The 42,355-nt window shown below is 55.4% G+C and carries 36 protein-coding genes and 4 pseudogenes; 21 read left to right on the forward strand and 19 right to left on the reverse strand.

Annotation, left to right across the window (positions count from 1 at the left end):
• Nucleotides 1-142: 142 nt before the first annotated feature.
• Nucleotides 143-1,027 carry an HTH-type transcriptional activator IlvY gene (gene ilvY / locus BFR47_RS10005; protein WP_071472938.1) on the reverse strand — a complete coding sequence of 295 codons (885 nt, stop codon included), beginning with the start codon at nt 1,025-1,027 and terminating at the stop codon, nt 143-145.
• Between the two features lie 152 nt (nt 1,028-1,179).
• On the opposite strand from ilvY, the gene ilvC reads away from it, so the two are divergent.
• Nucleotides 1,180-2,664, forward strand: a complete 1,485-nt coding sequence (ilvC, locus tag BFR47_RS10010) for a ketol-acid reductoisomerase (protein ID WP_071472939.1) — start codon at nt 1,180-1,182, stop codon at nt 2,662-2,664.
• Nucleotides 2,665-2,774: 110 nt separating this feature from the next.
• On the opposite strand, the gene BFR47_RS10015 is transcribed toward ilvC, so the two are convergent.
• The 4 genes and pseudogenes from BFR47_RS10015 to BFR47_RS10030 all read right to left on the reverse strand — a co-directional run bounded on the left by BFR47_RS10015 (nt 2,775) and on the right by BFR47_RS10030 (nt 7,205).
• Nucleotides 2,775-3,377, reverse strand: a complete 603-nt coding sequence (locus tag BFR47_RS10015) for a helix-turn-helix domain-containing protein (RefSeq protein ID WP_071472940.1) — start codon at nt 3,375-3,377, stop codon at nt 2,775-2,777.
• Nucleotides 3,378-3,607: 230 nt separating this feature from the next.
• Nucleotides 3,608-3,985, reverse strand: coding sequence for a nuclear transport factor 2 family protein (locus tag BFR47_RS10020; RefSeq protein ID WP_071472941.1), 378 nt, complete (start codon nt 3,983-3,985; stop codon nt 3,608-3,610).
• A gap of 74 nt (nt 3,986-4,059) precedes the next feature.
• Nucleotides 4,060-5,435 (reverse strand): annotated as a pseudogene (locus tag BFR47_RS19440) (NAD(P)/FAD-dependent oxidoreductase).
• Between the two features lie 222 nt (nt 5,436-5,657).
• A complete protein-coding gene (locus BFR47_RS10030; RefSeq protein ID WP_071472942.1) occupies nt 5,658-7,205 on the reverse strand; it encodes a BCCT family transporter in 1,548 nt (515 codons plus the stop codon).
• Between the two features lie 330 nt (nt 7,206-7,535).
• On the opposite strand from BFR47_RS10030, the gene tcdA reads away from it, so the two are divergent.
• On the forward strand, nt 7,536-8,309 hold the full coding sequence (gene tcdA, locus BFR47_RS10035; RefSeq protein WP_071472943.1) for a tRNA cyclic N6-threonylcarbamoyladenosine(37) synthase TcdA: 774 nt from the start codon (nt 7,536-7,538) through the stop codon (nt 8,307-8,309).
• A gap of 182 nt (nt 8,310-8,491) precedes the next feature.
• Here the strand turns inward: tcdA and BFR47_RS10040 are convergent, their stop codons facing one another.
• From BFR47_RS10040 to BFR47_RS10055, 4 genes are all read right to left on the reverse strand, one after another.
• A complete protein-coding gene (locus tag BFR47_RS10040) occupies nt 8,492-9,160 on the reverse strand; it encodes a GntR family transcriptional regulator (RefSeq protein WP_083399088.1) in 669 nt (222 codons plus the stop codon).
• A 76-nt stretch (nt 9,161-9,236) separates the two neighbouring features.
• On the reverse strand, nt 9,237-10,235 hold the full coding sequence (locus tag BFR47_RS10045; RefSeq protein WP_071472945.1) for a TRAP transporter substrate-binding protein: 999 nt from the start codon (nt 10,233-10,235) through the stop codon (nt 9,237-9,239).
• 370 nt (nt 10,236-10,605) lie between these two features.
• Nucleotides 10,606-11,892 (reverse strand): TRAP transporter large permease, encoded by a 1,287-nt coding sequence (locus BFR47_RS10050; RefSeq protein ID WP_071472946.1) that lies wholly within the window; start codon nt 11,890-11,892, stop codon nt 10,606-10,608.
• A 2-nt stretch (nt 11,893-11,894) separates the two neighbouring features.
• Entirely contained in the window at nt 11,895-12,386 is a 492-nt protein-coding gene (locus BFR47_RS10055) for a TRAP transporter small permease (protein ID WP_071472947.1), read from the reverse strand.
• 209 nt (nt 12,387-12,595) lie between these two features.
• On the opposite strand from BFR47_RS10055, the pseudogene BFR47_RS10060 reads away from it, so the two are divergent.
• The 4 genes and pseudogenes from BFR47_RS10060 to BFR47_RS10075 all read left to right on the forward strand — a co-directional run bounded on the left by BFR47_RS10060 (nt 12,596) and on the right by BFR47_RS10075 (nt 15,993).
• Nucleotides 12,596-13,617, forward strand: a pseudogene (locus BFR47_RS10060) (C-terminal binding protein).
• Entirely contained in the window at nt 13,610-14,266 is a 657-nt protein-coding gene (locus BFR47_RS10065; protein WP_071472948.1) for a bifunctional 4-hydroxy-2-oxoglutarate aldolase/2-dehydro-3-deoxy-phosphogluconate aldolase, read from the forward strand. Before BFR47_RS10060 ends, BFR47_RS10065 begins: the two are co-directional and overlap by 8 nt.
• Nucleotides 14,267-14,268: 2 nt before the next feature.
• On the forward strand, nt 14,269-14,958 hold the full coding sequence (locus BFR47_RS10070; protein ID WP_071472949.1) for an RraA family protein: 690 nt from the start codon (nt 14,269-14,271) through the stop codon (nt 14,956-14,958).
• A gap of 51 nt (nt 14,959-15,009) precedes the next feature.
• Nucleotides 15,010-15,993, forward strand: coding sequence for a 2-dehydro-3-deoxygalactonokinase (locus tag BFR47_RS10075; RefSeq protein ID WP_071472950.1), 984 nt, complete (start codon nt 15,010-15,012; stop codon nt 15,991-15,993).
• A gap of 137 nt (nt 15,994-16,130) precedes the next feature.
• On the opposite strand, the gene csdE is transcribed toward BFR47_RS10075, so the two are convergent.
• Entirely contained in the window at nt 16,131-16,550 is a 420-nt protein-coding gene (csdE, locus tag BFR47_RS10080) for a cysteine desulfurase sulfur acceptor subunit CsdE (RefSeq protein WP_071472951.1), read from the reverse strand.
• Nucleotides 16,550-17,770 (reverse strand): aminotransferase class V-fold PLP-dependent enzyme, encoded by a 1,221-nt coding sequence (locus BFR47_RS10085; RefSeq protein WP_071472952.1) that lies wholly within the window; start codon nt 17,768-17,770, stop codon nt 16,550-16,552. The genes csdE and BFR47_RS10085 overlap by 1 nt, the downstream gene beginning before the upstream one ends.
• A 141-nt stretch (nt 17,771-17,911) precedes the next feature.
• Between BFR47_RS10085 and rep the strand changes: the two genes are divergently transcribed.
• Nucleotides 17,912-19,927, forward strand: a complete 2,016-nt coding sequence (gene rep / locus BFR47_RS10090) for a DNA helicase Rep (RefSeq protein ID WP_071472953.1) — start codon at nt 17,912-17,914, stop codon at nt 19,925-19,927.
• A 106-nt stretch (nt 19,928-20,033) separates the two neighbouring features.
• On the opposite strand, the gene BFR47_RS10095 is transcribed toward rep, so the two are convergent.
• Nucleotides 20,034-20,411: a c-type cytochrome gene (locus BFR47_RS10095; RefSeq protein ID WP_425434004.1), complete on the reverse strand. Its 378-nt coding sequence runs from the start codon at nt 20,409-20,411 to the stop codon at nt 20,034-20,036.
• A 307-nt stretch (nt 20,412-20,718) separates the two neighbouring features.
• Here BFR47_RS10095 and BFR47_RS10100 point away from each other — a divergent pair, with 307 nt between their 5' ends.
• Complete coding sequence (locus tag BFR47_RS10100) at nt 20,719-21,237, forward strand: MarR family winged helix-turn-helix transcriptional regulator (protein WP_245748877.1); 519 nt, start codon at nt 20,719-20,721, stop codon at nt 21,235-21,237.
• A 171-nt stretch (nt 21,238-21,408) separates the two neighbouring features.
• Complete coding sequence (locus BFR47_RS10105) at nt 21,409-22,029, forward strand: glutathione S-transferase family protein (RefSeq protein WP_071472955.1); 621 nt, start codon at nt 21,409-21,411, stop codon at nt 22,027-22,029.
• An 18-nt stretch (nt 22,030-22,047) separates the two neighbouring features.
• Here BFR47_RS10105 and BFR47_RS10110 read toward each other — a convergent pair whose 3' ends face one another.
• A complete protein-coding gene (locus BFR47_RS10110) occupies nt 22,048-22,956 on the reverse strand; it encodes a DMT family transporter (protein ID WP_071472956.1) in 909 nt (302 codons plus the stop codon).
• A gap of 125 nt (nt 22,957-23,081) precedes the next feature.
• On the opposite strand from BFR47_RS10110, the gene sbcD reads away from it, so the two are divergent.
• Both sbcD and BFR47_RS10120 read left to right on the forward strand, forming a co-directional pair.
• Nucleotides 23,082-24,293, forward strand: a complete 1,212-nt coding sequence (gene sbcD / locus BFR47_RS10115; RefSeq protein ID WP_071472957.1) for an exonuclease subunit SbcD — start codon at nt 23,082-23,084, stop codon at nt 24,291-24,293.
• Nucleotides 24,290-27,703, forward strand: a complete 3,414-nt coding sequence (locus BFR47_RS10120; protein WP_071472958.1) for an SbcC/MukB-like Walker B domain-containing protein — start codon at nt 24,290-24,292, stop codon at nt 27,701-27,703. Before sbcD ends, BFR47_RS10120 begins: the two co-directional genes overlap by 4 nt.
• 247 nt (nt 27,704-27,950) lie before the next feature.
• Here BFR47_RS10120 and BFR47_RS10125 read toward each other — a convergent pair whose 3' ends face one another.
• A complete protein-coding gene (locus BFR47_RS10125; protein WP_071472971.1) occupies nt 27,951-29,414 on the reverse strand; it encodes a DUF3360 family protein in 1,464 nt (487 codons plus the stop codon).
• A 215-nt stretch (nt 29,415-29,629) separates the two neighbouring features.
• Here BFR47_RS10125 and BFR47_RS10130 point away from each other — a divergent pair, with 215 nt between their 5' ends.
• From BFR47_RS10130 to BFR47_RS10160, 8 genes and pseudogenes are all read left to right on the forward strand, one after another.
• Complete coding sequence (locus BFR47_RS10130) at nt 29,630-30,304, forward strand: glutathione S-transferase (RefSeq protein WP_245748878.1); 675 nt, start codon at nt 29,630-29,632, stop codon at nt 30,302-30,304.
• A 76-nt stretch (nt 30,305-30,380) separates the two neighbouring features.
• Nucleotides 30,381-31,663: pseudogene (locus BFR47_RS10135) on the forward strand (mechanosensitive ion channel family protein).
• A gap of 518 nt (nt 31,664-32,181) precedes the next feature.
• Complete coding sequence (locus tag BFR47_RS17825) at nt 32,182-32,799, forward strand: hypothetical protein (RefSeq protein ID WP_139215152.1); 618 nt, start codon at nt 32,182-32,184, stop codon at nt 32,797-32,799.
• A 53-nt stretch (nt 32,800-32,852) separates the two neighbouring features.
• Nucleotides 32,853-33,167 carry a hypothetical protein gene (locus tag BFR47_RS10140; RefSeq protein ID WP_071472960.1) on the forward strand — a complete coding sequence of 105 codons (315 nt, stop codon included), beginning with the start codon at nt 32,853-32,855 and terminating at the stop codon, nt 33,165-33,167.
• A 1-nt stretch (nt 33,168) separates the two neighbouring features.
• A complete protein-coding gene (locus BFR47_RS10145) occupies nt 33,169-33,843 on the forward strand; it encodes a C39 family peptidase (protein ID WP_071472961.1) in 675 nt (224 codons plus the stop codon).
• Nucleotides 33,844-33,854: 11 nt separating this feature from the next.
• Nucleotides 33,855-34,310, forward strand: a complete 456-nt coding sequence (locus tag BFR47_RS10150; protein WP_071472962.1) for a hypothetical protein — start codon at nt 33,855-33,857, stop codon at nt 34,308-34,310.
• 383 nt (nt 34,311-34,693) lie between these two features.
• Nucleotides 34,694-35,842 (forward strand): VpsR-related response regulator, encoded by a 1,149-nt coding sequence (locus tag BFR47_RS10155; protein WP_071472963.1) that lies wholly within the window; start codon nt 34,694-34,696, stop codon nt 35,840-35,842.
• A gap of 96 nt (nt 35,843-35,938) precedes the next feature.
• The gene (locus tag BFR47_RS10160) at nt 35,939-36,925 is read left to right on the forward strand and encodes a transporter (RefSeq protein ID WP_071472964.1); all 987 of its coding nucleotides are present in this window, start codon (nt 35,939-35,941) and stop codon (nt 36,923-36,925) included.
• 113 nt (nt 36,926-37,038) lie between these two features.
• On the opposite strand, the gene BFR47_RS10165 is transcribed toward BFR47_RS10160, so the two are convergent.
• The 3 genes from BFR47_RS10165 to BFR47_RS10175 form a co-directional block, all read right to left on the reverse strand.
• The gene (locus BFR47_RS10165) at nt 37,039-37,533 is read right to left on the reverse strand and encodes a M48 family metallopeptidase (protein WP_071472965.1); all 495 of its coding nucleotides are present in this window, start codon (nt 37,531-37,533) and stop codon (nt 37,039-37,041) included.
• Between the two features lie 52 nt (nt 37,534-37,585).
• Nucleotides 37,586-37,999 (reverse strand): arsenate-mycothiol transferase ArsC, encoded by a 414-nt coding sequence (locus tag BFR47_RS10170; protein WP_071472972.1) that lies wholly within the window; start codon nt 37,997-37,999, stop codon nt 37,586-37,588.
• A gap of 114 nt (nt 38,000-38,113) precedes the next feature.
• The gene (locus BFR47_RS10175) at nt 38,114-39,103 is read right to left on the reverse strand and encodes an NAD(P)/FAD-dependent oxidoreductase (protein WP_071472966.1); all 990 of its coding nucleotides are present in this window, start codon (nt 39,101-39,103) and stop codon (nt 38,114-38,116) included.
• A 414-nt stretch (nt 39,104-39,517) separates the two neighbouring features.
• Here BFR47_RS10175 and BFR47_RS10180 point away from each other — a divergent pair, with 414 nt between their 5' ends.
• Nucleotides 39,518-40,252: an EAL domain-containing protein gene (locus BFR47_RS10180; RefSeq protein WP_217645521.1), complete on the forward strand. Its 735-nt coding sequence runs from the start codon at nt 39,518-39,520 to the stop codon at nt 40,250-40,252.
• Nucleotides 40,253-40,397: 145 nt separating this feature from the next.
• Here the strand turns inward: BFR47_RS10180 and BFR47_RS10185 are convergent, their stop codons facing one another.
• Nucleotides 40,398-41,330: a pirin family protein gene (locus BFR47_RS10185; protein ID WP_071472968.1), complete on the reverse strand. Its 933-nt coding sequence runs from the start codon at nt 41,328-41,330 to the stop codon at nt 40,398-40,400.
• Between the two features lie 285 nt (nt 41,331-41,615).
• On the opposite strand from BFR47_RS10185, the gene BFR47_RS10190 reads away from it, so the two are divergent.
• Nucleotides 41,616-41,918 (forward strand): porin family protein, encoded by a 303-nt coding sequence (locus tag BFR47_RS10190; protein WP_071472969.1) that lies wholly within the window; start codon nt 41,616-41,618, stop codon nt 41,916-41,918.
• Nucleotides 41,919-41,933: 15 nt separating this feature from the next.
• On the opposite strand, the pseudogene BFR47_RS10195 reads toward BFR47_RS10190, so the two are convergent.
• Nucleotides 41,934-42,355 (reverse strand): annotated as a pseudogene (locus BFR47_RS10195) (IS630 family transposase); the annotation flags it as partial.

Genomic DNA, 42,355 nt, shown 5'->3' on the forward strand with positions numbered 1-42,355 from the left:
TCCTGATAGCCAAAAACACGGAAACCTCACTTGCGAAAAGCGAGGTGTCCATATAGGGTTCATGGCGTGTCGAGGGAGGCGGCTGTGTTGCCTCTAGTCTGAGGTCATTCGATAGTTATGGAATTGGTATCACAGGTCAGTATTACAAAGGCTCCAGCGCCGTCTGCTGGAAGGCGCGGATCAGCGGATCGTCCAGCCGTTTCTTCAGCAGACACACCCCCACCTCGATGGATTTCAGTGCCGGGCTGTGTGACAGCACCCGCACCTTGTCACCCATGGGGCTGTGATCGATCACCACCCTGGGTACCACGCCGATACCGAAGCCCAGCGCCACCATGCCGATAATGGCCTCGTTGCCGGCCACTTCCGCGTAGATATTGGGGTTGATGCCCCTGGCCTTGAACCACTGGTTGGCCCGCTTGCGGGCCACGCCCTGTTCCGACACGATCACCGGCAGCCGCCGCCAGTCCAGCGGCCGCTGCTCCAGCAGTTCGCTGATCGGTCCCGGCGAGGTGGGCGCGATAAACACCATGGGCACCGTCTGCAGGTTGATGAAATGTACCTTGGCCGGCAGGGCGTCGGGGCGGGCGGCGATGGCCAGCTCGGATTCGTCGTCCAGTATCTTGTCGATGGCCAGTGCCGGGTCGCCGGTTTCCAGCCGGATTTCCAGTCGGGGGTAGCGGCTGCGAAAACGTTCCAATATACCGGGCAGCAGAAAGTAGCTGGCGGTGACCGAGCAGAATACCCGCAGCCGCCCCTGCAGGTTGTCGTCGCCGTGCTTCAGCTCCTGCTTCAGGTTTTGCCAGTCGGCCAGCCAGCCCTGGGCAAACTGCTGCAGCCTGGCGCCGGCCGGGGTCAGGGTGACGCTGCGGTTGTCTCTTACCAGCAATTCACAGCCGGTATCCTGTTCCAGTCGTTGTATGGCCCGGCTGAGGGTGGAAGGACTCACCGCCATGGCATCGGCGGTGTGGCCGAAGTGCAGGCTCTGGCTCAGATGGACGAACAGTTCGAGGTGACGGAAATCCATGGGGCCCCACAGGTTGTCGTTGCAAAAAATGAAATACTCTATTTCGAATATATCATTTTAAGCAATGATACGCTTGGGGTATAGTGTCTGGGTCGTCACCGGGAAAGCGGTGCAAGCATTCAAATTAAACGGATTAATTGGAGCAAAAGGTCATGGCTAACTATTTCAACACCCTGAATCTGCGTCAGCAGCTCGAACAGCTCGGCAAATGCCGCTTCATGCATCGCGCCGAATTTGCCGATGGTTGTAACTACCTGAAAGGCAAGAAGGTCGTTATCGTCGGCTGTGGCGCCCAGGGTCTGAACCAGGGTCTGAACATGCGCGATTCCGGCCTGGACGTGGCCTATGCCCTGCGTGCCGAAGCCATTGCCGAAAAACGCAAGTCTTTCCAGCAGGCTACCGAGAACGGCTTCAAGGTGGGTACCTATGAAGAGCTGATTCCTACCGCCGATCTGGTCATGAACCTGACTCCGGACAAGCAGCACACCTCTGCCGTTAACGCCGTTATGCCGCTGATGAAAGACGGTGCCGCCCTGGGTTACTCCCACGGTTTCAACATCGTTGAAGAAGGCATGCAGATCCGTAACGACATCACCGTCGTGATGGTAGCGCCCAAGTGCCCCGGCACCGAAGTACGCGAAGAATACAAGCGTGGTTTCGGCGTACCGACCCTGATCGCCGTACACCCCGAGAACGATCCCAAGGGTGAAGGTCTGGCCATCGCCAAGGCCTGGGCGTCCGCTACCGGCGGCGACCGTGCCGGCGTACTGGAATCCTCCTTCGTGGCCGAAGTGAAATCCGACCTGATGGGCGAGCAGACCATTCTGTGCGGCATGCTGCAGGCTGGCGCCATCGTGTGCCACGAGAAGATGGTCGCCGACGGCATCGACGCCGGTTATGCCGGCAAGCTGATCCAGTTCGGTTGGGAAACCATCACCGAAGCCCTGAAGCAGGGCGGCATCACCAACATGATGGATCGTCTGTCCAACCCGGCCAAGATCAAGGCCTTCGACCTGGCCGAAGAGCTGAAAGAGCTGATGCGTCCGCTGTTCAACAAGCACATGGATGACATCATCCAGGGCAACTTCTCTGCCGGCATGATGGCCGACTGGGCCAATGACGACAAAGACCTGCTGACCTGGCGCGAAGAAACTGCCGAAACCAGCTTCGAGCAGTACCCGGCTTCCGATGAAGTGATCGACGAGCAGGAATACTTCGACAACGGCATCCTGCTGGTGGCCATGGTGAAAGCCGGTGTCGAGCTGGCCTTCGAAGCCATGACCGCTTCCGGCATCATCGACGAGTCTGCCTACTACGAGTCTCTGCACGAACTGCCGCTGATCGCCAACACCGTTGCCCGTAAGCGTCTGTACGAAATGAACGTGGTTATCTCCGATACCGCCGAGTACGGTAACTACCTGTTCGCTCACGCCGCCGTACCGCTGCTGCGCGAGCAGTTCATGCCGAAAGTGGGCACCGACGTGATTGGCAAGACCATCAAGGTCGAGTCCAACTCCGTTGACAACCGTCGCCTGATCGACGTGAACGAAGCCATTCGCAACCACCCGGTTGAGACCATCGGCAAGACTCTGCGTTCTTACATGACCGACATGAAGAACATCGCCGTTGGCGGTTGATAGATAACAATAAACAGAGCTGAAAAGACAAGGGAGGCGCAAGCCTCCCTTTTTGTTTTCGTCGCCATTGGCGCCACTGTTATCGGCTGGCGCCTGCGGACAGCAGAGGCTCAGTAATCCACGCCTGCCATGACCCACACCACACGTGTTTCGGTGTCGCCGGGGTTATGTATCAGGTGGGGCTCTTCTCCCGTAATCGAGAAACTGTCGCCGGCTTCGAGCAAGAATGTCTGCTCGCCGATGGTGAGTTCCAGTTGACCCGCTTCCACATAGCCGGCTTCTTCCCCCTTGCGTTGCCGGGGAACTTCGCCTCCGCTTCCCCCGGGGGCGAGTCGGGTCATGATCAGTATCAATTGGCCACTAAGGCGTGGCGAAAGCAGTTCCTCGCGAGCACCGATTCCGGAAAATGCCATGGATCGCCGCCGGTCGGCGCGCACGATATACTCGCGTTCCTGGCTGGGCAGGTCATCGCCGGGCTGAAAAAACCAGCTGGCACGGACTCCCAGGGCATCGCCAATCGTTTGCAACACCCCTATGGGCAGAGACGACACCCCCCGTTCCACCTGGCTCAAGTATCCGACCGACTTGTTGACCTTCGCCGCCAGTGTCGACAGCGTCATTTTCCTGGATTTGCGTAAATCGCGAATTTGCTGACCTATTCGCAAGTCATCATGTTCTGCGGCCGGGCGGTTAGTGTCTTTTGATACTGACATGGTCTCATGTATACCCCTTGAGATCGTTATGCAGTAAAGCCTAACAGATGTGCAGGTGATTTTTTGAAGAAAAAACAAGACTTTTCACTAATACGCCAGAAACGTATTTTTGGTGAAAATCGAGGCGCCAGCCTTGCGCCTCTCTGGAGCGGGGAGCAAGGGCCATGGGCGGCGAATCTTGGTCGCCCATGGCCTGCCGGCAAGCCGGCTCATACATATGAGGGCGTGGATCAAGCCGGTTCGAAAGGAGGCCGTTGTTTGCGAAATGCCTGTTTGCCGATGATCTTGCCATCACGGAAGGTGAAGATGTCGACGCCGTCGGCTTCGATACGCTTGCCGTCGGGCTGAGTCGCCACGAAGGTGGATTCGGAGATGACTCGATCATCCGCAAAATAATGATTGCCGTTGATCCACTGCACATCGGGCATGGTGCCCCAGGTGTCTTCGAAGCGTTCCCTGACCGCCTGCCGGCCTTTGATGCGGGTGCCATAGGCTTCATTGCCTGCGACGGTATCGAATACGATATCGTCGGCAAAGTACTCCATGACCGCCTCGATATCATGGCGGTTAAAGGCGTGAAAGAGATCGTACATATCCTGATTGGTCATTTTTCTACTCCATTGAGTTGACGGTTTTTGTGTGGGCAGTACCGGGTACTGCCCTCTGTTTGCATGCGCCTGGTTTAACGTACAGTGTCCAGTACCTGAAAATATTTATAGAGCGCCCGTTGACCGAGCCGACGCAGGGGCCGCAACGGATGACTGGGCAGAGGGGAGCTGAAGATGGGCAGATCCGCCTCCTTGATCTTCTCACCGGCAATCAGGGTCGCCATTTGCTTTGATGCATAGGCAGAGAAGGACACGCCGTTACCACTGTATCCCTGCGCATAGAACACGCTTTGCTTGGGATCGGGCTGCACAATACGTGGCATCATGTCGTGAGAGATGTCCATCCAGCCGTGGGAGAAGAAGGGGGTTTCGATGCCTGCCAGCGCCGGGAACTTGCGGGCAATCGCTTCCTGCACTATCTGCAAATGCCTGGGGTTTTGCGCGTCGGCGCCACTGATGGCGCTGCGGCTGCCGATCTGCAACCGTTTCTCGGGCAGAAAACGGTAGTAGTAACGAAGCTTGCGGGTATCCGTCATGAAGATGGTGGAGCGGAAACCGCAGGCCTCGATTTCATCGTCCGTCAGGGTGCGGGTCCATACCGAATTGGCCATAATCGGCATATTGCGGTAGGCGGTCAGCTTGTTCAGGTTCGGGCTGGTATATCCCGCCGTGGCAATGCCCACGGCACGAGCCCTTACCGTCCCGCCCGGTGTTTGCAGGTAGTGGATCTTGCCATCTGTCGTCCAGTTCTGGACCGGGCTTCCGGTATGGATTTTCGCGCCCAGCCGGCGCGCCACCCGGGCGTAGCATAGGCCAGTTTCAGTGGCTGCACGGCAATACCGACGGGCTCGAGCATGGCACCATGACATTCCTGATCGCCAACATACTGATTCAGCACGGTGTCGCGATCGATCACCCTTGTCTTGTAGCCCAGTACCTCGTTACACAGCTGTGATTCCTTTCTCAACCCATCCAGTGCCTGCTTGCTGTGAGCGATAAGCAGGTTGCCCAGGTTTTGGGGTTCGCAATCGATTTCCGGATCCTCGGTCATCGACTGAAACACCTCGAAGCCTTCCAGGCTGTTGGCATGCAGGCGGCGGGCCACATCGGCTCCCCACTTCCTGACCCACTGACTGCGACTCAGGCGGCCCCAGGCGAGGTGGCCCTGGCCGCCATTACGGCCCGAACAACCCCAGCCAATCTGGTTGGCTTCCAGTACTACCGCCTTGATGCCGTACTCACGGGCCAGGAACATGGCGGTAGCCAGTCCGGTAAATCCCCCGCCAATCAGCACCACATCGGCGTCCATGTCGCCATTGACCGGACCGTCATCTTGCGGTGGCTCTCCCGCGTGAAATCGCCAGTAACTCGGTGGATAGTCCATCGCGGTGCCCGGTGACGAGTCACGCAGCGGATCATAATGAGGATAATAAGGCTGAGATGTAGACATCGTTTAGTTCGCTCTATGCTGATATGGAAACCAAATTGCCATGAAAAAGGTGGCATCGTTCGAAACTGAAGATTCACATAACTATCTCGTTAAAGAGTCCATTCACACCTCCTCTAAAGCATTTGAACCTCTTTGTTCAGTTCCTGTGGTCCGCTCGCGCAGCCAGTTGATGGCAGGCAAACAGACCACTTGCCTTTCACCTCGAAACCGGAAAGAGCACGCTCATGTTGCTTTCGGCTTTGTCAGTGTGAGCATCCGGTAGACGGAGTACATGTAGGCGATACCCACGAAGAAGAAAGGCGCGCCGACGACAATGGCGAGACTCTTTATTGCCGAGAAACCGCCAAATATCTGAAACATGATGCCGGTAAAGCCGATGATGACCCCCCACAGCAGACGCATGGAGACTTTGGGGTTTTCGTTGCCATTGGATACCTGCATGGCGGCAAAGAAGGAGGCGGAGTCGGAGGTAGTCACCGCGAACACCACGATATTGAACAGCACCATCAGGCTGAGCCACCAGCCGCCGGGCATGCTTCCCAGCAGCAGGTAGATACCGGACTCGGGTTTCTCCTGAACGCTCTCCCACAGCGGGGCAATATCATTCACTTCGATATAGCCGGCCGATCCTCCCCAGATACTGAACCAGCCGATGGTCAGCACCATGGGCACCAGGATGACGCCGAGAATGAACTCCCGCAGGGTGCGGCCCTTGGAAATGCGTGCAATGAAACCGCCGCAGAAGGGAATGTAGGAGATGTACCACAGCCAGTAGAACACGACCCACCAGCCCAGCCATTCTCGCTGTTCGAAGCTGCCGGCATCGGACCAGAACTGCAACGAGAAGACCTGTCCGAAGTAGTCGCCAACCTGCTGGGTAGCCAGGTTCAACAGGTACTGTGCGGGTGCATGCCCGAAGAAGAGGATGGCAAGCAGAATTATACCGGCCATGATCATGTTCGCCTGGCTGAGCAACTTGATGCCACGCTCAACACCGGTTGCGGCAGAGATCACATAGGCGATGATGACCACTATCATCACCAGCGCCTGTCCTACCGGGCCGAGATCAAGCCCGAACAGGGTATTCAGCCCATAGCTGATGGAGGCGACACCAAGCCCTATCATGGTGGCGTTACCACCTATGGTGCCGATAATGCCCAGACCGTTGGCCAGGCGCCCCCAGATACTGGTGTTGCAGCGATCTCCGAGAATACCGTACAGGCCGGTTGCTACCGTGAGGGGCTGACCGTATCGATAGGCGGGAAAGGCGATGGCCCAGGCGGCCACGGCAAAGAGTGCCCAGCCATGCATGCCCCAGTCGAGCAGGGTAATCTGCACGGCCTTGGCGACCCCACCGGCCTGGCCGGCCTGCCCCATATCGATGACGTGGGGTGACTCGTAAAGGTGGGTCAGTGGTTCGGCGACACTGAAGAAAACAAAGCCGATACCCAGGCCGCAGCTGAACATCATCGCCACCCAGGAACCGAACGAGAAATCCGGTACCGTATCATCCGCCCCCAGTTTCAGATCGCCGTAGGGGCTGATAAAGAGGTACAGGCAAAAAATCAGGGTCGCGCCTACACCGAGTAAAACACTCCACCCAAAGTTGAAGATCAAGAAATCCCTGATGGAAGACAAGGTATTGCCCATCGCGTCGGGGAATAAAAATGCGTAAATCATCAGGGACGTATATATCGCCAGAACCGGCCAGAACAGGGTCCTGTCATATTCACCAAACAGCCGGGTGGTAATGCCACCGCTCGGACCCATTGTCGTCCTGGGTGGATAACTGCCGACCTTACTGATCACTGTATCATTCACCAGCTTAACCTCCGTGTAGTTGTACAGATAGTGGATATACAGCTGATAGCCGCGCCATTCTTATCCACATAGGTGAAAATAGCACCAGTTATGCTTTTTTCAATGAAAAAAATTAGAATAATTTCACTTTATTTTCATTTTGTTTACATTTGGATCGTGCGGCGTTCCTTGCCAGGGGGAGGTTCGACGACCGGCTGGGAGCGAATAAATCTCGCCGAACTCGGGGCTATCGGGCAGGTTCTTCGGTTATAATGCGCGCTTAATCAGGGGGAGGGGTCGATGAGTTTTGATGAGCGTTTTGGTGGTATTGCCCGGCTGTACGGGGCCGATGCCCTGGCCCGGTTTGCAAAGACCCATGTGTGTGTGATCGGCATCGGTGGGGTAGGATCCTGGGCGGCGGAAGCCCTGGCTCGCTCCGGTATCGGCGCCATCACCCTGATCGACATGGATGACATCTGCATCACCAACACCAACCGTCAGATCCACGCGCTCAACAACCAGATTGGCCAGGAAAAAACCGTGGCCATGGCCGAGCGGATCGCCTTGATCAACCCCGACTGTCGGGTGAGGGTGGTGGACGACTTCATCAGTCCGGACAATCTGGCCGAGCACCTGCTGGCGGAGTTCGACTATGTGGTGGATGCCATCGATTCGGTCAAGGCCAAGGTGGCGCTGATCGCCTATTGCAAGCGCAACAAGATCCCGGTGATCACCGCCGGTGGCGCCGGTGGCCAGCTTGATCCCACCCAGATCCGGATCGCCGATCTCAGCAAGACCATTCAGGATCCGCTGGCCGCCAAGGTACGCGGCGATCTGCGTCGATTTCACAACTTCAGCAAGAATCCCAAGCGCAAGTTCGGCGTGGACTGCGTCTTCTCCACCGAACAGCCGCGCTATCCGGACGGCGCCGGTGGCATCTGCAGCACCAAGAAGGAATCGGACGGCACCATGAAGATGGACTGCGCCTCCGGCTTCGGCGCCATCACCCATATTACCGCTACCTTCGGTTTCTTTATGGTCAGTAGGGTGTTGGCGAAGCTGACGGCAAAATAGCCTGAGCGTTAAGTCTGTCTATTCGTTACCGGTTGCTTGCGCTGGTTCAGCGAGGTGGCCGCCGCGTAGTTAGGTCGTTATTCAGCGCTCTGGCAGCCTGAGTGACCGCGTGTTCAGACTCGTCCGGGAGCGGTAGAGCATGACAACGGCAAAGAGGCGCCGCTGATGTCAATTCGAGGATTTTACTTCAGCACACATGCATTGATTAGTGACTTTATCTCAAGGACATGTGACCTCAGGTGTGATTTGGCTTCTTCCAGCTCGCCATTGCTAAGCTTTTGATAAATAAAGCGATGATCGTTGAGAATTTCTTCAAATGCGGTATCTGTGCTGGTGAGGTGACTACGGATGGCGCCGATATGATACTGGACCAGATGGTAGCTTTTTTTCAGGAAAGAGTTATTGCAATACTTGAAGAAGGTTTCATGAAACTCGCCATCCAACAGCAGGAAAGCCTTAAAATCTTTATTTCTGAATTTATGTTCCATTTTAACAATGCAAATTTCGAGGCTTTCCAGAAATGCCTGTGGATTATTGCGCATGGCTTCTTCAATGGCGACCGGCTCAAGGTAGCTGCGAAAGTTACACAGCTCAAGAATGGATTGCTCATCAGGCTGGAAAACAAAGCTTCCTTTTTGCGGGATGATATCAATCAGGCCTTCCTGTTTGAGGATAAACAGCGCCTCACGCACAGGCGTTTTACTCACCCCAAAGGTTTCGGACAATGAGGCTTCAGAAAGGGGCTGACCCAGGGACAGTTCGCCACTTACAATGGACAGACGCAGGTTTTCTGCAACGTTTTCGGTCAGACTTTTGGGGCGGGTAATACTTTTCAAGGTTGTTACCGTCATTTTGTTTTATACCAGTCGTTATTTTACCTGATCAATCGTCATGTTGCAGCCCCCTCGAGGGAGGGGGCTGGCATGATTAATTTGAGGCATTGGCGCTTGCAGACCACTCGTCATAAAGCTCTTCACCAATTTTACTGCGATACTTTTCACGAACCGGCCGGGTCAGCTCGACGATTTCCTTCATTGCCGCGGGTGTTAACTCATTGATTTCCATCCCCGCAGCCTGCATATCCGCAATTTGCTTGCCCTCTTCATCGGCGATAATTTCCTGTTGGTAATCAAACGCCTGCTGGACAGCACCTTTTATCATTTTCTGGTCTTCCGGTGACATCATTGACCAAAATTCATAGTTCATAACCGGCAGATAGAAAGTCACAACATGATTGGTCATGGACATGTATTTCTGTACCTCAAACAGGCGCTGTGAGTGGATGATGGAAACTGGATTCTCCTGACCATCGATCACCTTCTGCTGGAGGGCAGAATAGACTTCACCAAAATTCATCGGGGTTGCCGACGCATTCAGGGCATTAAACGTATCCAGGTGAGAAGGTACTTTCATGGTACGCAGTTTAATACCTTTCAAATCTTCAGCGCTGGTGATGGGGCGTTTATTGTTCGTGATATAGCGGACGCCGCTTTCCATGAAGCCGAGTCCTTCCAGGTTCAGCCGGTTAAGGCGCTCAAGCAGTTTATCTCCCAGCGGGCTATTGACTACATTAAATGCCGCTTCTTTGCTTGGATAAATGAATGGGAGCTCGATAACATCGAATGCTTGATCCCAGTTGGAAAGAATGGATGATGGAGGAACCGCAATTTGCAGCATACCAGATTGAGTCGCCTCGACCATTTCCCGATCCGGCCCCATCTGGGCCTGTGGGAAAATTTGTACTTCATAACGTCCGTCCGACTCCTGCTCGACAATATCCTTGAACTTTAACAAGGCACGATGCAAGTGGAAGCTTTCATTGGTGCCGTGACCAATACGTATGGTTTCCGCCGCCAGAGAAAATGTGGATGCCAACACACTGGTGATACCAAGAGCAGCAGCAATCAGGGTTTTGTTTAGCTTCATAATGAAAGACCTCGTTTCACTTGTTAAATAGTAAAATTAAATATAAGCGTAATCATTTTGGTAAGTCATCAAGGTAAACTCGGTGTAATAACCTTGTTGCCTGCAAGTTGTGATATCTAACATATCAGTTATTTTTTAAATATAAAGTTCCACTGGGTGGAATTGTGATCAATGCATGAAAATCAATGAATACACCATTTTACTTTATATATAGAACTCTGCAGACCTGGACACTTGTCAGATAAATAATATCGATGAATTGAATGGCGCAGTTGTATAAAAATAATGGCGGGGTGAGCTGTTATTAATTTCGGTTGTGAACCGGCTCGGATGACCGAGCCGGTTCACAACACAGAGTAAAATAATATGATTAGTTGGCAAAGTTTGTAAGGGTTAGAGAAATCCCAGGAACAAAGGTGATGACCAGCAGCAATACCAGCATGGCATACAAGAATGGTATCAGTGCTCGTGATATTTTCTCTATCGAAATATTTGATATCTGGCTAGCCACAAAAATGTTCACACCCAGTGGTGGAGTACAGAAGCCAATGGCGAGGTTCACCGTCAGGATGACACCAAACAGAATCGGGTCGACACCAATTTTTATTACTACCGGCAACAGGATGGGAGTCAGGATGATAATCGCCGAGATGGTTTCCATGAACATACCGACAAATAACAGCAAGAGGTTGATGAGTAGCAAAATAACTATCGGGTTATCGGAAAGGCTGATCAGCGTGTTTGCGACTTCGGCTGGAATTTGTTCAAAGGTAATCAAACGACCGAAAGCGGCGGCGAATACCACCAGAACCAGAATGGTGGCCGAGGTCAGGGTTGAACGGGCAAACACTTTTGGCAAGTCGGAAAGCGTGATCTCCTTGTAGATAAAGACACCACAGAAAATGGCATAGACCACCGCTACCGCGCCGGCTTCTGTCGGTGTGAATATACCACCGTAAATGCCACCGAGGATGATACCTGGCACAATCAGTGCCCAGATAGAGGATTTAAACTCTTTTGCTACATTTTTCCATGAAAAGGGTGTTATCTCCATATCCATGACCGGTTGGTTGCGTACCACAACCCGGCTCATGAACATGAAAACAAGCCCGAACAGGATACCCGGAACAATCCCGGCCAGAAACAGCTTTCCTATCGATACTTCGGCCGACACCCCGTAGATGATGAAGGGAATACTCGGCGGAATCATGACCCCGATCATGCCGGCAGACGCGGTCAGTGCCGATGAGAACTCCTTGCGGTAACCCTGCTGGTTCATTGATGGAATGATATTCGAGCCAATGGCAGCCACGGTTGCCGGGGCTGAGCCGGATATTGCGGCAAAGAACATGGAGGCGAGCACGTTGACGTAACAGAGCGAAGCTCGAATGTGGCCAACCAGTGATGAGGCGAAGTTGATGATCCTTTTTGAAAGGCCTCCCACCTGCATTAAATCGCCGGCCAGGATAAAAAGGGGCACGGCTATCAACGGGAAAGAGTCGGCACCGGTAACGATCGAACGTGCCATCAGGCTGATCGGTGGTGCACCGTCAACATAGCTCATCACAAAAAGTGAGCTCATCCCGAGACTCATGGCGATCGGCATGCCGAGCACCAGCAGCAGACCTAATACTGCAAATAAAACAATTCCGGACATTTTTATGCCTCCACTGGGGTTGGATGACCGCTGAATTTCTTGACATGATGCTGCACGATACGGAACACCGACAGCAGCGATCCGATGGGCGCCGACGCGTAAAGCACAGGAATGGGCATGTTCAATACAACCGACTGCTGGGTGAGCACATAAGGCAGACTAATCAGTTTATATGACTGATAGGTCATCATCAGAAGGAAAATAACGATCATCACGTCAATCACTACTTCAAGGCCATTACCAAACTTTTTCGGCAGGAGATCCGGAAAGAACGTGACCTTTACATGCTTGCGCTCTTTAAATGCGTAGGAAATTCCCAGCCAGATAAACCAGATAAACGACCAAAGGGTCAGCTCTTCCGACCATGACAAGGCATTTCCAAATACATAGCGCATCACCACTTGCGTGGTAATGAGAAAGACAATCCCGGCCAGCAGAGTACCACCGAGCATCGCCTCCAGATTTCTATCCAGCCATCTTATCATTGCTTTCATACCACACCACCTGACACCTGATATCTGACATACCAGTAAAGTTAATCAGTTGAGTGGGCAAAATAAAGTGACTTATGTCACGTTATTGTTACTGATTGTAATAAATTTGTGATTGATCACACTTTTTTCATCCGGGGCTTCCTCGTTCATTTTTTACTGATATGTTAGATATCATATTTCAGTTGGCCGAGTGAAAAAGAGAAGAGCCCATGAAAACAGCCACAAAATTCAAGGTCTACGTATCCGATTATGACTACCCGAATCTGGATATAGAACGCAGCGTGCTAGAGCCGATCGGGGCTGAGGTTATCGGTCTTACATGCAAAACGGGTATTGGCCTGGCGGAGCTGGCAAAAGATGCCGATGCAATTTTGCAGCAGTACGCAAAGATCCCACGCAGTACCATTGAGCAGCTTGAAAACTGCAAGATTATCTGCCGCTACGGGATTGGCGTGGACATTCTGGATGTCGAAGCTGCTATGACCATGGCATCAAAGTGTCTAACGTTCCGGACTACTGCATCGATGAAGTGGCCGAGCACTCAATGACTCTGGGCCTTACCCTGTTGCGTCGCATTCCGGCCTACAACAAGTTTACCCATGAGGGAAACTGGCACTGGAATATGGATGGTCTCCTGCCCAAGCGCTTCCGCTCATCAACCTGGGCACTGATCGGCTTTGGCCGTATCGCTCAGAATATCGCCCGTAAAGTCAGCGCACTGGGCTTTAAGGTGATCGCTTGTGATCCTTATGTCTCCGATTCATACATGAACACGTTTGGGGTTCAGAAAGTGGACCTGGACACCCTGCTCAACACCGCCGATGTGGTGAATGTCATGTGTCCGCATACCCCGGAAACCGACCGCCTGATCAACGAAGATCGTCTGCGTCAAATGAAACCTAATGCGGTTCTGGTTAACGGTGCCCGCGGCAAGGTAGTGGATAACAAGGCGCTGTACGTGGCATTGACCGAAGGCTGGATTGCGGCGGCAGGACTGGATGATCCGGAAGAAGAGCCCGCAAAACTGGACCACTGGCATCCGGATGACAATCCGATATTCAGCCTGGATAACTGTATTGTCACCCCCCATGTCGCGTACGTCTCGGAAGAAGCCTTTCAGGAGTGTCGACGCATTGCGGCAGAAAATGCCAAAGCGGTGCTGTTGGGCGGTGAGCCGTTGAATCCGGTCAAGTGCGTAAAAACCCCGCTGTCGGAGCAGAATCATGAGTAGAGCACAGGTTATCGAGGCAATCGAAACCCATAAGGTGTTTGCGATTGTGCGCGGGATTGCCCCCGTACATATTCGGCCGACGATGGAGGCACTCTATAACGGCGGGATCCGTCTGGTAGAAGTGACCTTCGATCGTGAAAACGGCGATGGCGACACGCTGGCCGCACTGAAAATTTTGCGTGATGAATTCAGCGACAGATTGGTCTTCGGGGCGGGAACCGTGACCAGCGTCGGCCAGGTAGAGCAAGTCAAGGCGCTGGGTGCACAGTTCATTGTGTCGCCCGACTGCAACCCGGAAGTCATTGCCGCCACCCGTAAAGCGGAGATGGTGTCATTGCCTGGGGTCCTGACACCCACAGAGGCGTTGGTGGCTCATCACGCCGGTGCCGACTTTATCAAGCTGTTTCCGGGCGGCGTGTTCGGCCCCGGCTATCTGAAAGCGGTGTCCGCTCCATTATCCGATCTGAAATTCATCGCCGTCGGCGGTGTGGATGAAAACAATCTGGCGGACTTCTCTGAGGTGGGCGCGATGGGATTCGGGATCGGCTCAAACCTGGTTAACAACAAGCTGGTCGAGGCCAATGACTTCGACGCGATTTATCGAAATGCCTGCCGCTTCAAGCAGGCCATAGACTCACTAAGGAGCTAATCATGGAATACGAAAAGAAGATCATTAACCCACGTCGTGACGATCTGGACCCGGAGTTGATTGCCAACTGTGTTGAGATGAAAGACACACTGAGTGTGAGTGCGGTTTTCAGCGATGCCCTGAACCGCGACGGCGTCATGGACCACGAGATCAAGTTCAAGTCAGCCAACAAGCCATTTATCGGTACGGCACTGACCGTCAAACTCAAACCGGGCGATATCGTTGACTGTTTGCCGATCTTTGATATTGCCAAGCCGGGTGATGTCGTGGTGATTGATGCCAATGGCACCCCGAATACCTCCATCTGGGGAGGCTTGATGTCTGGTTTGGCTCGTGCGGCCGGCGTGGTGGGCGCGGTTGTTGACGGATCAGTACGTGATACTGACGAAGCCAAACTGCTGGATTTCCCGGTCGCCGCCCGTTCTGTCTCGCCGCGTGCAGCACACTCGGCCTATACCGGGCGCACAAAGCCAATTGAAATAAACGTGCCTGTCACCTGTGGTGGACAGATCGTTAATCCGGGCGATCTCGTTGTTGCTGACGAGCTGGGGGTGACAGTGGTGCCTTACGACCTGCTGGCCGAAGTGTATCCGCTCGCCAGAGAACAGGCCGCCAAGGAAGAGGCCACTCGCGCTGAAATCTTGAATGGCGCCACCGTGGAAGAGCTACTGGCCAAATTCGGCCGTATTTAACAAACTGCATTGAGCCTGCCTTGCCAGGCTCTTTTTCATGAGAATGTGTCGATGATCATTACAATTGATACCGGGACCACCAACACCCGGGTTGCCTTGTTTGATGGAAAGCGGCGTGTTGATTTGGTCAAGGCCAGTGTCGGTGTAAGGAATACGAGCATTGACGGTCATAACCAGCTGCTGCTTAACACCATTGCCGAGGCGGTGAGTGAAATAAAGCTGCGCCAGAAGTTAAATGAAGAGGATATCGATGCCATCGTTGCCGCTGGCATGATTACCTCCAACCTGGGGTTGCTTGAAGTCCCCCACTTGATCGCCCCGGTGTCACTGGACGATTTCGCCAACAACATTCATTCAGCCGTCATTCCTGAGATATCTTCACAACCAATCCACTTTATTCCGGGTGTGAAAAACGTCGATACCGACAACCTGGCTTCCATTGAGGGGCTGGATATTATGCGTGGTGAAGAAGTGGAGGCACTGGCGATTGCCGACGCCTACCATATCCGGCACAACGCTATCATAGCCCTACCGGGCTCACATTCTAAGTTTGTGGCCATGGACGCCAATCAGTCTATTCTGGGATGCTGCACCACTCTGGCGGGGGAGTTGAATGCCATTATTACCGGTCATACCATTCTGACCAGCTCGCTGGAAAATCGTTATACCGACACTCTGTGCCAGGCGTCCCTGGTGGCGGGTTATGATGAGGCAGAGCGTTATGGCTTTGGCAAGGCGTTGTTTTCGGTTCGCCTGAATGAACAGTTCGGTGGCAAGCAACACCACCAACTGGCGAGCTTCCTGTTGGGCATTATCCTGCATTCCGATATCAAGGCGATCACGGCTACCCCTCATCTGCATTTTACGCCTGAGACGCCGGTCTATATTGGCGGTAAAGGGATTCTATGTGATGCCACCGCCTCTCTGCTTGCCAGAAACTTTCCCGGCAATGACGTCATTCAATGTGAAAACGTTGACGACCTATCGGCAATGGGCGCCATGTATGTTGCCCGAAAAGCAAAGCTCATATCTTAATAATCATTCTCGTGGTTCGACAGGGCGACGCACAAGAGTAAACGCAGCAACTACCAAAAGCGTGGCCTCATCGAGAGAGCGTTGGGCTGGTTGAAGGAGCACCCTCGACGGTTAGGCCCACCATGATATGTTGATTGTTACCGCTGACAGCGGTGTTTAATCGCTTCCACCACCGCCCACAGGCCGTTACCCCGGGACGGGCTCAGGTGGTTCAGCAACTGCAATTCCTCGAAGTAGGCCTCCATATCAAAGGTGGCGATGTCGGCGGCCGTTTTGTTGCTGAGCGCGGCCAGCACCACCGCCATCAGTCCCTTGACGATGCGGGCATCCGAGTCGCAATGAAACTGCCAGACGCCCTTTTCATCCTGTTCGCTCAGCAGCCAGGCCTGGCTTTCGCAGCCATGGATGGCGTTGGCTTCGATCCTGTGTTCCGGGGGGAGGGCCGGCAGCTGTTTGGCCAGTCTGATCAACTCCTTGTAGCGGGCTTCCCAGCCGTGGGCCGCATTAAACAGGGCGCGAATGTCGGTGTCGGTAATGGTGTCGCCGAACGGATGCATCAGAAAAACTCCCGGGCTTTGTGAATGCCGGCCAGCAGGGCCGCGATTTCTTCTTGGGTGTTATAAAAGGCCACCGAGGCGCGAATGGTGCCCTGTTCCAGCCCCAGAGCCTGCATCAGCGGCATGGCACAGTGGTGGCCGGTACGCAGTGCTATGCCCTGCATATCCAGCAGGGTCGCCAGATCCTGGGGGTGCACCTCGTCCATCACGAAGGAAACGGCCCCGACTCGTTCATCGGGCCGGCCGATGATGCGTACACCGGGCATGGCCTCCAGACCGGTGACCAGGGCGTCCAGCAGGCGGTGTTCATGTTGGGCCAGAAGGGTGCGATTGAGACCAGACAGGTAATCGACGGCGGCACCCAGGGCGATGGCGCCGGCGATGTTGGGGGTGCCGGCTTCAAACTTGAACGGCAGTCGGTTGAAGCGGGTCTGCTCGAAGCTGACGTGACTGACCATTTCGCCGCCGGTCTGCCAGGGTGGCATCTGTTCGAGCAGTTCTCTTCTACCATAGAGGCCGCCGATACCGGTGGGGCCATACATCTTGTGGCCGGAAAAGGCGTAAAAGTCACAGTCCAGCTCCTGTACATCCACCGACAGATGACCCATGGCCTGGGCGCCGTCTACCAGGGTCACGGCGCCTACACTCCTGGCCATGGCGATCAGCTGCTTCACCGGATTGACCACACCGAGGGCATTGGAGACCTGACCGATGGCCAGCAAACGGGTGCGGCTGTTGATCAGTTGCGCGGCGGCTTTCATGTCCAGATCGCCGGTGGACATCAGCGGGATCACCCGGATAACGGCGCCGGTGGTCGCCGCTACCTGCTGCCAGGGCACGATATTGGCGTGATGCTCCAGGGTGGAGATCAGGATTTCATCACCGGCCTTGAGCCGGTGCATGCCGAAGCTGTAGGCCACCAGGTTGATCGCCTCGGTGGTGCCACGGGTCCAGATAAGCTGCTCGGGGGCGGGGGCATTGATAAAGCGCTGCAACTTGATGCGGGCCTGCTCGAAGGCCCGGGTCGCCTGGCCGCTCAGGGCGTGGGAGGCGCGATGCACATTGGCGTTGGTATCACGATAATAGTGATTGAGGGCATCCAGCACCGCCTGGGGTTTCTGGGTGGTGGCGGCGTTATCCAGATACACCAGCGGATGACCGTTGACGATTTGTGCCAGGGTGGGGAAGTCGCGTCTGAGGGTGAGGATGTCCGGTGCCATGTGCCTGTCTGGTGAATGAGCGCTGACCGGGATCATGAGCCAAAGCCGGGTCGATGACAAGACACCTTTCGGCGCTCGGCCCTTCACCCCCAGAGTCGCAGCCGGTAGAATAAGCGCCCCTGTTCAGCTGTCGGAAACGCCATGAAACTCAATCCAGCCCAAGACGACGCCGTGCGCTACATAGCCGGACCCTGCCTGGTGCTGGCCGGTGCCGGCAGCGGCAAGACCCGGGTGATTACCAATAAAATCGCCTATCTGGTGCGCCAGTGCGACTACAAGGCACGGCATATCGCCGCCGTTACCTTTACCAACAAGGCGGCGCGGGAGATGAAGGAGCGGGTGGCCCAGACCCTGGGTAAGGGCGAGGCGCGGGGGCTGATGGTGTCTACCTTCCATACCCTGGGGCTGGATATCATCCGCCGCGAGCACAAGACCCTGGGCCTGAAGGCCGGTTTTTCGCTGTTCGACGATCAGGATCAGCTGGCGCTGATCAAGGATCTGACCGAGCAGGAGCTGGAAGGCGACAAGGAAAAGATCGCCCGTTTGATCGGCACCATTTCCAACTGGAAAAACGATCTGGTGCTGCCGGCGCGAGCGGCCCGACTGGCCAGCGATCCCGAAACCGTACTCTTCGCCCAGTGCTACGAGCGTTATCAGCGGCAGATGAAGGCCTACAATGCGCTGGATTTCGACGATCTGATCCTGATGCCGACCCTGCTGCTCAAGACCAACAGCGAGGTGCGGAGCTTCTGGCAGAACAAGATCCGCTATCTGCTGGTGGACGAATACCAGGACACCAATACCAGCCAGTATGAACTGGTCAAGCTGATTGCCGGCGAGCGGGCCCGTTTTACCGTGGTGGGTGACGACGATCAGTCCATCTATTCCTGGCGGGGCGCCCGGCCCCAGAATCTGGTGCTACTGAAGGAAGACTACCCCGGCCTCAAGGTGATCAAGCTGGAGCAGAACTACCGTTCCCGGGGGCAGATCTTGCAATGTGCCAACATTCTCATTGCCAATAACCCCCATGTGTTCGAGAAGCAGCTGTTTTCGGAGATGGCCTACGAGGCGCCGGTACGGGTGCTGTTTGCCAAGAACGAGGAGCACGAGGCCGAGCGGGTGGTTGCCGAGATCATGGGCCACAAGTTCATGAACGGCAGCAAGTTCGGCGAATACGCCATCCTCTACCGGGGCAATCATCAGTCGCGCATGCTGGAAAAGACGCTGATGACCAACCGCATCCCCTACAAGATCAGCGGCGGCACCTCGTTTTTCTCTCGCGCCGAGATCAAGGACATCATGGCCTACCTGCGGCTGCTGGTGAACCCGGATGACGACAACGCCTTCCTGCGGGTGGTGAATACCCCGCGGCGGGAAATCGGCCCCACCAGCCTGGAAAAGCTGGGCACCTACGCCAACAACAGAGGCAAGAGCCTGTTTGCCGCCAGCTTCGAACTGGGACTGGAGCAGACCCTGAGCGGTCGTGGTCTGGTGGCGGTTCGTGCCTTCAGCGACTGGCTGGTGCGCCGGGGCGACGAGGCGGCCCGCGGCAACGTGGTCGAGGCGGTGCGCGACATGATCAAGGACATCAACTACGAAGAGTGGCTCTACGAGAGCTCGCCCAGCCCCCGAGCCGCCGAGATGCGCATGCAGAACGTGTCCACCCTGTTCAAGTGGGTGAGCCAGATGCTGGAAGGCTCGGAGCTGGACGATGCCATGACCCTGCCCCAGGTGGTGACCCGACTGACCCTGCGCGACATGATGGAGCGGGGCGAAGACGAGGACGACGGCGAGCAGGTGCAGCTGATGACGCTGCACTCTTCCAAGGGCCTGGAGTTTCCCTATGTGTTCATGGTGGGCATGGAAGAGGGGTTGTTGCCGCATCAGAGCAGCATCGATGAAGACAACATCGAGGAAGAACGCCGGCTGGCCTATGTGGGTATTACCCGGGCCCAGCAGGCGTTGACCTTTACCCTGTGCCGGGAGCGGCGTCAGTTTGGCGAACAGATCCGGCCCGAGCCCAGCCGTTTCCTGTTGGAGCTGCCGCAGCAGGATCTGGACTGGGAGCACAACCGCAAGCCACCGAGCGAAGGTGAACGCATGGAAAAAGGCCAGGCCAGCATCGCCAACCTGAGAGCCATGTTCGGCAAGAAATAGTGAGGTGTTTTCCCCTTGCCCTCACGCTTTACTCCTCACCGATAAAAACAAAAAAGCCGCATTTCTGCGGCTTTTTATCAAAAACGGCTCAGGGCTGCCGTTTTATTCAGATGGCGTCGAGCATGTAATCAACGGCGTTGGCAATCTCTTCATCCGAACAGTTGCCACAGGCACCACGAGGGGGCATGGCGTTGAAGCCGTTCAATGCGTGGCTCAGCAAGGTATCACGGCCCTTGGCGACACGGGGTTCCCAGGCGGCGGCATCACCCTTGATGGGCGCACCGGCCGCGCCGGTGGCGTGACAGGCCGAGCAGGCGGCGGTGAACACGGCTTCACCGCTGCGCGGCGCTGCGGGTTCGTCGCTGTTACCGGCGGCGGCGGAGTCGACAATGCCTTCCAGATCGGCGGCGGTGTAGACGCTGCCTACCGGCTTGGTACGCTCGGCAATGGCTTCAGGCGACATATCATTGGCGGCGTAGGCCATGCCACTCAAAGAGGCAGCGGCAACACCGGCAAGCAACAGGTTTCTTAACAGGCTCACCTTTTTATTCTCCCAGTTGGCTTATTTGTATCCATCGAATTTCGTTAAACCCGCGGAGTATACCCCAAGTGTGGCGGTCATTAAACGATCTGCTTTCACCGTGTCGGGCAGAAACCGCCGTCTGTGGCTCGAGCGGGAAAGCAGGGCGCCGGCGCCGCAACGGGATCCTTTATGGTATTATCAATATTCTCTTGATATGAAAATTGCTGCGAGCATAACGGAGCATCAGATAACAATGAATGATAACCACATGCAGAATACTGCTTCCACCGGCGACCAGGTGATGGACCAAATCGACCGCATCGCCACCTTGTGGCAGCGTGTGCGTCCCGATTTGGCGTTCGAGAGTACCGAGGTCATCGGCCGCGTCGTTCGTCTCGAATACTTCATTACTCGCCGGGTGCTGCAGGATCTGGCCCGTTACGAGCTGAATGTGGGCGAATTCGATGTGTTGGCGGCCTTGCGCCGCCATCCACCTTCTTTCCAGTTGTCTCCCAACCAGTTGCAGTCCATGGTGCTGATTTCTTCCGGCGCCCTGACCAACCGTATCAATCGACTGGAAAGCCGGGGCCTGGTCAGCCGGGCGCAGGCGGATCACGACCGGCGGGGAGTGATAGTGACGCTGACCGAACAGGGCTTCAACGTGGTGGAAGAGGCGGTCAAACATCATCTTGCCGCCGAAGCCGAGCTGGCTGGCGCCCTGACGACCGAGGAGCAGCAACAGTTTGCCGCGCTGCTTAAAAAAATGCTGTTGGCGGTGGAAGACTGAGGCCTGTTTCAACTTTATTACCATCCGGGTGGCAAAGTCCGGGCAGGAATATCGCGCATTTTCGGTTTCCTGCTGATAATGAATCGAGAGTGAAGCCGGAAGGTCGGGCCGGCATCATCTCATGAGTTCATGCAAATAGAGCGGTCTGATGACCACCAAGGAGGTTATTGAATGAAGTTATATTACAGGCCTGGAGCTTGTTCACTCGCCCCTCATATCGTGTTGTCCTGGCTGGACATACCCTATGAGCTGGAATTGGCGAATACCCGGGATCCCGAGTTTCTCAAGATTAACTACCTGGCCGCGGTGCCGGTGTTGTTTACCGAAGACATGGGCGCGTTGTACCAGACCAGCGCCATCTTGCGTTATTTGTCGCGCTTGCCCGAAGGCGAGCACCTGGGACCGGGCTCCGACCCGGTGCTGCAATATCAGTGCGATTACTGGCTGAGCTTTTTCAACACCGATGTATATCGGGCTCTGGTTCCCTATTTTGTTCCTGGCAAGTACACCACGGATACCGGTGCTGCGGCGCTGGATGCCATCCGGGCCTCGGCACTGGTGCAGGTCGAGCCTCTGCTGCAGCGGATGGATCGTCATCTGTCCAGCCATACCTGGTATATGGATGATCATCTCAGCATCGTGGATGCCTGCGCCTTCGTGTTTACCTTCTGGGCCACACGGGTATTGCCCGATGGGCTCGGTAGCTACCCTCATATTGCCCGCCATTTTCAGGACATGAAAGCCGATCCTGCGGTGTGTCGGGTGCTCGAAAAGGAAGGCTTGTCGCTGTAATTCATTGAGCCTGACGATTCAATGACGCCCGACGATCAGCAGGGTGCCTATCACCGTCGCCAGCGCCCCCAGCCAGGCTCCATTGGCCGGGCGGCGCTTCATGATCAGCCACAATAACGGCAGCACCAGCACCGGACTCACCGAACTCAGCATGGCCACCATGCCCACCTGACCATGGCGCAGGGCCAGCAGGATCAGGGTCATGCCCACCCCCATCGCCAGAAAGGCATTCAGTGCCACCATGCCGAACACCGGCCAGTTGATCCGGCGCAGGGGTCTGGCGACCGCAAGCCCACACCATAGCAGTGCGATATGGGCCAGAAAGGCGGTACTCATACGCACCGCCGAGGCCGACACCGGATCTATCGGGTCTATCTCGCTCATCATCACCGGTTTCACCATCAGCGTCGCCACCGACTGACATAACGCCGACAACAACCCCAGCGCGATGCCCGGCCAGGGGCTGCCATTATCCTGCTCCCAGGCGTGGGTTTCATTGCTGCGTTTGCCCATGAAGATGGCGGTCATCACGCCTCCCACCAGCAGAAAGCAACCGACCAGAGTCCAACCGGCGATGACTTCCCCGAAAACAAGGTAGGCCAGCACCGCGGAAAATAGCGCATGGGTGGCAAACAGCACCCCGGCCCGGCGAGGACCCAGTCGGTTCATGGCGGCAAAAAGGGCGGTATCGCCAATAAAGATGCCGATAAGGCCGGAAATGGCCATGATGCTCAGGCTGTGACTGCTCAGGCTGCTCCAGCCGCCGGTCAGCAGCGCCACCGACCACAGCATCACACTGACACAGAACATGCGCCAGCGGGAAAAAGCGAAGGCGCCCAGGTGACGGGCGGCATTGGCCGACAGCAGGCTGGCCACGGCCCAGCAGGCCGCCGCCGCCAGGGCGAGGTAATCATATGAAAAAGACATGTATCACGAAAAATCAGCGGGAAAGGCCCAGTCTAGCAAGTTTTGCTTCGCCGCCAAGGGAGATTTGCCAGCCATCGGCTTAGCGGGTTTAATAGCGGACATCGCCGTCACCAACAAGAGTCACCATGCGCATACTGCACACCTCCGACTGGCATCTGGGCCAGCACTTCATGGGCAAGACCCGCCTCGATGAACACAAGGCCTTTCTGCGCTGGCTGGTCGAACAGGTAAAGGAACACGAGGTGGCGGCGGTGCTGGTGGCGGGCGATGTGTTCGATACCGGCACCCCGCCCAGTTATGCCCGCGAGCTTTATAACGGCTTTATTGTCGAGCTGCAGCAAACCGGCGCCCAGCTGGTGATTCTGGGCGGTAATCATGACTCGGTGGCCATGCTGAATGAATCCCGCGCCCTGCTGGGATGCCTGAATGTGCAGGTGATACCGGGCATGCTGGACGACGCCGGGCACCAGGTGCTGGTGCTGTCGGATCTCGACGGACAGCCGGGGGCGGTATTGTGTGCCGTGCCCTTCATCCGGGCGCGGGAGGTGATGGCCAGTGAAGCCGGGCAGAGTGCCGCCGACAAACAGCAGACCCTGCAGCAGGCCATTGCCGACCATTATCAACAGCTATTCGAGCGGGCGGAGCAGCAGCGGCAGCAATTGGAACTGCCGTTACCCATCGTCGCGACCGGCCACCTGACCACGGTGGGCGCCAGCAGCAGCGACTCGGTGCGGGAGATTTATATCGGCACCCTGGAGGCCTTCCCTGCCAGCGCCTTTCCCCCGGCCGACTATATTGCCCTCGGGCACATCCACCGGCCGCAGAAGGTGGGTGGTCATGAGCATATCCGTTACTGCGGTTCGCCCATCGCGCTGAGCTTCGATGAAGTGGGGCAACAGAAAGAAGTGCTGCTGGTCGAGGTGAACGGCACCGGCCTGCAGGCGGTGACGCCGCTGCCGGTGCCGACCTTTCAGCCTCTGGCTCGGGTGCAGGGTAATCTGGAGCAGTTGGCGGAACAGATGAAGCAGGTAGCGGAACACAGCAGGGTGCCGGTGTGGCTGGAAGTGACCGTGGCCGAAGACGATTACCTGAGCGACCTGCAATCCCGGGTGGAACAGCTGGCCGCAGACCTGCCGCTGGAAATACTGCTGGTGCGGCGCCAGCGCACAGCAAGTCATGATGGCCTGACCGCAGAGCAGGGCGTGACCCTGAGAGAACTGACGCCGGCGGAGGTGTTCGAGCGACGGCTGGCGCCGGAGCCGCTGGAGGCGGAGCGGCAACAGGCGCTGAGCGCTTTGTACCGTGAGTTACTGGTGCAGATGGAGGAAACAGAATGAAGATCCTAAGCCTGCGCCTGAAAAACCTGAACTCCCTTAAAGGGGAGTGGAAAATCGATTTTACCCGGTCGCCGTTCCGGGACAGTGGCCTCTTCGCCATTACCGGCCCTACCGGCGCCGGCAAGACCACCCTGCTCGATGCCATCTGTCTGGCGCTCTATCACCAGACGCCGCGGATGAAATCGGTGTCCGCCAGCGGTAACGAGCTGATGACCCGTCATACCGCCGACTGCCTGGCGGAAGTGGAGTTCGAGATCAAGGGCGAGGGCTATCGCGCCTTCTGGAGCCAACGGCGCTCCCGGGACAAGCTCGACGGCAAGCTGCAAGCCCCCAAGGTGGAACTGGCCCGCCTGGACGGCACCATTCTCACCACCAGGATCAACGACAAGCTGAGCCTGACCGAACAACTCAGCGGCCTGGATTTCGGCCGCTTTACCAAGTCCATGCTGCTGGCCCAGGGGGGCTTTGCCGCCTTTTTGCATGCGGACGCCAACGAGCGGGCCGAATTGCTGGAAGAGCTGACCGGCACCGATATCTACGCCCAGATTTCGAAGAGGGTGTTCGAACAGACCCGGGAGCAGCAAAACGCGCTGGGTCAGCTGGAAGCCCGAGCCCAGGGTATGGAGCTGCTCAGTGACGAGCAGCGCCGGCAGTACCAGCGCGATATTGATACCGCCGAGGCCGAACGGCTGGCGCGGGACACCGAACTGCAACAGACGCAAACGGCCTTGCAGCGCGGGCGAGAGCGTCGGCAGGCCGCACAACGGCTGGCCGAGGCCGGGCAGGCGCAGCAGCAAGCGCAACAACAATGGCAACAGGCCGAGCCACAACTGAGCCGGCTGGCGGCGGCGAAACCGGCCGGACGATTGCAGCCCATGTGGCAGCAACTGCAGCACAGCCAGACCCGGCAGCAGCAACAAAGCCGCCGGCTGGCAGAGCAGCAGGATGAGCTGCAGCGGCTGACCGAACGGCGAAATACCCTGTGCTGGCAGGGCTCGCAGCTCAGCGGGCAGCAGGCTCGATTGCTGGAACAACAGCAGCAACAGCTGGCCAACGAGCTGGAACAACTGGCGCAGGCCATGGCGGCCAACCCGGTGGGGGAGCGGCTGGGGGAATACCTGGCGGGCTGGCGTGCACAGGTGCGTCAGCTGGAAGATCAGCAGGGTGAGCTGCAAGACTTGGCTCGGGAACGGCAACAAGGGTTGCAGCAACAGAGTGAGCTGGAGCAGCAGCAGGGTCAGCTGCAACAGCAATGTGCTGCCGCCGTGGCCGGGGTCGAGCAGGCCGCGGCGGAGGAGCAACAGCAGCAGCAGGCGTTGACTCTGCTCCTGACGGGTCAAACCCACCAGGAGCTGCGGCATCAGGTACAGGCCCTGCGGAACCAGCAGCCGCTATGGGCAAATGTTTTGCGCGCCTGGGAGCAGCGAGCCCGGCAGCAGCAACAGCAACAGGTGCTGCGTCGGCGCCAGGATGAATGCTCGTCACAACTGGCCGGGCTCGAACAGCAGCGGAATAAGTCTCGTCAGGATTACAAGGAATTGCAGGAGCAGATCCGCGACAAGGAAACACTGTTGGCGCAGGAGCAGCGCATTCGAGCACTGGAGCAGCATCGCGAGCGGTTGCAGCCGGGCGAAGCCTGCCCCCTGTGCGGCAGCGAATCGCACCCGGCCATTCAGGCTTATCAGGCGCTGGACGATAGTACCGAACGGAGTCTGGCCGAGAAGAAGCAGCAGCGAGAGCTGCTGGAACAACGAGGGCAGGAACTCAACCGCCAGCTGGCCAGGCTGCAGGCTCAGCAAGAGCAGGATACTCAGCAATGCCGGGAGCTGGATGAAGCCGCCTCGGCGCTGGCCGGGCAGTTGCAGGGCTGGCTGCAGACGCTCGGTATGACCGAACTCGAAGCCGACGCTCAGCAACAGAACATTGTCCAACGCCAGCAGGCACTGGATCAGCTGGAACAACGGCTGGAACAGGTGGAGCAACAGCAGGAGCGGTTCAATCAGGCTCGGCAGCGGCGACAGGCGGCAGAGAGTCAGCAAGGCGCATTACAGCATCAGCTACACCTGTTGGTGCAGCAGCTACAGTCGTTAACCCGGCAAGCCGAGCAACAGCAGTTACGTATTCAGCAGCAACAACAGGCGCAACAACAGCAACAGGCGGCGCTGGTGGCGTCGTTGGCTGAGCTGAACTGGCCGGCACCCACCGACTGGCAGAGCTGGCTTGACAGCCGTGAGCAAGACTGGCAGCAGTGGCGGCAACAGCAGCAGCGCCAACAGCAACGGCTGGCCGAACAGCAACGGCTGCAACACCAGCAGCAGCAGGCCGAGGCCGAGGCCGCCCGGTGGCAATCGCGCTGGCGGCAACTGGCGCAGGCCGACGGGATGACGATAACGGAGCAACCCAACCCGGGTGAGGCGCTGGTGTTGGTGCAAGAAGAGCTGCACCCGCTGGAGCGGCAGCTACAGGAGCTGGAGGCCGGCATTCGCCTGCAAGACCGTCAGCTGAACGAGCTGGAGCGAGAGCTGGCCGATCTGCGCCAGCGCTGGCAGCAGGCGCTGGAGCAGAGTCCGTTTGCCGACGAGGCGACCTTTCTGGCCGCGGTGTTGAGCGATGAGGAGCGAGAGCTGCTGGAGCAGCAACAGCTGCAACTGCAACAGTCGCTAGACAAAGCGAATATCCTGCTGGAGCAGGCCCGGCAGCGGCAGGCCGAGCTGGGCGAATGTGACCCGGCAGAGGAAGAGGCGCCGCTGGTCGAGCGGGTGGCACAGCTGCAAGCCGAGCTCAGTCGTATACAGCAACATATCGGTGGTCTGCGGGTCAGCCTTGAAGCCGACGCCGAGCGTCGCCAACGCCAGCAGGCGCTGTTTGCCGATATAGCAACGCAGCGACAACAGCTGCAGCTTTGGGAGCAGCTGAACCAGCTGATCGGTTCGGCGGACGGCGCCAAGTATCGCCGTTTTGCCCAGGGGCTGACGCTGGAACATCTGGTGCAGCTGGCCAATCAGCGGTTGGTGCGGTTGCACGGCCGCTACCGCTTGGCGCGTAAAACCGGCGGCGAGCTGGAACTATTGGTGATCGACACCTGGCAGGCAGACGTGGCACGAGATACCCAGACCCTGTCCGGCGGTGAAAGCTTCCTGGTCAGTCTGGCGCTGGCGCTGGCGCTGTCGGATCTGGTGAGCAGCAAGACCCGCATCGACTCGCTGTTTCTGGATGAAGGCTTTGGCACCCTCGATGCGGAAACCCTTGAAGTGGCGCTGGACGCGCTGGATGCGCTCAACGCCAGCGGCAAGATGATCGGGGTGATCAGCCATATCGAGGCGCTGAAAGAGCGGGTGCCGGTGCAGATCAAGCTGAGCAAGAGCCAGGGTCTGGGCCTGAGCCGGCTGGCGCCGGAATTTGCCGTGTAGAAAAGCATAAGGCCGGACACCGGCCTTATGCTTGGGATTGCGTTGTTTGTGCAGAAACCGTAGGCCAAAGGGTCCGCTCCGCCGACACGCTTCGGGCACATCCATGTGACGCTCGGCAAATGCCATCCGTGGCATTTGACGGTCGGCCGAGCGGTTCCCTTTGACCTCCCTTTAGCATGCAAGATGACTGTTCGAAAGCAAAAGGGCCGGAAAACCGGCCCTTTGTTCATCATATAGTAGCTAACTGTCAGTCTGCGGTGATCAGCGCCGGGATCCCCGGCAGCATGCCCACGGCGGCCATGATACCCAGCAGGATGACAAAGGTGACACCGGGGATCACCCAGCGGTCGGTCCGGCGCAGTGTCTTGCCGCGTTCCTTGTCGCCAATCAGGCCCAGGTTGTCGAGCAGCATGGTCATGGACCAGCCGAACACCGGGTTCACGAAGGCGGAGGCGAACACCACTATGCCGGCAGACTGGCTGCTGGTGGTGTTGCGGGTCATCTGCATTCCCGCTTCCAGCAGCGGCATGAATACCCCCACGATCAGCGCTACCCGCAGTACCGGTGCCCACACCGCCAGATCCATGGGGTAACCCCAGAGCGCGGCCACGATACACATGACGCCGGTCAGTATGGCGCCGGCGGGAATGGGGCGCTTGGCGATGGCGGCGGGGATCATGTAGGTACCCCAGGAAGAGGTGAGGTTACCGCCACCCAGTACGCTGCCCACCGCCTGACGGACCGAGGCAATGCCCATGGTGTCGTCCACGTTCATCAGTACCTTGTCGGCTTTCTTCGGATAGTTCAGCTCCTGGAATACCCGGTGTCCCATGAAGTCGGGCGACCACATGGCCACCGCCAGCACCGCGAAGGGCGCCACGCTGATGAAGTGCTGCAGATCGGGCCAGCCCATCTGCCAGCCGGTGTTTTCACCCCACCAGTAGGAAGGAGAAAGGTGCGGCATGCCCGGTTCGGTAACAAACTCGAAGGGCGCGCCCAGGGCAATGGCAATCACGAAGGCGATGCCGGAGCCGAGCGGAATGGACAACCAGCGCATTTCCAGCCGGGCCAGCAGGGCATACATGACGATGGTACTCAGGATCACCGCAAAAGCCACGTAGCCCATGTCCAGACCATTGGCCCAGGCGGTGAGTGCCTTGATCTGACTGAGCAGCCCCACGGCACCGAGGTAAATCAGCAGGCCGCCGCGTACCCCGTCGCTGGTCAGCGCCATCAGCTTGCTGCCCCCCTTGCTGATACTGAGCAAAAGACCGAACAGCCCGACCAGCAGCCCCAGTGCCAGCGGATGGCCCCCGGAGGCGACGATCAGTGGAATCAGCGGGATCATGGGGCCATGAGTACCGGCCAGATTGGCGGTCGGATTGATAAACCCGGAGAACAGGATCACGAACAGCACGGCGGCTATCAGCATTTCGAAGCGGACGTTTTCCACCACGAAGGCATCGGACAGCCCCAATGGTCCCGCGAAGGCGGCGACTACGGCCGCGACCATCACGATTTTGCCGATGGTGGCGGCGAGGGCGGGGACCAGATCTTCCAGCTCGAAGCTGTAATCCCTGAACGGCAGGTTCATTCGCCAGCGTTTGGGCGACATGATCGAGAGTTCATGTTCCAGGTAGGCGGCGCGGCTTTCGAAGTCGCTGCGGGGTTTGCGTTGTTCGCGATAGCTGGGAGTGGGGGTCTCTGACACGGTAGTCTCCTTGATGATGGTCATCGTCTGGGTGTCATCTCAGGGCCTGATTATCGCGGGTGTTAATGTTTTGTGGTATTGGACATAAGTAGTAGAACAATTCATTAACAAATGCGGGCTCAGCGCCATCCGGTGGGGATGGGGCCGATTTTGTGCCAAGCTGACATGCCGACCGGTGACCAACAACCGACAAGGGAGATAAGCCGTTGATAACAGTGCATCATCTGAATGATTCCCGCTCTCAGCGGATCCTCTGGATGCTGGAAGAGCTGGGGCTGGACTACGAGATCAGCCGTTACCAGCGAGATCAGGATACCCTTCTCGCTCCCGAGAGTCTGAAGCGAATACATCCGCTGGGCAAGGCACCGGTACTGACCGACGATAGCATGACGCTGGCCGAGTCCGGTGCCATCATCGACTACCTGGCACAGACCTACGGCCGGGACTCGCTGTTGCCGGCGAGAAACAGTCCGGCCTGGTGGGATTATGTGTACTGGTTGCACTATGCGGAAGCCTCATTGATGCCGCCGCTGCTGCTGCGCCATGTGTTCGACCGGATACAGCAGGCGCCGGTGCCGTTTTTTGTCCGGCCTGTCGTCGGCAGAATAGTGGCGGGGGTCGACAAGGCCTTTCTGCGCCAGCAAATCAAGACCCATCTGAATTTTGTGGCGGACCATCTGTCCTGTCATGACTGGCTGGGCGGCCATCACTTCGGCGCGGCCGATATCCAGATGAGCTTTCCGCTGGAGGCGGCCATGCACCGGACCGAGCTGGCCGACAGTTATCCCCGGCTCAAGGCCTATGTCGCCCAGCTACAGGCCAGACCCGCTTATCTCAAGGCGCTGGCGAAAGGCGGCCCCTACCTTTACGGCCCCAGAGACGCAGTTTGATAGTGGTAGTGATAGCCATTAGCATGAACGCCTTATTGTTACTGAACGGAAAAACAAGATGAACGAGGTAAAAGACCTGAAGGGATGGATCATGCCCTGGCTGAACGCTCATGTTCCACAGTTCTCGGGCCTGGCCTATACCGCCGCCGTCTTGCTGTTGATCGTGCTCATCTCGGCGGCGATCCACTTTGTTCTGCACCGGGTCGTGCTCAAATGGGTGGAGGGGCGTGCCAGAGGTTCTCGCCGGGTGTGGCGCCAGGCATTTTTTGAACGCAAGTTGTTCAATCGGTTGGCGCTGACCCTGCAGGGCATCATCATCTATATTCAGGCCGGACTCTGGCTCGACGGCGGAGCCTGTCGTTACCCGTTATTCAGACGGCATCACACCTGTGGATACTGCTCTATGGTTTGCTGTCGCTGTATGCGCTGCTCGATGCCTTGCTGGATATTTTTCAGCAGCAGCCGGCCATGCGCACCTTTCCGCTGCGGGGGATCTTCCAGAGCCTGAAGCTGATCGCGAGTATCTTTATCGGACTCTTGATTATCTCTACCCTGATCGGTAAGTCGCCGTTGCTCCTGCTCAGCGGCCTGGGCGCCATGACGGCGGTACTGATGCTGGTGTTCAAGGATCCCATCCTCGGGCTGGTGGCCGGTATCCAGCTGTCGGCCAACGACATGCTGTCGGTAGGGGACTGGCTGGAAATGTCCAAGTACGGCGCCGACGGTGCGGTGATCGATATCGGCCTGACCACGGTCAAGGTGCAAAACTGGGACAACACCATTACCACGGTTCCCACCTATGCGCTGATTTCCGATTCGTTCAAGAACTGGCGCGGCATGAGCGAGTCGGGCGGAAGACGCATCAAACGCAGCCTGCTGATCGACAGCAGCAGTGTGCGTTTTTTGAATGAAGATGATCTGCACCGCCTGCAGCGTGCCAGCTTACTGGCGCCTTATCTGGATGCCAAAGCACAGGAGTTGAGCCGTTATAAAAGTGAACGGCAGCTGGATCTGTCGTCACCGGTCAATGGCCGGCGGCTGACCAACCTCGGTACCTTTCGCGCCTACCTCGACGCTTTCCTGAAAGATCATCCCCGTATTCATCAGCAGATGACGCTGATGGTGCGCCAGCTTGAGCCCACTCCCAACGGCATACCGATGGAGATTTATGCCTTTACCAACACCACCCGGTGGGTGGAATACGAAGGCATTCAGGGCGATATCTTCGACCACGTGTTTGCGGTGCTGCCGGAGTTCGACTTGCGGGCGCATCAGGCACCAACAGGTTACGATATGCGTTCGCTGGGGCGAACGGCAGCCGCTGACGCCGGCCAGGATAACATTCGCCGGGCGGGGTAGGGCGAGATGAAACAAGAAAAGGCCAATTGGCCCTTTCTTGGCTTCGGTTTCGATACGAAAATAAAGGCTCGGAAAAGTTCCTTCTATTTTTAATGAATAAAGTTCCAAATGTATATCTATACTGGTGTCAGTATCATTTGATACCTGTTTATAGTTGCGGAGTAGCAACGTTTTGATAATTTTTATTTTTATCAATGACTTGCTAGGTAATTAAAGGCCATTTAATTCTCCGTTTCATCTCTATATGCCGTGTTTCCATCGTGCATCGTCTCAAATGTGACACAGGTAGCTCGTTATTTTTTATCAGTTTGGTTTTGTATATAACAAAGTGATTTATTAAATGTTGTCTTTGATACACCCCGCTTTTTTCACTCGGCTAATCTTTAACTCAGGGTTAGAGAGAAAACCCTGAACCCGACCAGAACACCCAGGTTGATATATTTAAGGTGAATGATCTTATATGTCCGGGAGCCATGGGCGGTTAAATAACTAGACGGTGAATGAAGAGGGATTTTATTATGTCTATGAAAAAGAAAACCTTGGCAATATTGGTTGCCCTGTCTGTTGGTGCTTCATTCGGTGCACTGGCTAATGGTAGTAGCACCGGCCACAATAATGGTAATGGTCATAACAATGGATATGACCATGAGCATGGTGATTATTGGAAAGGTAAAAAAAGAGGAGGCCGGGGTGGTGGTTACAGTTATAGTCGGGGTGATAGTTTGCGTTTGAGTGTAGGAGATGTAGAAATCAACGCTCTTGCAGTTACGCAGTCTATTGAATCAAAACAGAAAGCAGAACTGGGTAATTTCGACTTTGACTGGGATCAGGAAAAAAATGATGCCACAGCAGATGCCGATGCAAAGGCTAACCCCGATTTGACGTCAGGTCGTCAGGGTGGATACAAACGTCATTATGGTTATAGAAAACCAAGTAGCGAAGCCGACCTGGATAGCAATTCAGCCGATGGCGGTACTGCTCGTGCCATGGCTACATCCAGCATGAAAGTGAAGACTGGTGACAATACAATTGGTAATAGCGCTGCAATGAATGGTATTGGCACGCAGACTGCTGTATCAGGTATGTCTGTTAGCGTTCAGAATAGTGTTAATATAAATGCCAGTAGTCAGTTCTAATCTAAGCCTTATTGCCGGCTCAATGTAGGGCCGGCTGTTTATCTGGAGGGAATATGAAAAAGTTGATTTTTTTATCTGCTTTTTTTAGCTGCTCTCTTTTTGCTGGTCAAGGCTTGGATATGCTTGAGAGTGCTGATGACACCTTGCTTGAAAAAAGCCGTGGTATGTCGATTCTGGTGCAGTCCAACGACAGCAAGCAGGGCGGCAGCATTGGTGAGAGTAATATGAGTGATTTGATAACAGGGAGTAATACTATAAGTCCGGGGGCTTTTAATAATGCCCATGGGATACTCATGATTAACCTGGTGTCAGGTAATTCAAATATTTCCAACATGAGTTCTAATATCAATATCATTTCGGCTAAATAATATGAGAAAATTACTATGGATGATAATTTTTTTTCCAGCGTTTAGCTTTGCATTGAATTTTCCTGGCGCTGGAGGGGCCCGGCTGAGAGTGCCGGTGCAGAGTTTTTCCGAAATAAAATTTGGGGAGGTGGTAAAGCAGAAGTACGACTTCAGCTGTGGTTCGGCGGCCTTGGCTTCTTTATTGAGTCATCACTATGGAATACCGATGACCGAAGAGAAAGCATTTGAGGAGATGTTTAAATATGGCGATAAAAGTAAAATAGAAGAGCAAGGTTTTTCCATGTTGGATATGAAGAATTTCCTGGCGAGAAGGGGGTTGAGAGCAGATGGTTTCGAGTTGGGAAGAGAAGATATAGTAGAACTGGGAATTCCGGCAATCGCCTTGGTTAACTACAGCGGTTATAACCACTTTGTTATAGTGAAGGGCGTGATGGATGATAAGGTGCTGGTTGGTGACCCTGCATTAGGACTACATATCATGAGTGCTGATGATTTTGATAAAAGCAGTAATGGTATTTTTCTTTTTGTAAGGGATAAAATCGACCTGGCGAAGTCTGGCTTTAACAAGGTGAAAGACTGGGAGCACTCGGCCCCCAACGCGCCATCCCGTATGGCATTGATGCAGAGATTGCCACACCTGACAGACCTGATGTTGCCATCCGAGTATGACTACTGATTGAGGTGACAATGATGAAATGGCTGATAGTTTCACTGTTGTTTGTTCATGCTATGGCCTTTTCGAAAAGTTATGACGTTTTGTTTGACAACGTACCTGCCTTATCGGAAAGCGTACTGGACCAGCAACGAGGTGGTTTTATTTCACTGGGAGGGAATTATTCAATTGGGCTTAAAATGAGTGTGCTGGTTAACGGTACACATGTTTTTAACAGTAACATAATCAACTTGGTCAATGGGGCAGCGAATACCGAAATCAAGGATGCAGGAGGGATTTCAGGTCTGGATATTACTCCTTTGCTCGGGAGGGGGCAGCTGGGTTATATAATTAAAAATTCGGCGAATGGAGTTGTAACCGATGCCAGGGTTGATGTTGACGTGATTACTCCGATAAACATGAAGCAATACCGATCTCAACAGCGAGTGTCCAGTAGGATTCGAGCAGCAACGGAGCGGTTAGGTTATTGATAGTATGTCTTTGATTATTAATATTTTTTGGTTGTTGTGTTGTATGGTGAACTCGGCGAGATATGTTAATTCTTGCCGAGTTTTTTGTGCCTGATGGCTGCAGTTTATCACTCTCCCATCATCAGATATTAGATCATTTATAATCAACAACTTGGGAGGGAGCCAAGCAATAGCCAGATAAGATTGACCAGCCTGGCTGAGTGAAAAATCTTGGTTTAATACGAGTCCCTCCTTGAGTATTGCAGGCGTTGAACAATAAAACGTTATTTTTAATTGTTCAAATTTTTCATATGGTTATGTTGTGGTTGTCTTGCTTGTTGCTTGATTGGTTAAATTCTGTTCTATAGTGGTATCTATCACTGGATGAAAGGTGGTGGTACAGGATGGACTTGGAAAGGGAGATTCTGGTTCTTCAACTCTCGAACTCTTCGGGCCTGCGGCTGTTGAGTAATCAATATGAGCACTGGTCCTTGATTAGATATTCTAATCTTGAGGCGGCAGGATTATACCTGGACAGTAAAGATACAGCGATAGGGATACTAGATTGCAGCAGTGCCATGCAACCTGATGTGGAAGTGGAGCGCTGGTTGAGCTGTTACAAGGGGGTCTCCTGGATTGCGATTCTTTCAAAAGAGCAATTGTCGAAAAAAGAGTGGCAGCTCTTCGTAGCCACACATTGTTACGACTACCACACCGTTCCTGTATCGGAAGGGAAGTTGTTTGTCACCATAGGCAGAGCTTATGGAATGAGTAAACTGAAGAACAAGTTGAGCCTGTCATTTCAGAAAGGGGAAGTGATCGGTCGGCATGAAATATTCCAGAATGCCCTGCGAAAAATGTATCGATACAAGCGTGGTCCAGTGACGTTGTCTGGCGAGGCGGGTACGGGAAAACATTTGCTCGCCGAACGGTGGGCCAGGTTGAATGGGTTTGAATTCATCGCACTCGATGCCAGTAGTGTCGAGTTGAAAAGTTACCTTTCCCATCTTGATGGCGACACATATAAAAATTCAAATATTGAAGCCTGTCTTTGTATCAATGATGTTGTAGAGCTGTCGGGTTCTGAGCAATCTAACATCTGTAATTTTTTGTTGATGGAGGTGAGGGGGTGTGAATTTGTATTCTGTTGCGAGTTGAGTGTTGATGAAGTTGATGATTCAGGTTCTGTTACGCCAGAATTCCTGACCGTCTTGAAGAAGAACTGGATTGACATTCCCCCATTAAGAGACCGGGGGCAGGACAAGATTGTTCTGGCAAAGTACTATCTTTATAAGTTGAGCCGGGAGCAGAATAAACGATTTCTTGGCTTTACCAGTGACGCCGAAGATGCCATTTCCGTTTACGACTGGCCTGGCAATATTGACGAACTTATTGAAAAAATAATGACGGGGTTGTTTTGTTGCGAGGGAGATTATTTAGACGCAGAGTCAATGGGACTTAATGAACACGGTCTTTCAAAAAAATATAATAATTTGAGTCTCAGGCAGGCAAGGGAAGAAGCCGAAGCACTTGCCATAAAAAAAAGTGCTTGAACTGGTGTCGGGGAAACCAGGAAGGGCTGCCGAGCTGCTTTGTATTTCCAGGGCTTCGTTGCATCGATTGATAGCAAGATATGGAATCAGGAGATAATGATGAAAAAAAGGATACTATCAGCCGGCTTGCTGCTTTCCGTGATCGGTACAGTGCAGGCACAAGACAAGCAGGTTGTTGATTCGATAGCCAACACCCTGGAAACCCGAGGTTTGTTGACCCCCAAGGGGCAGTTTGAAATTGAGCCCTCATTCAGTTATTCCCAGAATACATCCAACCGTATTTCCATTGTGGGTTACAGCGTGTTACCCGCTCTGGTGGTGGGGTTGATTGAGGCGTCAGATGCAGATCAGGCAACCTTCACCGTCGGGATGGCCGCTCGTTATGGCTTGACCAACCGGATAGAGCTGGAGCTGAGAGCACCCTGGGTGTATCGCTATGATACTTTTACAACAAGGGCCGCATCTGATGGAGGAGGAGATGAAGTCAGAAGATTTAACTCCGAAGGCTCTGCTCTGGGAGACATCGAAGCGGCCATTCGCTATCAGTACAATTTGGAGTCGCCTCCGTTCTGGATCGGCGGCTTGAGAATAAAGTCAGACACGGGTGAATCCCCATTCGATAATGAAGTCAATGACCAAGGGATATTCTTGGATCCCCCGACCGGCTCTGGCTCCTGGTCTATCGAGCCGAGCATGACCCTGATTTATCCCTCTGATCCTGCCGTGCTGTTTGGTACAGCGGGCTACACCTGGAACCTGGGGGCCGATGCCGGTCGGGATCTGGACGATGATGGTCTGGCAAATGATAAATTCAATCTGGGCAACAGCTTCTTCCTGGGCATGGGCATGGGCTTTGCGGTCAACAATCGTTTGTCGTTCAGTTTGGGTGTCAATCACCGCACTGTGTTCAAGTCCAGCGTAAATGGCCAGAAAACCGGTTCAATCTTGCAGCTGGACAGCCTCTCGACCGGCTTTTCGCTGGCACTGACCGACAAGACGGCCCTCAATATGAACCTGCAGGCGGGCCTGACGGAAGATGCGCCCGATGTAGAAGTGAACTTTAGTCTGCCCATTTCGTTTTGATGCCGGCGCACGGGGTACCCGACTCTCAGTATCGAGCAGAAAAATAGCGGATAAAACCAGAGCCGGATAACCGGCCCTTGTCCTTTTCCTGTGTCACGAAAGCCGGGGCGACATTATGCCCCGAGCTCTCGCCACTGCAACCACAACCGGGTATCCAGCTCGAGCTGATGATAGCCGGGCTCGATATGACAGCATAGTTGGTAAAAGGCCTTGTTGTGATCCTTCTCCTTAAAGTGGGCCAGCTCGTGTACCACTATCATGCGCAGGAATTCCGGCGGAGCTTCCTTGAACAGGGCGGCCACGGTAATGCTGTTGTGGGCCTTGAGCTTGTTGCCCTGCACCCGAGACTGATAGGTGTGCATTCCCAGAGCTTGCTTGAGCACATTGAGTTTGCTGTCGTAGCGCACCTGACTGAGTGGCGGACTCTTGCGTAGGTACTGATTTTTCAGGTTATTGATATAGCCGTACAGCGCCTTGTCGTTCTGGATCTGGTGTTGGTCCGGGTACTTGCGGAGCAGGTAATCCCCCAGTCGGCCGCTGGTAATCAGTTCACCGGCTTGTTGCTGGATCTGTTCCGGATAACCGGCCAGGTATTTAAGGGTATTCAAGCTGTGTCTCGCACTGCATAAACCTTGCACAGGATATGAGGATAGCCATCGGTTACCACAGGGGTTTCCCCTTGCGATCCTGCACCAGCACCAGCAGTTTGATGCGTTCAAAGATTTCGTGTACCACCTTCGCCGCTTGTGGTCGGGAGCAGCACTGGGCGTCTTCGAAATGCCAGGCCATGAACTGATTGGCGGGTATGGCTCTGGCAACATCTTCAGCCTGTTCACAGAGGCTGATCACGATATCGAAGTATCGTTCTTCAACGGAGTCCAGCCCCTTGCCGTAGAGCCCCTCGGTACTGACACCAAGCTGTTGCAGCGCGGCCAGGGCAAGGGGATCTATGTCGGTAGGCTGCACGCCCGCGCTGATGGCCTGATAGCGATCGGCGGCAAGGTGTTTGAGCAGCGCCTCGGCGATAGGAGAGCAGACGGCGTTGCTGTGACAGACAAAAAGCACAGAAGTCATGGCGGAATCTGAATCCTGAATGATGGCCACATCATATATATGGCCCCCCTTATGTCAACGACATCGGTGCCCCGGATTCATCAGGCTGTCATCTTGTTACGTTAGGGAGGAGCCTCACAACCGGGTACGCAGGGCGCCGGCCAGCCGGTGAGCACTGGTAAAGGCCGCTTCCACTCGCCCGCCCAGGCACCAGTCGCCACAGGCGGCCAGCCTGCCGTGTTCGTTCATCACAAAACCCGGATCCGGTTCTGCCACCTCGGTGCTGATCGCATAGCGCCAGCGGTGTAACTGTGCCTGTGTTATGGCACCGGCATCGACTCCGGTGAGCGTACAGAAATGGTCGATAAGCCGTTGTTTTACCTGTTCCTGATCGTTTTCGAGGTGAATGGCCGCCCATTCCGGAGTGCTATGTACCACCACGGCCCCGACCTGGCGCTGGCGCCCCGGCAGGCGATGATTGAAGGCAATCCAGTTGATGGGTGAGTTGTTGACCCTGGCGGCATCCCACACCGGCAACGCGGCATCGTCCACGGCCAGCAGCAGGGCATAACAGGGCTGCATGGCAAAACCGTCGAGGGCATTGTGCCCCAGCTGCGGTGCTGGCAACAGCGCTCGGGTCTGCGGCAGTGGCGCCGAGCTGATGACCCAGTCGTACTCACCCAATGGCCGGTCATGCTCATCATGCAATTGCCATTTTTCCTGCTGCTGTGCCACACGGCCGACACGGGTTTGCAGCCGAACATCCAGCCCGTCGGCCAGGGTCTTGAGTAGTTGGTTCATGGCCGGTACCGCCACATAGTGCGGCTCGAACCAGAGGCGCTTGAAGGGCGGCTTTGCCGGACTCAGGGTGGTAATGTTGGGCTGCCATTCGGCGACGATGCCCCTGTCGATAAAGGGGCTCAGCAGGGCCTTGAAAGCAGCCGTCCGGGCGGTAAAGAACTGGGCGCCATGATCCCATTGGTGGGTGCCGTTACGGCGGGTCGACATGCGGCCGCCCAGGCCACGGGCCTTTTCAAAGAGGGTGAGTTCCGCGTGCGGGGCCAGCTCGCGGGCCAGGGTCAGCCCGGCCATACCGGCACCGATAATCGCAATGCTTGGTTTCATATTGGTCCTTTTTATTGTCCTAAGCTGCATTGTTCTGATGTGTTTTGCTGTACGCGAGACTGGCGTGAGTGCCAGCAAAGAAAAAGCCGGCAGCCTAGACACGGCCGACAGTACCGGCATGTCGATTTTTCAGGCTGCATCAATGAACGCAAGGTGCCGTGGCATTTTTCTTGACCGGGATCTCTTGGCAGGTCTTTCATTAAACAGGAAATTTTATTGTGGAATCCGCCTTGCGGGCCATATCATGGCCTTGTTTACAAGCCGGCCCGGCTCGGGGGGCTTGCCATAAAACCGGTCTGTGCCTTGTTTGATGAAGGACACATTGGCTACAACACATTGGCTACAAGTGGATAGCCTATCGCGGTACAGGGCAAGACAATGGATATCCCGATACAGATAAAGCAACAAACATGCATGGATTGCCTGAGTGGGCAGCCGCTGGGGTTTGAAATCAAAATGGCGTTCCAGCCGATTATCGACTGGCAGTCACAGAGCATTTTTGCCTATGAGGCGCTGGTGCGTGGCCCCACAGGTCAGGGGGCCGGCTGGGTGTTCGATCGCATCAACGACAGCAATAAATATTACTTCGATCAGTCCTGTCGGGTGAAGGCGATAGAAACCGCCGCCCGGCTGGGTTGTGACACCTTGCTCAGCATCAATTTCCTGCCCAATGCGATCTACAACCCGGAAACCTGCATACGGGCGACCATAGAGGCCGCCGAACTGTATCGGTTTGATCTTGAAAAGATTATTTTCGAGGTGACGGAAGGTGAGCAGATCCTGAATCAGAACAAGCTCAAGCGCATTTTCGAGTCTTATGCTCGGCACGGCTTTCGCACCGCCATCGACGATTTTGGTGCCGGTTTTGCCAGCCTGGAGTGGCTGCACAGCCTGCGTCCGAGCATTTTAAAACTGGACATGGATCTTATCCGCAACATTCATCAGGACAGTGCCCGTCAGCGGCGTCTGGTCGATATTCAGCGGGTCTGCGCCGAGCTGGGGGTGATCATTCTGGCCGAAGGCATAGAAACCGTGGAAGAGCGGGACTTTCTGGTCAATGCCGGGGTACGTTACCTGCAGGGCTATCTGTTTGCCAAACCGGCACTGGAACAGTTGCTAACCAAGGCGCAAGTCCAGGGCTGGCGCTGACCGGTTTGCCCTGTGACCGGCACCCGGGGAGTCTTCGCCTGATGGGCGCTCTGGGCCGGGTGACGGACCAACATAGACAACCCGGTTGATGGAATGCTCCATGATGGTGTGGTGCGATGTCGCCGTTATCGGCTTTCTTGTGTATTCAAGGCAGTCGGGGAGCCTGCAGCGGTGTGCCATCATAGCCGCGGACTTCCCCGAAACGGCCACTGTTATCGTTCCAGTCGGCCAGTGCCTGGACGATATCCTGCTTGTCGTGGCCGACGAAGTTCCACCAGACAAAAATCTCCTCGTTCAGCGGTTCTCCGCCCACCAGCAGTACGCGCGATCCCGGTGCCAGGGTAATGGTCATCTCGCTGCGATGGAGTCCGAGATAGGCCAGCTCGTTCACCGTAAACGAGTCTCCCTGTGCTTCCATACTGCCTTCCAGCACCAGCAGGCCGTATTCAAAATCCTTTTGCAGGGTCAGGCCGACGGTGACATTCCGGCTGGCGTACATATCTATCCCGACTAAAGGCGAAAAGGTCAGAACGGGGGCCTTGTGCTCCTGATACTCGCCGACCAGCAGGGTGAAATCCATGCCATCCCGAGACCAGTGCGGGAGTTTCGGGTAGTGGTCGAAGCGGGGCGGCGTGTCCTTGTCGGCCATGGGCAGGGCAATCCACAACTGGGCGGCATGCAGGTCTGACTCGCCGGGTACCGACTCTTCGGTGTGGGAGATGCCATGGCCGGCGGTCATCAGGTTGACCTGGCCGGGGCGGATCAGCTGTTCATTGCCGAGGCTGTCTCGGTGCAGCACCTTGCCTTGCAGCATCCAGGTGAAGGTTTGCAGACCGATATGAGGGTGCGGTCCCACTCGCAGCCCCTGGTCGCCGGCGGTAAAGTGCGCCGGGCCGGCATGATCGAGAAAGCACCAGGCGCCAATCACCCGACGCTGCTGGCCGGGAATAAGCCGGGCCACCGGAATGCCGCCTACATCGGCGGTGCGCGCCGCCAGCCGCTGAATCTGCCGTCGACCGTTTTGCTGCGGACATTCCCGGGACGAACCGAACCCCGAAGACCAGCGAATGTTGCTCATGGCGCCTCCTTGAGAGATTGCATCAATGAATATCTTCAATAGTAGCGCCCTGAAGCACAGTCTGCCGTGAACCAGCAACAGGCTGCTGCGCACCGACTGTTATCATCCCCGCCTGCTCGAATCGGAGTTCAGCAATTGGCATGAGCAGGCACGAAAGTCGGGATGAAGGAGAGGGTAAATAAGTTGGCGATTATGCATTGGCTGCCATATGAAACTTTGCCTAAGCTTTTCTTCGCACGAGGATGATTATTAATATTCAAACAAAAACAACAAGGATGGTGGCTAATGATGATTCGCTCATTGAGTGCGGGTTTATGTCTGCTGGCGATGGCGGGTGCCCATGCCCAGCCATACTCTTCAACAACTCCCCATATGTACGCACAGCCCGAGTTTTATGTAGGGCTGAATTATGCTCAGTTACAATTTGATATCGAGAATGACTTTATTGACGATGCTCTTGATGAATCAATCGACTGGAATACGGTAGGCATTAACCTGGGGGTGCAGCCTTCCCCTTATCTGGCATTCGAAGGTCGTTATGGCAGAGGAATGGGGAGTGAAGATCTTGTGGATGGTACGATTAAATAACTGATCCTAATAGTGCTACATTCTGGCTGTGCCATAACCATTCCCTGGAAATGGCGAAACGGTATCCATAAAATGTCTGACTCGCTTCAGCAGCGATACCATGCTGTAGCACTGGTGATTGCGGGTTACCGTCTCATGCAGCTTGTGCCAAAGCAGCTCTATCTTGTTAATCCAGGGTGAGTAGACCGGCTGGAAGATCAGGATGAACTTGGGATTATCTGCCAGCCAGCTTTGCACCAGATGGCTCTTGTGGATCACGTAATTATCCAAGATTAGCGTGATGTTCCGGGCTCGTCGTTAGCGTCGACGCAAGGCTTCCAGCAACGAGATAAACAGGGCTGAGTTCTTTTTGTGACCAGCAACATAGGTTACCTTGCCCGTCGTCGCATGCAGGGCTCCGGCCAGATAGTGCTTTTCGTTGATACCCGGTGTGACGA

This window comes from Oceanisphaera psychrotolerans, from assembly GCF_001870485.1.
Taxonomy (GTDB): Bacteria; Pseudomonadota; Gammaproteobacteria; order Enterobacterales; family Aeromonadaceae; genus Oceanimonas; species Oceanimonas psychrotolerans.

Bases quoted from the DNA above. Each gene is read 5' to 3' on its own strand.
- ilvY (WP_071472938.1), bottom strand. From the start codon at position 1,027: ATGGATTTCCGTCACCTCGAACTGTTCGTCCATCTGAGCCAGAGCCTG.
- ilvC (WP_071472939.1), top strand. From the start codon at position 1,180: ATGGCTAACTATTTCAACACCCTGAATCTGCGTCAGCAGCTCGAACAG.
- BFR47_RS10015 (WP_071472940.1), bottom strand. From the start codon at position 3,377: ATGTCAGTATCAAAAGACACTAACCGCCCGGCCGCAGAACATGATGAC.
- BFR47_RS10020 (WP_071472941.1), bottom strand. From the start codon at position 3,985: ATGACCAATCAGGATATGTACGATCTCTTTCACGCCTTTAACCGCCAT.
- BFR47_RS10030 (WP_071472942.1), bottom strand. From the start codon at position 7,205: ATGGGTCCGAGCGGTGGCATTACCACCCGGCTGTTTGGTGAATATGAC.
- tcdA (WP_071472943.1), top strand. From the start codon at position 7,536: ATGAGTTTTGATGAGCGTTTTGGTGGTATTGCCCGGCTGTACGGGGCC.
- BFR47_RS10040 (WP_083399088.1), bottom strand. From the start codon at position 9,160: ATGACGGTAACAACCTTGAAAAGTATTACCCGCCCCAAAAGTCTGACC.
- BFR47_RS10045 (WP_071472945.1), bottom strand. From the start codon at position 10,235: ATGAAGCTAAACAAAACCCTGATTGCTGCTGCTCTTGGTATCACCAGT.
- BFR47_RS10050 (WP_071472946.1), bottom strand. From the start codon at position 11,892: ATGTCCGGAATTGTTTTATTTGCAGTATTAGGTCTGCTGCTGGTGCTC.
- BFR47_RS10055 (WP_071472947.1), bottom strand. From the start codon at position 12,386: ATGAAAGCAATGATAAGATGGCTGGATAGAAATCTGGAGGCGATGCTC.
- BFR47_RS10065 (WP_071472948.1), top strand. From the start codon at position 13,610: ATGAGTAGAGCACAGGTTATCGAGGCAATCGAAACCCATAAGGTGTTT.
- BFR47_RS10070 (WP_071472949.1), top strand. From the start codon at position 14,269: ATGGAATACGAAAAGAAGATCATTAACCCACGTCGTGACGATCTGGAC.
- BFR47_RS10075 (WP_071472950.1), top strand. From the start codon at position 15,010: ATGATCATTACAATTGATACCGGGACCACCAACACCCGGGTTGCCTTG.
- csdE (WP_071472951.1), bottom strand. From the start codon at position 16,550: ATGCATCCGTTCGGCGACACCATTACCGACACCGACATTCGCGCCCTG.
- BFR47_RS10085 (WP_071472952.1), bottom strand. From the start codon at position 17,770: ATGGCACCGGACATCCTCACCCTCAGACGCGACTTCCCCACCCTGGCA.
- rep (WP_071472953.1), top strand. From the start codon at position 17,912: ATGAAACTCAATCCAGCCCAAGACGACGCCGTGCGCTACATAGCCGGA.
- BFR47_RS10095 (WP_425434004.1), bottom strand. From the start codon at position 20,411: ATGGCCTACGCCGCCAATGATATGTCGCCTGAAGCCATTGCCGAGCGT.
- BFR47_RS10100 (WP_245748877.1), top strand. From the start codon at position 20,719: ATGCAGAATACTGCTTCCACCGGCGACCAGGTGATGGACCAAATCGAC.
- BFR47_RS10105 (WP_071472955.1), top strand. From the start codon at position 21,409: ATGAAGTTATATTACAGGCCTGGAGCTTGTTCACTCGCCCCTCATATC.
- BFR47_RS10110 (WP_071472956.1), bottom strand. From the start codon at position 22,956: ATGTCTTTTTCATATGATTACCTCGCCCTGGCGGCGGCGGCCTGCTGG.
- sbcD (WP_071472957.1), top strand. From the start codon at position 23,082: ATGCGCATACTGCACACCTCCGACTGGCATCTGGGCCAGCACTTCATG.
- BFR47_RS10120 (WP_071472958.1), top strand. From the start codon at position 24,290: ATGAAGATCCTAAGCCTGCGCCTGAAAAACCTGAACTCCCTTAAAGGG.
- BFR47_RS17825 (WP_139215152.1), top strand. From the start codon at position 32,182: ATGTCTATGAAAAAGAAAACCTTGGCAATATTGGTTGCCCTGTCTGTT.
- BFR47_RS10140 (WP_071472960.1), top strand. From the start codon at position 32,853: ATGAAAAAGTTGATTTTTTTATCTGCTTTTTTTAGCTGCTCTCTTTTT.
- BFR47_RS10145 (WP_071472961.1), top strand. From the start codon at position 33,169: ATGAGAAAATTACTATGGATGATAATTTTTTTTCCAGCGTTTAGCTTT.
- BFR47_RS10150 (WP_071472962.1), top strand. From the start codon at position 33,855: ATGATGAAATGGCTGATAGTTTCACTGTTGTTTGTTCATGCTATGGCC.
- BFR47_RS10155 (WP_071472963.1), top strand. From the start codon at position 34,694: ATGGACTTGGAAAGGGAGATTCTGGTTCTTCAACTCTCGAACTCTTCG.
- BFR47_RS10160 (WP_071472964.1), top strand. From the start codon at position 35,939: ATGATGAAAAAAAGGATACTATCAGCCGGCTTGCTGCTTTCCGTGATC.
- BFR47_RS10170 (WP_071472972.1), bottom strand. From the start codon at position 37,999: ATGACTTCTGTGCTTTTTGTCTGTCACAGCAACGCCGTCTGCTCTCCT.
- BFR47_RS10175 (WP_071472966.1), bottom strand. From the start codon at position 39,103: ATGAAACCAAGCATTGCGATTATCGGTGCCGGTATGGCCGGGCTGACC.
- BFR47_RS10180 (WP_217645521.1), top strand. From the start codon at position 39,518: ATGGATTGCCTGAGTGGGCAGCCGCTGGGGTTTGAAATCAAAATGGCG.
- BFR47_RS10185 (WP_071472968.1), bottom strand. From the start codon at position 41,330: ATGAGCAACATTCGCTGGTCTTCGGGGTTCGGTTCGTCCCGGGAATGT.
- BFR47_RS10190 (WP_071472969.1), top strand. From the start codon at position 41,616: ATGATGATTCGCTCATTGAGTGCGGGTTTATGTCTGCTGGCGATGGCG.